We start from the raw sequence: 47,059 nt of genomic DNA, 5'->3' as shown, positions 1-47,059 counted from the left end.
GTCGGCGCCCACGACTGGGCGCGCACCGCCGCCGTCGTCTCCGACACCCTCCAGCTCGCGCTCCGCGCCTGACCCGCGGTCCCCGAGCCCCGAGCTTGCAGATCCCCGAGCTTGTCGATCCCCGAGCTTGTCGAGGGGTCGCACACCCTCGCGTCGCACCCCTCAGCGCATCGCGCACGGGGCCGCCCCGCTGGTTGCGGGGTCGCTCGTGGCGACCTCCCGCGGGCTGAGCCCGCCACAACTGCCCCCGCAACTCTCCGCTCCCGAGCCCTTCCCCGATCCCCGAGCTTGTCGAGGGGTCGCACCCTACCCCGCCAGCCCCCGCACAAACGCCCACAGCGCGTCGGTCTTCGCCTCCCACGACTCCGCCGCCGCCCGGGCCACCCCTGCGGTGTTCGGCGACGTGAACGCCAGCGCCCGCTCGAGCGCGCGCGCCGCGGCATCCGGATCGTCGTAGGCGAACAGGCCGGCGCTCTCCTCCGACCGGATGCCGGGGGTCTCGCGGGAGACGACGGCGAGGCCGGCGGCGAGATACTCGTACCGCTTCATGGGGCTGCGCCCGGCGTTGAGCGGATCGTCGGAGAGGGGCAGCAGTCCGACGCGGGCGCTCTGCAGCAGTGCCGGCAGCCGGTCGTACGGGACGGCGCCGAGCAGCTCGACGTTCCCGGGCAGCGCGACCGCCGGCGCAGCGGCAGGCCCCGCCACGACGAATCGCACGTCGGCGTGCGCGCGCGCCCAAGCATCCAGCTGGGCCCAGTCGAAGCGCTTGTCGAGCGCTCCGACGTAGACGCACACCGCCGGCCGCGCCGCAGCCGAGCCCGCGAACCGCGCCGCATCCACTCCGTTCTCGAGCACCAGTCCAGGGATCGTCAGCGGGCCGAGCCCGCGCAGCACTTCGGTCGAGGTGGCGAGCATGCCGTCTGCGGCGGCGACGACGCGGCGCTGCAGGTCGGCTTTGACACCGGCGGGGTAGAGGTCGGTGGGGCGGTACACGAGGCGCGGTGAGAGGCCACGCACCGAGTCGTCCCACAGCAGGGGCTGGTCGATCAGCACCGCGTCGAAAGCGGGGCGGATGCCGTGACGCGTCAGCTCGCGCGCGACGCGGAACCGCCCGTACGGGCGCGGGAGCAGCGTGCGCGGGATGAGGTGCGTCACCCCGTCGGTGTCGCGATGCGGGCCGCGGGGGAGTGCGGCGGCAGCGGCGCGGCTCACCCGGCCGGTCGCGCGGTGCGCGGGCGAGAGCGGCGTCGACAGGTGCACGACCTCGGCGCCGCCGCGCGCGAGGGTGCGGGCGTAGTGGTGGCTGCCGACGCGGAAGGGTCCGAACGCGTGGGTGTGCGAGAGGAAGAGGATGCGGTCACTCATGCCCGCGCGGCCCGGATCGTCTCGCGTACCTCGGCCTCGATGTCAGCCAGCCGGCGGTCGGCGTCGCGGACGCGCTCCCGCATCTCGGATGTGCGATCGAGTTGCGCCTCGAGGAAGTCGCGCATGTCGGCCGCGTCGCTGCCGGCTGCGTCGCGCGTGAACCCGGTGTACCCAATGGTCGCGAACGCGTCGGCGATCTTGCGGGTGGGCGCGGGCACGAGTTCGACGGGCACGGCGCCGGCGAGGGCGGCGAGCACGAGCACGTGCATCCGGTCGGAGATGACCAGCCGCGCGCTCACGTACCGTTCGCGCAGCAGGGCCTCTTGGGCGACGGGGTCGCGATCGCCCCAAGGTTCGAACTGTCCGCCGAGGGCGTCGGCGAGCTCGCGCGATCGGTCTTCGTCTTCGCGCACCTGCACGACGGTGCGGATGCGCAGGTGCGCTGCAGCCGCGGTCTGCCGCACCGCGTCGACCCACGCGGCGTCGGGGTGAGGGCGCGCGCCGCGCAGGCTCACGATGAGCTCGTCGCGCTCGTCGGCGGGCTTGCCGTCGGTGACGCCGGCGCCGAACCCGATGTCGGGCGCGAGGCGCCCGCCGCGCGCGAGAGCGGCGCTCTCGGCGTCACGCCAGAGCGCGACCTGCGACAGCAGCGCTGCGCGCGCGTGCAGCCACAGTGAGGGATCGCTCGGTGCACGGATGCCGCGGGGCGGCCGCACGACGACGCCGCCCTTGAGGCGCACGATCACGGTCTCGGCGAGGAAGACCAGTTCGCGGAGGCCATTGCCACGGTCAAGGGGCACTTCTCCGGCTTCGAACACGAGGACGGGGTGCCGCGGCGCCGTCGCGATGAGCCAGAGCCACCGCGCGACGCTGCGCTTGCTGCGTAGCACGCGCGTGCCGGTCGGCACGCCGAGCTGCCGCAGCCACGCGTCAGGCGCGTCACCGACATACGCCACGACCTCGTCGGAGGTGCCAAGCGCCCACTCGAGCGTGCCCCTGCGAATGAGCGCGTCGCCGAGGTTGCCTGCCGGTCCGGTCAATGCGACGAAGGTCGCCGAGTTGCTCGGCAACGGAGACGGCTCATGCGGCATGGCTAGAGGCTACTGTCCTCGGCGGTGCCATCGCGGAAGTTGGCTTCTCGCGAAGCTGGGCCACTGGGGCCCGCGTGTGGGTCGGGACAGATCTTTGATACTCGCACTCTGAGCTTGGTAGCAGAGATGGAGACGAGCGCCTGCCCGCCTGGTGCCGCGGCTCGGCGGGTCCACTTACCTGGCAAGACGCGTTACGCTTCTGCACGGGCGGAGATCGTCTTAGATCCCCGCGGACTGGACGGATGGTTGGTTCCCATGATCTCCGATGTAGCGGGTCTGACTACGTGGGGCAAGCAGGATTTCCCTCTCATCGACGACGCAGATGTCGCGCAGGTGAAGCTCGAGGATCCCTATTGCTCTCAAGCCGACAGTGGACGGATCTTCTGGGACCTGCCTTCTCCCCGGGCGTACATCCGGGGAGCGGTATACACGCGCGACAATGAGCTGGTAGCGGCTTCTCAGAGGCGTGGTGGGATCGCCTCCGACGTAGTGCTCACGGTCAATCCGTTACGTCTGACGCGCGAGGAGCGCGAGTTGGCGTCTGGCCAGATGGTGCAAGGCGATTGGTTGTACGTCGGCAACTGGATGCACGTCTTCGGGCATTTCCTCGTGGAGACCTTGCCTGCTCTGTGGCCAGCATTCGAACCTGGGGGTGAACACTTCGATGGTGTGTGCGCTCACCGGTTTAATGTGCGCGAGCGCTTCGCATGGCAAGATGAACTCATCCGTTTGGCTGTAGGCGACCTGGCAATACGCATCATCGACGAGACGCCGATGCGGTTCCAGTCACTTGCGGTCGGAAGACGGTTGTATGACTACCCGCAGAGGATCTCGTCTCGGGCCAATCGTGTCTGGGACGCAGTCGCTAATTCAACCGGTGTGGAAAATGAGGCGCGAGACCGGGTCTTTCTCAGCCGGAGCTCAATGGCGGCTCGTGGTCAGGACCCGAGGTCGATGACGAACGCTCCAGCCGTCGACAACGTCTTTGCGGAGCACGGATTCGAGGTGATCCACCCGGAAGAGATCCCCATCCGGAAGCAAGTCGCTATTGCGCGCGATGCGCGCATCCTGGCTGGCGCAGCGGGATCGGCGCTCCACCTTGCGGCATTTTCGCGCGCGGCCCGAGTTGTCGAGCTTGGTGATGCGCGCACGCAGCGGTCGATCGTTCCCACACAACGCGCAATAGCCTCCGTCAAGAACCAGGAAGTGGCGCACATTCAGTACCGGTCAGACGGGAAGGGTGGGCTGGACATCGGGCACCTGGAGGACTGTCTCAACGCTCTCGGTCTGACCTGACGTACGCACGATAGGCCTGACCGTCATGCGACACTGACGTCACCCTGCAGCAATGAACTCCGCTTCATCGCGCTGATAGCCACCGTGGGTTGTGTGCGCACCGGACGCTAACAGACATCAATGGCAAGCTGGCGGCCAGCCGTCCCATAAGCTTTCTTTCATGCGTGTCAACGAACTTCTAGCCCGACTCGGACTCAGGCGCGTAGGTGTCTCCCGATCCTCGGGGAACAGGGCTGAGCGACTGGAATCCACGCTAGCGAGACTGCGAGAAGCGTCGGAGGTGGACCGTCAGCAGATTCGCGAGCTCACGAAACAACTGCAGGTTAGCCGCGCGAACTCGGCTCGTCACAGGCAAGAGCTGCGTGAGATTCGTGGAGAGAAGACCGTTCATCCGCAGCGGCAGGAGCATGAACACGCCGCCGCTCTTCTCGCGTCGGGCATCTTCGACGCGGAGTATTATTCCGCGACTGCAGGCAAAGCGGAGATACGTGACCATGACGCCGCTCTTCACTATGTGAGATACGGCTTTAGCGCTCAACTCAATCCGCATCCGCTGATCGAGTTCGACTACATCCCTCCCGCGCTCCGCGATAAGTTGCGCAAGGGGGACATCTCGGCGTTCCTGGCGTACCTAAACTCGGATGATGCCGCGACTCGCGCGTGGGGTCCCCTCTTCGACCCCAGGTCCGCGGGTGTGACGCTTGGGAAGAACGCAGTACAGTTGCTTCGTTCGATGCGACCTGAGGATTCGCTTCCCGTTCCGGCTGGTTATCTCGGACCAGTCCCGACGCTCAAATCCGCCCGCGAACAAGCACTTGCTCACGCTGCGATGTTCAACTCTCAGCGAGGTCGTGAGCATCACGCGCGTCCGCATTGGAACGTAGCGCGCGAGCAAACCTTCCGTGATAGTGCAAGTGCTGTGGAAGCTGGCCCGCTTGTTTCTGTGGTCATGCCCACATGGAATCGCGAAGACACCGTTGCCGCTGCGATCGAGTCGGTTAGACTGCAGCGCTACCCGGACTGGGAGCTCATAGTCGCGGACGACGGGTCAACTGACCGAACCGCGGAGATCGTCCGCGAGATCGCCGAGTCCGACCCTCGAGTCCGTCTGCTCGAGCGGGAGCATCAAGGGGTTTCGGCCGCGCGCAACGCGGCACTCATGGCGGCGCGAGGTGAGTTTGTTGCCTTCCTTGATGCGGACAACACGTGGAGACCAGATTTCTTATCGTTGAGCGTCGGAACACTCATCGGTGACCCCACGATCGTCGGTACTCACGCAGGAATGCGTGTCTTCGGGGAGGGAAAGGAGGACGTCTTCCGAGGGGAGGATGTGAGCGCGACGGATCTGCTGTTCGGCAACTCGATCGACATGAACACCTTCATCGCGCGCCGTGCCAGCATCGATGCTGTCGGCCACTTCGACGAAGCGCTCAAACGCTGGGTGGACTACGACCTCATCATGCGCCTGTCCGCACTGGGCGCGTTCCGGTACCTGCCCTTCATCGGCTGCGACTACGTGGACAATCCCCGACCTGATCGGATCACCAGCCGCGAGTCATCCAACTGGCAGTTCGTCGTCATGGCAAAGCAGGCGACGGATTGGCGGGCCGCGCAAGCGCAGCTTTCATCTAGGGTGCCCGGTCGGGTTGGCGTCGTAGTGATCGCGTATCAAGACCACTCGCGCACTATGCGAGCTGTCAACCGAGTGCTCGAAACCACCGAAGGTGCAGACGTCGAGGTTGTGATTGTCGACAACGGTTCGCGCTCGGCTGTTGGACGCGTGCTGTCTGCTCGCTTCGCGTCGCACCCTCGCGTGAAGTATCTGCGTCTGGCGCGCAATCTCAACTTCGCTACCGGATCCAACGTCGGCTTCGCGAACACCACCGGCGAGTATGTGATGTTCCTCAACAACGACACGTCTGTCAAGGACGGGTGGCTCGAGCCGCTCTTGGACCGCCTGACGACGAGTACGGCCATGGGGGTCCAGCCGCTCCTTCTCTACCCCAACGGCAATATTCAGACAGCCGGGACGATCTTCAACGCACGAAACGGTCTCGCTACTCACTTCCTGCATGAGCATCCCCCACAGGACGCTTATCGCCATCATGGAAAGGGCTTCAGCGCCATCACCGGTGGCGCCATGCTGCTGCGGGCTGCTGACTTCGCTCGTTTGCGGGGCTTCGATCCCATTTATGCGAATGGATTTGAGGACGTGGACTTCTGCCTTCGCGCGGGTGAGGCTTCGGGTGCGACGTTCGAAGTCGAACACCGTTCGCAGGTTGTGCACGAGGAAAGCAAGTCGCCGGGGCGGTTCGATCGCGAGACTATCAATCAAGTGATTTTCCGTGAGCGCTGGGGAGACAAAGTCCCTGAGCCGCAAGCTCAGCAATACTCCGATCTGGGATTCTCGTGGGAACACATGCGATCAACGCAGTTCCCTCGGCCTATACTCAGTCGTCCGCCGCGGTCTGTTTCGATCGAGGGCCGAGGAGAGACTCCGTCGTTCCGGTGGGCGATCCGGATCGGGGCGAACGGCATTCAGGACCGATGGGGCGATGTCCCGTATGCAGACGACCTCGGCGCGGCGCTCACCAGCTTGGGACAAGAAGTGGTCATCACTCGCCACGGCGCGCACAACCAGTCCAGTGCCCATCTTACGGACGTGACGCTGACAGTCAGGGGCGCGGAGCCGGCCGCGCCACAGGCCGGGCGAATCAACATCCTGTGGGTGATCAGTCGGTCCGAGAGGGTCACTGTTGAAGAGGTGCGAGGGTACGACGCGGTCTTCGCGGCGTCGCCCAAATGGGCGGCGTGGATGTCCGAGCAGAGCGGAAGGCCGATCGATGTCCTGCTTCAGGCAACAGCGCCCGAGCGATTCCACCCCGGAATCGCTCCTGCGTCGCAAGCGGAGGATGTCCTATTCGTCGGCGGGCCTCGGCTCAACGAGGGCGGCCGCCCCATCGTGAATGCCGCGCTCGATGCGGGATTCGCGGTGGGATTGTGGGGCGGAAAATGGGACGAGGCCGCTCCTCCAGAGCTGTATCGAGGAAGCTTCTTGCCCTTCGATGAGGCAGCGTCGCACTACCGAGCTGCCGCCGTAGTGCTCAACGATCACATGGAGTCGATGCGAGAGTGGGGTTTCATCAACAACCGCACTTTCGACGCCATCGCGGCCGGCGTGCCCGTGGTCTCCGATCGTCTCGTCGGGCTCGAATTGTTTGGCGATGCTGTGCGCGCCGTCGACGATGCGGCAGGGGTCGTTGATGCTTTGCGGGATCGTTCCTGGGTTCCGGCGCCCTCTGACATGCTCGCAATTTCGGAACGCATCCGTCAGGAACACAGCTTTGTGCGCCGCGCCGAAGTGCTGCTGGACCGGGCGGTGGCGCTCGCTCCGAGGCTGCTTGTGCGACCATGACGACCGATTTGCCTGAGAAGGCTGTTCGAGTGGTTGCGGTCGGCGCATACGAGCGTGACAACTTTGGTGATCTCCTTTACCTGGAGCTCATGCGCGCCCACGCGGGCGAGGGCTTGGCCATACAGTTGGCGGCGCCCATCAAGTCGGAGTCGTCTGAACCCTTCGGCCGCACCGTTCCTGCCGCGGCGCTGCTCCTCGCTCAAGGGGAGCCTGACCCCGTTTCCCGGACACCTGAGTTGAGGCGATGACCGTCTCGGAAGGAGTCTGTGAGATGCCTGCTGCCCACCCGCCGGAGTTCCGGCGTCGAGCTCTGGATTTGGTTGCCCAGGGCAATCCTGTCGGCCAAACCGCCCTTGATCTCGGGATCAGCGAGTCCTGCCTGCGGAACTGGATGAACCGCGACGCGGTCGACTCCGGTCGCAAGGCCGGTGTCACGACAGACGAGCACAAGGAGCTCGTCGAGCTGCGCCGCCGCAACCGGGCGCTGGAGATGGAGATCGAGATACTCAAGCGCGCCAGCGCATACTTCGCCCGGGAGAACGTGCGCCCAAAACAGGGTTCCGGCTGATCCAGGAGCTCGCCGCTGACGGGATCCCGTCGCGGTGGCCTGCCGGTTCCTGAACGTCTCGACCTCGGGCTACTACGAGTGGGTGAGCCGGCCACCATCGCCGCGAGCGGTCGCGGATGCGGCGTTGAGGACGACGATCCGACGCATCCACGCCGACTCCCGCGAGACCTATGGTGCTCCGCGCGTGCTCGCCGAGCTGCGCCTCGGTCTCGGCGTTCACGTCGGCCATTAACGCGTCGCCCGGTTGATGCGACTGGACGGTCTGGTCGGGGTCTCGCACCGTCGGAAGCGACGCGGGTGGAAGCCGGACACGGCGACGCACAAGGACCTCGTGAAGCGGCAGTTCCGCGCCGACGCGCCGAATCGGCTCTGGTTCTGCGACATCACGCAGCACCGCGCGAGAGACGGATGAGTCTCCTGCGCCGCCGTCATCGACGCGTACTCACGCCGCATCGTCGGCTGGTCGATTTCCGATCGCATCACCGCGGAGATCGTCGTCAACGCGCTCGAGATGGCGCGCTGGCGACGCCGTCCCGAGCCCGGCACGGTCGTTCACGCGGACCGCGGAGCGCCATACACCTCGTGGCTCTTCGGGCACCGGCTCCGCCAGGCCGGTCTGCTCGGATCGATGGGCAGAGTCGCCTCCAGCGTCGATAACGCGCTCATCGAGAGCTTCTGGTCGACGATGCAACGCGAGCTCCTGGACCGCACGAGCTGGGACTCCAGGACGCAGCTCGCGTCGGCCATGTTCGAGTGAATCGAAGGGTTCTATAACCCCCGCCGCCGGCACACCTCGCTCGGCGACCTCAGCCCCGCAGACTACGAAGCCCTTTACACCGCCGCAGAAATCGCGGCATGATCAACACACAAGTACCGTCCGGGAAACCGGGTCAGGCTCCGAGTGCTGAGATGTTGGATGAGGTGATCAGCGAACAGCGGCCGGATGTCATCATCTGCCAGACCGTCGAGCGCTTCATGACATCAGTGCCGTCGGCTTGAGTCCCGTTGGGTTTTCCACCTCACATTGACGGTGCCGAGATGTCGCGCAGAGGTCTGAGCTCATCGCTGGAACAGACGATGCTTGAGCGTCTGAGCAAGCGGTCGGAGTGCCGGGACTCGCTCTAGGAGCCGGTTCGCGGTCGGCCGGAGTACTTCCGCCAGCGACGTGATGCCCGACTCGCCGCTCGTGCTCTGGTCGGCAGCTGTGACCGTTGCGGTAGGCAGGCTGCAAGTGGCATTAGACGGCGCTTGCGTGAAGTCTTCAGCGAATTCGATCGCGAGGTCGATGAGCTGCTGCGCGTCAGCCGTCGTCGGATCTGGCGAGTGGTCATGATGCAGCTCACCGGCGAAGAGTCCTCGGTAGTAAGGGGTGAGATCCTGTGATCGCACACGCTCAGCTGCCGCAAGCGATCCTGAGGAGAGCTCTTCGTAGCGGTGCGGATCGGAGACCAGCGTCACGATCGCTGCCGCCAGGGCAGCGGCATCCCGTTGTGGAGTGGTGACGACGCCCTCGTTTCCGTCGAGGAGCTCGAGCCAGGGCAGTTCGTACATGGCGACAGGGAGGCCGTGGGATTGGGCTTCGGGCAGCGTGAGCGGATGTCCTTCGATGACGCTCGTGTTCACGAAGACGTCAGCGGAATCGATGGCTGCCTGCAAATCCCCGCCGGTGAGCAAGCCCGTGATCTCCACCTGAGACTCGAGTCCTGCGCGCGCGACACGTGTCTCCAGGTCGCTGCCTGAAAGGTCGTTCCAGTCCGGGCCGACGATCCGGAGGCGGAAGTCGACGCCCCTTCCGGCCAGTTCGCTCGCAACCGCGATCAGCTCGGACGGTCGCTTGGTCCTCTCCTCGAGGCGTCCCCACCAGATCAGCTCCGCGCGGCGCCCGCGCGGAGCGGTCCGAGGCGAGGACCGGCGAGCTTGCGCCACGAAGATGTCCGAGGGCGGGTTCGGGAGGAAGACGGTGCGCGGCATCCCCTGAAGCTTCCAGAAGGCGACATCGAGTCGGGACAGCACGACGAAGATCGCCAGTGCGGGGACGTGGCGCGCCTGGAAGGCCAAGCGCTTCAAGCCCAGCAGCACCGGCCGGAGTGCGAAGTTGTGCGCCCAACCGATTGTGGCGATGCCTTCGGCGCGTGCCGCGAGCGCGTAGATCGGCCATGTCCTCGAGTAGAGGATGGTGTGGTCGATCACCACGTCGACGTCACGCGTCCGGCAGACGTCGACGAACTCCGCAAGCTGATCGGCAAGACCGCCTGGAGAGAGTTCGATGTACTCCGCGGCCGGGAGATCGACGCCCTCCGCCGCAGGCTCGTGGGCGACGATGGTCACTCGATACCCGGCTGTAGACAGAATTCGGGCCTGCGCGAGGAGCACACCCGACACCCCGCCCGTCCGGAGCGCGCTCGTGGTGAGGAGGACGCTGCGGACCGTGCGTGATCCGAGGTCGACGCGTCCGGTCCGCGCGGCAAGGAGGTCCAGACTCGACGGAAAGTGACGCGAGACCGCCCGCACGATGTCAGGGAATGGCGCAAGCGTCCTCAGGTGGCTGAAGGCCTGCTCGACGAGATCGTCCGGGGTGTGCTGAGCCACATACGACGTGGTGTACCCGACGATGAATTCCCTGACCGATCGGTACGCGGCCTCGACCGCATCGCAGCCCTCGCCGTCGACCGCGAGATCCGCGACGGTGGACCCGATCGAGTCGATCGACGCGATGCCACTCGCATAGAACGTGATCTGCTCGAGCGTGCGCAGCTTGTGGCCGCTGCTGCCCTGGCCGAAGTGATAGCGGTACAGGCGGTCGGGGATCGACGCGAAGCGCTTCGCCGAGGCCGCAGCGAGGAACATGATCGGAAGGTCGTTGACGCGGGGGAGGGCCAGATCCTCGGGGACCCGCTGATACACCTCCCGCAGGAGGCCTGTCCGGAAGAGGTAGCGCCACAACTGCCCCTGCGCCGCCTCACCGATGGGGAAGAGGCCCCGGAGGACCTCGTCTCCCTCGAGCCACGTCTGGCGCGGCTGCAGGCGGGACTCGAATCGTCCCCCCGTCGAGCCGTCGAGCCGGACGACATCGACGCCGAACTGCAGCAGATCGGTGTTCTGCGACCTTGCATGCTCGAGCGCCGTCGCGGCCGCTCCGGGAGCCAGCTCGTCGTCTCCATCGAGAAAGAGGACGTAGTCCGCACGCGCGGCCATGACCCCTGCGCGTCGCGCCTGCAGTGCCGAAGCGTTGGTCGGCTGACGCAGGAGGGAGATCCGGGGGTCGTCCCGGACGTGCTCCTGCACGATGCGCGCCGTGTCGTCTGTCGAGGCGTCGTCGACGACGATGATCTCGATCTCACCGAGCGTCTGGGCGATGCAGCTCGAGAGGGCGTTCGCGATGCGCTCTGCATCGTTGAAAGCGGGGATGACGATCGAGACGAGAGGTGTCGCGTTCATTCGGCGGTGCGCCCTTTCGGAGCAATGGAGGTGCGGCTCACCGCAGGAGCGCACGCTTCGTGCGCTGCGCCACGGGTCGCAGCCACGGCGCAAGCGACAGCAGTCGGTGAGCCGTGGGGGTGAGTCTCCGCTCCAGGCGCCCTCGCACCGACGCAGGCGGTCGCCGTCGCGTCGTGGCGGTAGCGGGCGTCTGACGCGGCGCGCGGTTCTCTGCGAAGAAGAGGAGCAGGTCCAGGACCTGACGCGCGTCGTCGAGGGTGGGCGCCGGCGATAGTTCCGCGGGGAGCGATCCGGTCAGCAGCTTCGCGTAGAGATCGCCGAAGTCTGCGGATGCCGCGCGCCGGGCTGCGGCGAGCGCGGCATCCGACATCGCCTCGTATCGCTCGCCGTCGGCGGCGAGGTCGGTGATCGCGACGGCAAGGCCCCGAGCATCCCCCTGGGGAACCGTGACGACGCCGGCGTTGTCGTCAAGCAGAGAGAGCCATGGCAGGTCGTACATGGCGATCGGGAGACCCCTGGACTGCGCCTCCGGCAGCGTCAGTGGGTACCCCTCGATGATGCTCGTGTTGACGAAGACGTCCGCGGCATCGATGGCTGCGAGGAGGTCGTCACCGCGGCGGGGACCGACAGCCTCGACGAGTCCGGAAAGGCCGCGCTCGTCGGCGAGCGCGTTGAGTCGGTCGCGGGACATGTCGGTCCAATCCGGCCCGACGATGCGCAGGCGGAAATCCGTGCCGAGCGCCTTGAGGTGGGCAGCGACCTCGATGAGCTCGCTCACCTTCTTCGTGTGCTCCTCGAGTCTTCCCCACCAGATCAGCTGCACGGGTCCGCGCGGCCGCGTCCGTGCGGCGGCGTCGTCCGGCGTGTCGAGCAGCATGGGCGACGGGGGATTGGGGAGGTAAGCCACGTGGTCGATCCCACGGAGCTTCCAGAAGGCGACGTCAAGCGGCGAGAGCACGATGAGCTGCGTCAGCGCGCCGAGGTGCTGTTGCAGCAGAGTGTGGAGGTCGTTGCCGTTATACGTCGGGCGGCCGGCGAAATTGTGGATCCAGCCGATCGTGGCGGCTCCGAGCGCGCGCGCTGTCAATGCGTACGCCGGCCAATCGCGCGAGTACAGGATGCGGTGGTCGATGACCGTGTCGACGGCGTGGCGCTCGCAGATCCCCGCCCACTGAATCAGCCTGTCCCGAGGTGTTGTCGCCGTGATGTGCTCGACGGTCACGCCGGCGGGCGCCGCCGCCGGGTCGCTGCCGGCACGGTGTGTCGCGATGGTGACTCGGTGACCGGCATCCGCCAGGAATCTCGCCTGCGTCAGAAGGACGCCCGACACGCCGCCGGTGGTCAGGACGTTCGTCGTGAGCAGGATGCTGCGTGACGGGGATCGGTCCAACTCCACCCGGGTCCCGTGCTGCGCGAGCGCCGGTAGGAACTCCCGAGCGAACTCGGACGCGGCGAGCACCAGGTCCAGTGCCGTTGCTCGGCCTTCGATGAGGCGGAGCGCCTCTGTCGCATCGCCGTCCAGCAGGAGTAGGCGGATCGCCTCGGCGATGAGGGCGAGTCGCATCGCCTCGAACCCCTCGAGCAGAGGTTCGGGGTTCGGTACATCCCGAGCGCGCTGGCGGACGAGGTGGCCGACGCCTGTGAAGGCGTCGAGGGCATCCAGTCTGGATCCTGCTCGCGTGCGGAAGTCACGGCGTTCGTTCACGGTGGGCGTTGCAGCCAGGCCGGGGATGAGGATCCGCGTCGCTCGTGTCGCGTGCGCCGCCGCGAGGAAAACCGCAGCGGGAACAACGTCGACCTGCGCCGCGACGGCCGCGTCGGCACACGCTTTCCGAAGGAGCACGGTGCGAAGCAGGAACAGCGTCCCGGCCGGCGGGAGGGGGTCGCTCTCGGGGAAGACGTGGCGCATGATGTCCTCGTCGACCATGACGGCAGGGAGTTCTCGCGCTGCCGACTCGTCGAGGATCACGACGAGGTCGGCACCGGCCGTGCGGCCGGCATCGGAAGCGGCTCGCAGGGCGTCGGCCGGGAGTATGTCGCCCGCGCGGGCCAGGAGCGCCATGGGGGCACTGGCCTCGCGGAGTCCCCGCGCATGCGCGGAGTGCGTCGCGGAGCCCGTCGATGACGTCACGACTCGCACGCGCGGGTCGGCGTCCCGCGCGCGGATGGTGCTGCCGGCGTCGACCTCGGCAGCATCCACCACCCACAGGATTTCCAGCTCGCGGAGCGTCTGATCGGTGCACGACCTCAGCGTCGCCTCCGCCAGGACGGCGTCCGTGGCGGGAATGACGACGGAGACGAGGGGGGCAGGCTGCATCAGCGGTCCAGAGTCGTTGGTCGCGAAATCATCGGATCACCGAGTTGACGGCATCCCGGTAGAGGTCACGGTACATCGAGGCGACCACATTGGGTGCGCGGTCGTCGAGGCGCGGGTCATGAGTGGGGATGGCGCCGTTCAGCGAGGCGACGGCGTCCTCCAAGCGGGCGATGGTGAGGCGGCCGGGGTGCGTCCGCACCCACTCCGCCCCGATCTCGGCAGCCAGAGCGGCGGTCGCCGGAGTCTCCTCGACGAGCACAGGACGACCGAGCGACACCGCCAAGAGCAGCGTTGCGTGCGACTCGAGCGTCTCGGGCGCCGCGATGACGACGAACTCGCTCGCGGTGATCTCGGCCACACGCTCGGCGTCCGAGAGGCTCTCGTCACGGATGACCACGCGCTCGCCGGAGCGCCCCGCGCTGCGAGCGAACGACGCCGCGAGCGGTGCGGGCGCCCGGCCGACGATCCGGAGCGAGGACCCGGGGATGTCGGCCGCAGCGAACACCTTGACGGGCGCCTCGTAGGCGGCATCCAACGTCGCGGGAGCGACCATGACGGCACGGCCCGCGATGGCCCGGGCGCGCGGATAACCGAGGAAGCGATCCCGCAGGTGGCTGTGGGGAATGACGCGCGTCCTGCTGGCATCCGGTGTGGATTGGTGGCCGTCCCGCGCGATGAACGCGGTCGTCACGCGGTCCAGCACCTGCTCAGCGGGTGATCGAACACCCTGGCCGACGAGTGTCTGGACGAGCGCGATGCGTCGGCGCTGCACGTGCACGGCGAACGCCGTCGCCCGCCGCAGACGCTCAGCTGCCGCTGTTCGCGGTCCCCCGATGACGGCATCCGGGGAGATGAGGTGCACGACGTCCACGTCGCGCGGGTCGCGGATCACCGTTTGAAAATCGAAGGATGCGCCCAGAGGGGCACCGCCGCCTGCGTCGTCGCCGATCAATTGGTCGACGTGCGCGACCCCGTGTGCCGGAGGCCTGCCTGAGACGAGCACGCGCGTGTTCGCCGCGGCGGGTGAGGTCGTTGCGGCCTGGCTTCGACGCGATCGACGCGCGCCCAGCTGGCGGGGCTTGGGCGCAAACAACACGCGACAAAGAATAGACTGCCGCTCAGTGAACACGAAAGCGACGCAGAACGTCTTCGCGCACCTCGCGGGCCAGGACGACAACCTCGGAGACTCCGCGCTTCGGATCGCGTACCTCGACGCGCTTCGAGGTTCGGGACGCCACCTGCACGTCTTCATCGGCACACCGACGACGGACTACGGAGCCGGATTCCCGAAAGCGCCGGACATCACCTACTACGTGCACCGCGCGGAGTGGGTGAATGCTGAGAAGGCCTCGGTTCGCCCCGTGCACGCTTTCAACGCTGGCGAGATCAACCCGCGCCCGGGGATATTCCCGGTGCCGCGACGTGCCGCAGAGTGCGCTCGAGTGTTGCGCTCCGGTGGGGCCCTGATCGTCTCAGGTATCGGTGTGAAAGATGTCGGCAAGCTCGGGCAGGTGACGTTCGACGCGGCATTTCGGAGCGCGTCGGTATTCTCCTGGCGCGATCAAGGCTCGCGCGACGCCGCAGGGTTCGGGGAGTTCGCCCCCGACTGGGCATATTCTCTCGGGGCCCCCGTCGACGAGTGGACTCCGCGTTCTGCCCGTAACCTGCTGGCCGTGACGATGAGATTCGACCGTCCATGGCCAGGTGATGCATGGCTGGCCGACCTCAAACGACTCTCGGCGACCACGGGCACGAAGATCGTGACGCTCGCGCAGGTCGCGCGGGACGCGCCCCGCGCCGTTCGGCTCGCCGAGGCAGTCGGTGGCGAGTACATCGTGCCGGCGAGTATGCGACACGACGACCTGGACGTTGTTGCACGCTCGATCTACAGCAGGTCTCTCGCCGTCGTCAGCGACCGTGCTCACGGACTCATCATCGGGGCCACAGAAGGGGCGTTTCCCATCGGTTCTGGAAGCGACCCGCAGAAGATCGGTCGTCTCCTCACTGCGGCGGGGCTTGGGGGCCTCGTGGGCAGGTACGAGGAACTCGCAGAGTTCACAGACCGGTTCTCGGAACATTTGGACAGCTTGGGCCCGTCGATCTCTGCAGCGCGCGCGGACGTCGCTCACCTGACGAGGACGATTCGCGCCGCGATGGACGCAGTCGCCTGATCGGATGCCGCACGTGACACGGTCGGGGCGTTGCCAGATGGGGCGGGTATCATCACGCGAGTGTGCGCCACGAGTCGCGCCGTCGGTCGGATCAACGAGAGGTGGTGACATCCGGCATGGCATCACGCCTTGAAGCGCCCGCAGAGGGACTTCTCCTCGTCGGACGACGACCGCCTCTCGGGGAGTATCTCGCCGAGGCGTGGCGCCGCCGCCGGTTCGCAGCCACGCTCGCGAGCCACCGGCTCATCGGATCGTTGCTCCAGAACCGGCTTGGCGTGCTTTGGATCGTCCTCAAGCCACTGTTTACCGCCACGATCTACGGCGCGATCTTCGGCGTCATCATCTCTGGAGCGGCACGACCTGACGACTGGGTCCCGTACCTGATCGTTGGCGTCTTCGTCTTCGAATTCTTCACGGGATGCTTCGGGAACGGCGCGCGAGCGATCACCGGCAACGCGAAGCTCGTCCAGAGCTTCGGCTTTCCACGAATCCTTCTGCCGCTCGCGGTGGTCATCGAACAGACACTCCGGTTGATCCCGATCATCCTCTTGCTCGGAGTGCTCCTCCTCGTGTTCGGTGTGCCGATCACCTGGTCGTGGCTTCTCGTCGTTCCGATTCTCGCGATGATGGCGCTCTTCAACTTCGGGGTCGCGCTCATCGTCGCTCGTCTGTCGGTGTGGGCTCGAGACGTGCAGCAATTCATTCCCACCGTGACGCGCATCCTCTTCTATGCGAGCAGCATCTTCTTCCAGGTCGATGTGATCTTCGCGGACAACCCGGTGCTGCTGACCATCGCGCACCTCATTCCCACCTACGACTTCATCGCGCTCGTTCGCGACGCGATGATGGTCGGGCACCCGGCGCCCTTGCTGGCCGTTGTCGCGGCTCCCGTCTGGGCCCTGTCCATGTTCGCATTCGGCGTTGTCTACTTCTGGAAAGCGGAGGCGAAGTATGGCCTCAGCGACTGACCTGCTCCTCCCGAGCGCTGAACAGCGCGGCTCAGATGCGCGCCCGATGATCATCGCCGATAACGCGCATGTCTCGTACCGAGTGTTCGCGTCGGGCAAGCGCATGTCCTCTCGCGATACGTTGCTCAGCGCGCGTGCGCTGCGCGGCGGGCGCGGTCAGGTGACTGTCCCTGCCGTTCGCGGCGTCACGTTCACGGCATCCGAGGGCGAAACGATCGGCGTCGTTGGCCATAACGGGTCGGGAAAGTCGACCCTGTTCCGCGCCATGAGCGGATTGATCCCAACTTCGGAGGGTGCGATCTGGGCCGCGGACCGCCCGGTGCTGCTCGGCGTCAACGCTGCGCTCGTGCCCGAGCTCTCAGGTGAGAACAACATCAAGCTCGGCCTCCTCGCTATGGGATTCTCGCCTGAGGAGGCGGCCGCGCAAGTCGGTTCGATCGCAGATTTCGCGGAGCTGAACGAGTTCCTCTATCACCCGATGCGCACATATTCATCGGGCATGGGAGCTCGCCTGAGGTTTGCGATCGCGTCTGCGAGAGCGCACTCGATTCTCTTGATCGACGAGGCGCTCGCCGTCGGAGATCGGCGTTTCAAGCTGAAGAGCGAGCAACGCATCCGCGAGCTACGCGAGAACGCTGGCCTCGTGATGATCGTTAGTCATTCGGCCGGCTCGCTTCGAGACACGTGCGATCGAGTCCTCTGGATCCACAAGGGGGAGTTGCGCGCGGACGGCGATGCCAAGGAAGTCATCGCCGACTACGTGCGCTGGACCAAACAGCCGGGTGGTGGCGCAGTCGGCGCAGCGGTCGCCGCCAAGCCGTCGCAGAAACTTCCCGCGGGCAAGCCCACCGCCAGCGAGTCGCGCCCCGTGATCGCGGGAGGGGCGGAGGGTTCGCCGGTCGCCACTTCCGGGCGGTCAAACAATGACGCGCCCTCCCTGCTTGAAGAGTTCCTAGCGACTGCGACGGTCGACGTCGTGAGCCCACGAGTCCTGTCGCGAGCCGCGCTTCGACGGGACGACTATCGTCGGTCGGTTCAGCGGCAGCATCGACGCCGCATCATCGCGCTCGCGATCACGGGTGCGGTGATCCTCATCGCCGCCGCGGCCGGGGCGGCGATCGCCTTCCTCACCGCGATTCCAGCCTCACCCGCAGGAGCGCCAGTGAGTCAATCCTTGGGAGAGGACACGGCGCCGGGAGGAGACGAAGTCCCGGTGTCGAATGTGGCAGGCGATCCCGCGTCGGATGTTGTCGCCGAGTTCGCGTCCGCCCAGCCGGTGGCGTCATGCACATCAGAATCCGGCGAGGAGGCCGTCGAGCTTTCCTGGACGGTGGTGGGTGCGAGTGTGGTCGCCCTCGGCGGAGCGGCAGTCGAAGTCGACGCGATCGAGCAGCCCCTGTATGCCGAGGTCCCTGTAGCGACGGATTCCTTCGTCGTTGCGTACCCCTGTTCCGAGCAGACCTGGACCTACACGCTTACCGCGGAGATGCCTGGCGGCGATCGTGTGAGCGACACGCTTCAAGTCTCTCGTGATCTGGCGGCTCAAGCCCCTTCGGTCGACGCACCTCCATCCTCACGGGCGAGCGAGGCGCCGAGCCCGGACGAGTCCATCCCCAGCCCCGCCCCGTCAGTTCCGGCGTCGTCACCGACACCGGCACCGGCACCGACACCGGCACCGAGTGAGCCGACCACCTCGCCGACACCTCCCGCAGACCCGACGCCTTCGCCCACGGAGGCTCCGGAAGTCGAGGATCCCGAACCTACCCCGACGATCGACATCACCCTGCCGATCGATCCGATCGCACCGACCTCCTGACCACCTGGTGGCGGTGGGATCGTGCCCGCATACTCAGGTGAGGCCGAGGGCCTTCTTGGCTCGGTGGATAAGCGGTCGCAACCCCGGGAGGCGCTTCGCCACGGCTCGCCCGAGGGGCGCGAGTGACCGCCATACCCTGCCGACCCGGGCGGACGGCGGGCGACGAGAGCGAGAACCTGTCTGAGCGCGTTCGGCGAAGGAGACGATCAAGCCGAGGAGAGCCCCAGCGTCGTTGATCGTCGCCTTCGGGGTGAACGACACCGGGAGGGTGTCCTCGACCAGATCGCGGTACAAGCCGGGAAGGTCCCGCCTCAGTACGCGTTCGGAAGCCGCGAGGGACGCATTCGAGAGTTCGGTGTACCGTGACGGATTCGAGGCGAGCGTTGCAATCTCAGCGGCGATTGCGTCGGCATCGCCTTGTGGTACCGCGATGATGCCCTCGTTGTCCTGCACAAGGTCCAGCCAGGGCAGCTCGTACATCACGACCGGAAGGCCGCGAGACTGTGCCTCGGCGATCGTGAGTTGGTATCCCTCGATGACGCTTGTTGAGACAAAGAGGTGGGCGGCGTCGATGGCGTCGATCAGCGCTTGCCCGCGTCGTGGTCCGATCGCGACAACGCGCTCAGCGACCCCATACTGGCGTGCGCGCGCATTGAACTTCGCTGCCGTGACGTCATCCCAGTCCGGTCCGATGACGGTGAGGTGGTACTCGACGGACAGTCGATCCAACGCGGCGCCAACGCTGATGAGGTCGTAGACCTGCTTCGTCCGCTGCTCGAGCCTTCCCCACCACACGAGTTCGATTCGATCCGGCGAGAAGGGCTTTGGTGTACGCGGCGCCGGGGCTGAAAGCATCAATGGTGACGGCGGGTTGGGGAGCCATACGGCGTGGTCGATCCCGCGGAGAGAGAAATACGCGGCGTCGAGCCTTGAGAGCGTGACCAGTTTCGAGAGCAGGCTTGAGCAACGCTCGATGAGCGACAATCTGTCGTTGCCGACGAGGATCGGCCGAGCGACGGAGTTATGGAGCCACCCGATCGTCGCCGCGCCTTCTCCACGGGCGACGAGAGCGAACTGCGGCCAGTCCGACGTGTAGAGAATCTGATGGTCGATGACGAGGTCGATGTCGTTGGATCCGCAGATCCGCTGCCACTCTTGCAGCTTCCCGCTGAGCTCGCGGTCTCGAAGCTCGAGAAATGTGGTCCCGGGCGGGAGTGGAGAGGCATCACCACCGGGTGTGCGGGCAATCACGACGACTCGATATCCAGCTTCGCTCAGAAAGCGAGTCTGGGCTGCGATGACCGCCGATACGCCGCCTGTTCGCAGCGTGCCAGTGACGAGCGCGATGGTGCGAACGCTGCGACTCCCGTCCTGCAAACGCGGGCTGTGGAGTCGCAAGGAGGAGAGGAGCTGCGGGTAGAACCTGGTGATCGCTCGGATGATGTCCGACTCGTTGGCGACAGAACGGAGGTGTTCGAGTGCCGCACCGAGCACCGCGCTCGTGCTGTGCTCGATCAGTTGCGACGCGACATAGCCGATGATGGACGCTCGAGCTGACTCGTATGCGGCGCTCACCGCGGCGGGATGCGCATGCCCAGCCGCGATCTTCTGGACGGCCGGGCTGATGCTGTCGATCGCCGTGATCGCGGACGTGTAGAACTGTGCGCGCGTCAGGCTGTCGACAACGTGACCACTGCCGCCGCGGCCGAAGTGGTAACGGTAGAGCTTCGAGTCGATGGACGCGTACGACGTCGCAATGCACGACACAACGAACAGTAATGGAAGGTCATTCACCCGGGGGAGGACAAGTTCGCCGGGCAGGCATGCCACGGCACGTCGCAAGACCTCTGTCCGGTACAGATGTCGCCACAGCTGTCCCTGAGCTGGCCTGCCGATCGGGAAGAGGCCTCGAACGACGTCGACGCCTGAGAGACGTTGATGGCGTGGGCGAAGCCGCGACTCGTACGCGCCGCCGGTGCGACCGTCAGGCTCAACGACAGTCACCGCGAACCCGAGGATGTCGACTCCAGCGGCGTCGGCCGCAGCGACGGCGGTAGCTGCGGCATGCGTGCGGAGCTCGTCATCTCCGTCAAGGAAGAGGACATGCGGGGCGCGAGCGGCGAGAATTCCCGTCCGACGTGACTGAAACGCAGACATGTTGACGTCGTGGCGGATGAGCTTCACGCGTTGATCGGTGGCTGCGATCCGCTCGATGGCAGCCACGGTGCCGTCCGTGGATGCATCGTCGACGCAGATCACTTCGATCGCATCGAGCGTTTGCGAGAGGCAACTCTCAACCGCGGCCTCGATCGTCGATTCGTCGTTGAAGACCGGTATCACGATGGACACCCGTGGCGCAGCAATCATCGATGTGAGTGTATCCGGGGCTGCGGGCCGCCCAGTTCGTCATGGCTCGATCGATCTGTGAGGATGGTCAGACTCGATCCGGGGGATATTGCGATGAACGATAGACGTCGAGCGCTGCACGTTGGCGGCGGAGCCCTGATCGTGGCGGTCGCTGTAGCGGTGGGCGCATGGGTGGTCACGGCCGGCGGGGATGACGGGTCAGCGGCAGCCCCACCTTCGCCTTCGCCGTCGCCTTCGCCTTCGTTGACTCCTGAGCCGGCGGCGCTCCCGGACTCGGTTCCAATCCACGCGGAACTCGACGGGTGGGATGCGGCCCCGACGACCGTCATCGCTCGGGTCACGCCGCAAGTCGGCGACGCCGCGGACGGCACGGTGTCGGCATACGTCGAGGCGCCCGTCGTCGACACGCCGACGGTGGCGCTGTCGACAGAGGTCACGCTGGCGGCGGGTGTGGTCTACGAGTTCTCCGCGCAGGTTCGCTCTGCGTCAGCGCGTACCGAGACCGTCTCTGCCTCTTTCGACATTGCCGGCACGCGCGTTGCTCTCCCCGAGCTGGATGCCAACTGGGCCGAAGTATCCGCCACAGTCGAGGTTCCGGCCGACGCGGACTCGACGGCCGTTCGGCTCGTCGTCGATGCTCCCGTCGATTCCTTGTCCGTCGATGCAGTGTCCCTCAGTGAAGCCGGCGGCGAGAATCTCGTCTCGAACCCATCCTTCGAGTCGGCGCCGGGCCGGGGCGTCATCGTCAACCGATCCCTCATCCTGAGCGTTGATCGCCCCGCGCTCGCGGTCCGCGGTGCGGGCGACACGGCGTGGCGCGCAGAGGACCTTGCGGGGAATCCGATTGCGACCGGATCGGCGACGCTCGCCGGCGAGGTGGATATCCTGCCGCTCACAGGGCTTGGCGCTGGGTACTACCGGGTCACGGTCGCGGATGCCAACGGCGCGGAGACGGCAGCGTTGTTGGGCGTTGTCGACTTCGACGGGCAGACGATCCCCGCAGACCAGCGATTCGGCGTCGGCCTTCACGTCGAAGGCGACCTCTACAACGATTCGGCAGACCTCGCGGCCTCTCTCGGCATTGGTCTCGCGCGCAATGACATTCTCTGGCGATGGAATGAGACAACACGAGGTCGCTACGACTGGGCTGATCATTACTCCGAGAACTTCGACCGGCTTCACGCTCGCGGCATCCATCTCCTCGGCATCGTCAATTACGGCAACAAGCTGTACGGAAGCGGGAAGGCACCCGAAACGCCAGAGGCGATCGCGGCATATGGGCGGTACGCCGCAGCGATCGCCGAACGCTTCGATCTCATCGGGCTCGAGGTGTTCAACGAGTTCAACCAGGAGCGATTCAACGACACCCTCTGCGGCACAGACCCCGCGTGCTATGTGCCCCTCCTTCGGGCGGTTCACGACGAGGTTGGCGCGGTCGACCCCGACTTGCCTATCGTCGCTGGATCGACGGCTCGGTATGACGCTGACTGGTTCGACGGCCTGTGGCAGGCCGGCGGACTCGAGTACGCCGATGTGACCAGCTTCCATCCCTACGAGGTATCGGGAGATCCCGATTCCCTCGCCGAGATCATGACAGAGGCGAATCGCAGTATGCGGGAGAACGGCGGTGACACGCGCCCGATTTGGATCACAGAACTCGGCACGTCGTCGAAGACCGGCGGGAAGACGCTTTCGCAGCAAGCCGATTACCTCGTCCGGACGTCCGTCACGGCGCTCGCTTCTGGCGCAGAGCGATTCTTCTGGTACGACCTCATCAACGATGACCCGGACCGGACAGTCCACGAAGGCAATTTCGGGATGTACTTCCAGCGGAGGACGGGCGTTCCGGCCCTGCAGCCGAAGCCGGTGGGCTACGCGCAAGCGGTCATGGTCTCTCAGCTGGCGGGTCGTGACTTCACCCGAACCGAGGTGCTCGGCACAAGCGTCATCCGACATCGTTTCGGGGGCGACGAAAGCGCGCTGAGCGTTATGTGGTCGCAGGGTGACCCTGCAGTGGTCGAGGTCTCCAGCGACGACCCCGTGACCGTCGTGGACATGAACGGCATGACGGAGACCATCGATCCGGTGGACGGGCGCGTCGAGATCTCTGTTGACTCGAGGCCTCTCTTCGTCGCGACGACAGAGCGGGAATGACCGTCGGGCGCCGCTGATTGACTGATGCTCGGCCCTCTGCCCCCGCGACGTAAGATCGACGTCATGCCCCACGAGACCCGCCGGTCTGCTCGGGAGGCGGCAGCAGCTGCTTCATCCGAGGAGAGACTTTCCGACTCTCAGCCATCGCAGGAGAAGCGGAAGCTCGTCCGCAGAGTTCTGCTCGCCGTTCTCGCTCTGCTTCTCGTGATGGCTGTCTGGTTGGTCGTCAAGGTCTTCGTCGCGAAGGAGTCGCTTGAGGCGGCGCAGGAGGCGGTGCGCTCATTGCAGGGCGGCGGCGAGACCCGGGACGCTGTGCAAGAGCTCGCAGACCACGCAGCGACTGCATCCGGGGCGACGGCAGACCCGATCTGGATGGCGGCGGAATTCCTCCCGGCGGTCGGCGACAATTTCCGGGGCGTTCGGCTGGCGGCAGAGACCCTCGACGTCATGGCGAACGACGTGGCCGTTCCCGTCCTGTCGGACTCCGGGGGCGGAGAGAGCGGTCTCTTGGCACGTGCGTTGGCGGCGCTGGAGAGCGCGGCTCCGCGCATCTCAGAACTGTCCGGTGACGTGCGAGCGATTTCCGCGTCGCCCAGCCTCATCGGCCCCGTGAAGTCTGGGGTCGGCCAGGTTTCGGAAGTGATGGAGCTCGCGGAGCCGGTGTTCGACGTGCTCCCACAGCTGCTGGGAGGCGAGGGAGAGCGAAACTACCTCCTGGTCTTCCAGAACAACGCCGAGGCGCTTCCGCTCGGCGGCAGCTCCGCGTCGCAGACGCTGATCACGGCCGACAACGGGGCGCTGGAGATCTCGGCGCAGGCGAACTCCGGTTCCTTCGTAGAAGGACAATTCGTCGATCTCGAGATTCCCACTTCCGCAAAGGCTCTCTACGGGGACCGTTACGGAAGCTACATCAACCTCGCACCGTCCCAGCCGGACTGGCCGGGGGTCGCCCGGATGATCGAAGCCTTCTGGAACCGGGACATCGACGACACCCGCATCGACGGGGTGATCTCCGTCGACCCTGTAGCTCTGGAGCGGGTGCTCCTGGCCACCGGTCCTATCGAGGTGGACGGGGTCAGGCTGGATGAGTCGAACGCCGTCAAGATCCTGCTCAGTGATGTCTACAGGTGGTGGGACCCGTATACCGACCCCGATCTGAAGTCGGACAAGTTCTTCGCCGGGGTGGCCGACGCCGTCTTCGGGCGGATCGCGTCCGGGGACTTCGACATCAAGGACATGGTGTGGGCGGTATCGGAGAGCATCGAGTCTGGGAGCGTCATGGCGTGGCTGAGAGAACCCGAAGCGCAGCGGGTAGTTGAGGCATCCGGTCGACTGTCTGGGGTCCTTCCCTCCGACAATTCATCCTCAACCGTTGCGGGGGTCTACTTCAGGAACGTTTCGGCTTCGAAGATCGACTACTACCTCGACACCGCGGTGGATGCCACGCTGACCTGCGCGAACGGTGTTGCCGAGTTGACAGCGACGGCGACCCTCACGCTGGACATCACTCAGGCGGAGGCTGACGCGCTGCCGCGATACGTTCAAAGTCGCCGCATGAAAGGTGAGGTCTTCGGGACGCAAGTGTTCATGTATGCGCCCCCCGGGATGGAGGTTGTGAGCACCGAAACCAGCGGCGACGCGTCCCCGTTCCGCCAAGGCCACGTCGACCTCGGGCGCCAGGTGTCACCGTTCCAGATGCGGTTGGTGCCGGAGGGTTCCGCTACCGTCACGACGACGTTCCGGGGCGACGGGGATTTCGGCGACCTCGACGTGTGGACGACTCCGATGATTCGAGCGACGGAGGTCTCCCTCTCCGACACGTGCGGCTGAGCGGGGCGTGCAGCCTCCCGGAATTCGTTTGGTACGCTCCATGGGTCCGGTGCATCGAGCATTGTCGCGGTCGCCGGGAGTTCGCTGGGGGGCGCGTCAGTCTGCCTCTTTGAGCAGAGGAGATACTCGATGGAGTTCGCGCGCGGAATCACCACGGTGAGTGGACGACGGCACCGACAGGCCGTAGCGCTGTCCTTGTCGGCTGTCCTCGCTGTCAGTCTGATGGCGGGTAGCTCACAAGCGGCGGCCGCAAAGGTCGCGCCGGGTATTTCTGCAGGTGTCACGGCGGCCGCGTCGAAAAGCGTGGGTTTGCCGCGCACTGCGAAAGCGGTGGCGACGATCGACGGGTGGACCCTGGCCGGTCCTTCGGAGATCGGCGAGGTCGCGCCCGAGGTGGGGAGCGTCAAGTCCGGTTCCGTCGCGCTCGGAATCGATGCGCCCGTGATCGCCAAGACCACGACGGCGGCCTCCACCGAGGTGGAGGTGCAGCCGGGGACCACGTACTCCTTCTCCGCTTACGTTCGGCTTCAATCCAAGACGACAAAGTCGGTCGCCATGCGCTTCGCGCTCGATCGCACTCCCATCCGGGTTCCGAAGCTGAACGCGCGATGGAAGCAAGTTACCGGCATCGTCACGACGGGGCCGAAGCAGACGACGATGGATGTCGGCATCCGGGTGAGCCGGGCCGTGAGAGGTCTGTCGATCGACGCGGTGCGACTCGTCGCGCGATCAGGACCGACCAAGGGGGTGAACGTGATCCCCAACCCGTCTTTCGAATCCGTGGTGGCGAAACGCGGCATCGTCAGCTCCTCCCTCGTCATGACCACGCCGGCGGCCGCTGTCGCTGTGGCGATGCCTGTCGGTAAGCCCGTGCGCTGGAGCGTTACCCGCAGTGGCAAGAAGGTCAAGAGCGGAGTCATCAAGCGAGCCGCGGCATTGTCGTCCATCCCCCTGGTGGGCGTGAAACAGGGGCTCTACACCCTCCGGGTGCGCGGTGGTGATGGAAAGCTGACCAAGACGACGATCGCCATTGTGGACAGCCCCACTCCGTGGATCGCGAAGGATCCGCGCGCTGGCGTCGGGCTTCACGTCGAAAATGACCTGTACGACGACGCGGCTCGTTACACCCGTGCGCTCGGCATCTCGCACGCCCGCAGCGATGTGCGGTGGAACCGAGTGGAGAAGGCGAAAGGTGTCTATGACTGGAGCCTCTACGACGAGGACTTCCAGCGGCTGAACGCGCAGGGCGTCGGAGTTCTCGCCATCGCGGGGTATGGAAATCCGGCGTACGGCAAAGCGAACGCCGGTGCGCCTCGGAACGCGACGGGTTATCGGGCGTACGGCAACTACGCCGCGGCTATGGCGAAGCGATATGACCTTGCCGGCATCGAGGTCTACAACGAGTTCAACTGGACCCACAATGAATCGAACTGCCGGAGCGCCGCCTGCTACGTTCCGCTCGCGAAGCGTGTGGACAAGATGCTTGCGACCGTCGATCCGAAGCTCCCGGTAGTCGTGGGTGGAACGGCGAAGTATCCGGCCTCCTGGTTCAAGAGCCTGTGGCAGCGGGGCGCGCTGAAGTTTGCGAACGCCGTCAGCTTCCACCCGTACGAGAAGACCGGCAAGCCCGAAGAGATTCGGACGCTCGTCCGACAGTCGCGGGCCAGCATGAAGAAGTACGGCAAGTCGACCCGCCCGGTGTGGATCACCGAGCTCGGGACATCGGCGGCAATCGGGAATCGCACGACGACAGAGCAGGCCTCGATCCTGATGCGCAGCACGGTGTCTGCATACGCCGGCGGCGCCTCTCGCTTCTACTGGTACAACCTGATCAACGACGGCACCGATCGGCGTGAGCACTTCGACAACTTCGGACTCTACGAGCACCCGACGTCAGGAGTGGCGGCCGTTGCGCCCAAGCCGGCCGCGTTCGCGCAGGCTCTGATGACGACGCAGCTCGGTGGTCGAAAGTATCGAGCTGCCGAGAGGGTCGGTGCGGGTGTGGTCTCTCACGCGTTCGGAACGACGAAGAACTCCGTTCGCGTGGTTTGGGCGCCCAAGGGCAAGAAGACTGCCACAATCCGCACCTCGAGGCCGGTCGTCGTTGTGAACTTCGACGGGACGACTCGGACGGTAAAGCCGAAGCGCGGTGTGGTGAAGATCAGTGTCACGAAGAATCCCGTGTTCGTTCGCTCCGGTGCGGCAACCGCTGGGGTCACACGATGACCGCCGACCGCAGAGGACGCGCGTCCGCCCGCCGGTAATATTTCGGCGGGGGGCACAGGGGGATCCAATGCTGAGGAAATCGCCAGTGAGGACGAAGGGGCTGTCCGCCCGGAGGCGTCGTAAGAACGCCGATCGGCGGGTGGGAGCGGCTCCGCGGCTCGTCCGGGCACGCCGCTCGTCCCGAGACTGGCCCGCTAAGTACGGCGCGATGGTTGCCTACAGCGACCTGTTCATGATCGCAGCGACCCTCGGCGCTTTCCGATCGTTCGGTTTGCCTGGAAATCAGAGCGACGTCACTTGGCCAGGCGGACCGACCATCTCCTACTCATCCGCGCTGGTCACGGTCGGAATCGTGTGGGCGGTGGCCATGGCGGTCTTCGAGACGCGCGATCGCAACATCGTCGGCAGCGGAGAGCAGGAATACCGCCGGATCGTCAGCGCGACGGTCGCGGTCTTCACCGTCTTTGTGACGGCGGCGTTCTTCCTGCGCATCGAGGTGGCGCGCTCTCTCTTCCTCATCGCGATGCCGGTCGGCTTGGTCGTGCTGATCGGATCGCGCGCTCTCTGGCGCCTGTGGCTTCGGCGCCAGCAGCGGTCGGCCCGCTACGTCTACCGGGCACTTGTCGTGGCCGAGCCGGCGAAAGCCGCGTCCATCATCCGGGCGATCCGACGCTCGGAGAACTCCGGATTCGACATCGTGGGTGTGGTCAGCACGGGACGTGTGGAAGCGTCGATTGCCGGGATTCCGGTGGTCGGTGGGTTCTCGAATGCGATTGAGGCCATGGATCTCACTGACGCCGACACCGTCATCCTCGCGGGCGCCGACGAGTTGAGGCCCGAGACCGTGCGGCGCCTCGGCTGGGACGTCGCGGACCGAAACGGCAATCTCGTCGTCGCCCCAGCGCTCACGGACATCGCTGGTCCTCGCATCCACTCCCGCCCCGCGGCGGGCCTCCCGCTCGTTCACGTGGAGTTCCCGCGGTTGGAAGGCGTGCGTCGCTTCGCCAAGCGCGCGTTCGACCTTGTAGCCGCAGTGATCTTGTTGGTCATCTTCCTCCCCCTGATGATCATCGTCGCCGTGGCGATTCGGGTCGAGACTCCGGGGCCCGTGATATTCCGCCAGGCCCGTGTCGGGCTGGAGGGTCGCGAGTTCGGCATGCTGAAGTTCCGGTCGATGGTGGCCGAAGCTGACGACCAGCTCGCCAGCCTCCTCGATTTGCAGGGGCGGGCAGACACGCCACTGTTCAAAGTGGAAGAGGATCCCCGCATCACCCGGGTCGGCCGGTTCATCCGGAAGCACTCGATCGACGAGCTCCCGCAGCTGATCAACGTGCTCGTCGGTTCGATGAGCCTGGTGGGGCCGCGACCGCAACGCGCTGCCGAAGTGGCGCTTTACGATGACGCTGCCCATCGCCGTCTCCGCGTCAAGCCCGGGATGAGCGGCTTGTGGCAGGTGAGCGGGCGCTCGACGCTGTCGTGGGAAGACGCCCTCCGCCTCGACCTCTATTACGTCGAGAACTGGTCCTTCACCCAGGACCTCCACATCCTTTTCCGCACGCTCGGCGCCGTCATCGCGCCCGGCAGGGCGGCGCACTGACCAGCTCGGCTGCGTCACGCCGGCGGCAACCGCTCTCTGCTCGAGATCGCGACACGCCCGGGTTTGCGACACGCCCGACGGGAACGTAGACTGTACAGGTTCCACATTCCTGCGCATTGCGCGGGATCACTGCCAGGGCAGTGCATAGGCGGCGCAACCTCCGGGTGACGCGCGATGACCTAGGCCGCGGGCAGCAGAACATCACATCCCACACCCCACCCGGAAACGGATCCGCCTGCGTGCGCGATGGGGGAGCGGATGCCGCGGGTTCTCCCGCGGATTGACATCAAAACAGCGGTGCTGCATCCCTCGCCTCCGGGCGGAGGCGAAGTGCCCGGCGCGCAAGCGCCCCGTGCGTCCAATGCCCATGAGGTACGACGCGAGAAAGAGAGTGAGCAGACAATGGCGGGACAGAAGATCCGCATTCGCCTGAAGTCGTATGACCACGAGGTCATCGACTCGTCGGCACGTAAAATCGTCGACACCGTGACCCGTGCGGGCGCGACGGTCGTGGGCCCGGTGCCCCTTCCGACCGAGAAGAACGTGATCGCAGTCATCCGTTCGCCGCACAAGTACAAGGACAGCCGCGAGCACTTCGAGATGCGCACCCACAAGCGCCTCATCGACATCGTCGACCCGACGCCCAAGGCCGTCGACTCGCTGATGCGTCTCGACCTGCCGGCTGACGTCAACATCGAGATCAAGCTCTGAGGTCGATCATGGCTGACATCAACTCCAAGGTTTCCAAGGGCCTGCTCGGCACCAAGCTCGGCATGACCCAGGTCTGGGACGAGAACGGCAAGCTCGTTCCCGTCACCGTCATCGAGGTCGCCCCCAACGTGGTGACCCAGGTGCGCACCCCCGAGCGCGACGGCTACAACGCCGTGCAGATCGCCTACGGGCAGATCGACCCGCGCAAGGTCAACAAGCCCCAGACGGCCCACTTCGAGGCCGCCGGTGTGACCCCGCGTCGCCACCTCACCGAGGTGCGTACGGCGGATGCCGCTGACTACTCACTCGGTCAGGAGCTCACCGTCGACGGCACGTTCGAGGCCGGCCAACTGGTCGACGTCGTCGGCACCAGCAAGGGCAAGGGCACCGCCGGTGTCATGAAGCGTCACAACTTCAAGGGCGTCTCGGCGTCGCACGGTGCACACCGCAACCACCGCAAGCCCGGCTCGATCGGCGCGTCGTCGACCCCGAGCCGTGTCTTCAAGGGCATGCGCATGGCCGGCCGTATGGGTGGCGAGCGCGTGACCGTCCTCAACCTCACGGTGCACGCCGTCGACGCCGAGAAGGGTCTGCTGCTCGTCAAGGGCGCCGTCCCCGGTGCTCGTGGCCGCATCGTCTACGTCCGCAACGCAGTGAAGGGTGCCTGATCATGGCTGACTCGACTCTCGCGCTCGACGTCGTGAAGGCAGACGGCAAGAAGGCCGGCTCCGTGGAGCTGCCCGCCGCGCTGTTCGACGTCAAGACGAACATCCCCCTCATCCACCAGGTCGTCGTGGCGCAGCTCGCCGCGGCTCGCCAGGGCACCCACTCGACCAAGCGTCGCGGTGAGGTTTCCGGTGCCGGCCGCAAGCCCTTCAAGCAGAAGGGCACGGGTAACGCCCGTCAGGGCTCGATCCGCGCGCCGCACATGACCGGCGGTGGCATCGTCCACGGCCCGAAGCCGCGCAACTACTCGCAGCGCACCCCCAAGAAGATGATCGCCGCCGCCCTCCTGGGTGCGCTCAGCGACCGTGCTCGTGGTGGCCGTCTGCACATCGTCGACTCCTTCGGGATCGAGGGCGCGCCGTCGACCAAGGCTGCTGTCTCGGTCCTCTCGGCTCTCGCGCCCACGAAGAACGTCCTGGTCGTCATCACCCGTGATGACGAGCTGAGCATCAAGAGCGTCCGCAACCTCGCGTACGTCCACGTGCTGACGTTCGACCAGCTCAACGCTTACGACGTGCTCGTCTCGGACGACATCGTCTTCACCAAGGCCGCCTACGACGCGTTCGTCGCTGCGAAGGCCGGCGTCACCGAGGAGGTCTCGGCATGACCGTCAACAAGGACCCGCGCGACATCATCCTGAAGCCGGTCGTCTCGGAGAAGAGCTACGGACTCATCGACGAGGGCAAGTACACCTTCCTGGTGGACCCCCGCGCCGACAAGACCGAGATCAAGCTCGCCATCGAGAAGATCTTCGGCGTCAAGGTCGCTTCGGTGAACACCCTCAACCGACCGGGCAAGGCCCGCCGCACCCGCTTCGGCACCGGCAAGCGCAAGGACACCAAGCGCGCCATCGTGACCCTGAAGTCGGGCACCATCGACATCTTCACGGCCGTCGGCTGACAGCTGGGATAGAGGACTAGAGACATGGCTATTCGCAAGTACAAGCCCACGACCCCCGGTCGTCGCGGTTCGTCGGTTGCCGACTTCGCTGAGATCACCCGATCGACGCCGGAGAAGTCGCTCCTTCGCCCGCTTTCGAAGACCGGTGGCCGCAACAACCAGGGCCGCATCACGACCCGTCACATCGGTGGTGGCCACAAGCGCCAGTACCGCGTCATCGACTTCCGTCGTAACGACAAGGACGGCATCAACGCCAAGGTCGCTCACATCGAGTACGACCCCAACCGCACCGCACGCATCGCGCTGCTGCACTACTTCGACGGCGAGAAGCGTTACATCATCGCGCCGAACAAGCTGCAGCAGGGTGACATCGTCGAGTCGGGTGCCGGCGCGGACATCAAGCCGGGAAACAACCTCCCGCTGAAGAACATCCCCACCGGTACCGTCATCCACGCCATCGAGCTCCGTCCCGGCGGCGGCGCGAAGATGGCGCGTTCGGCCGGTGCGTCGGTCCGCCTCGTCGCGAAGGACGGCCCGTACGCCCAGCTGCGTCTGCCCTCGGGCGAGATCCGCAACGTCGATGCGCGCTGCCGCGCGACCATCGGCGAGGTCGGCAACGCCGAGCAGTCGAACATCAACTGGGGCAAGGCCGGCCGCAAGCGCTGGAAGGGTGTCCGCCCGACCGTCCGTGGTGTCGCCATGAACCCGGTCGACCACCCGCACGGTGGTGGTGAGGGTAAGACCTCCGGTGGTCGTCACCCCGTCACTCCTTGGGGCCAGGCTGAGGGTCGTACCCGCCACCCCAACAAGGAAAGCGACAAGTTGATCGTTCGCCGTCGCAACGCCGGCAAGAAGCGGAAGTAGGAGTAGAGGAAGATGCCTCGCAGCCTTAAGAAGGGCCCCTTCGTCGACGAGCACCTGCTTCGCAAGGTCGTCTCGCAGAACGAAGCCGGCACCAAGAACGTCATCAAGACCTGGTCGCGTCGTTCGATGATCATCCCGGCCATGCTGGGTCACACGATCGCCGTTCACGACGGACGCAAGCACATCCCCGTGTTCGTGTCCGAGACCATGGTCGGTCACAAGCTGGGCGAATTCGCGCCCACCCGCACCTTCCGCGGCCACGAGAAGGACGACAAGAAGGGTCGCCGCCGCTAAGGCGGGGGCGCTCTCAGAGAGAGGAAGAGGAGGAGTAGTAATGGTGGAATCCATCGCACGCGTGAAGCACATCCGCGTGACCCCTCAGAAGGCTCGTCGTGTCGTCGCGCTCATCAAGGGCAAGCAGGCTCAGGAGGCTCTCGCCATCCTGAAGTTCGCTCCCCAGGGTGCCAGCGAGCCGATCTACAAGCTCGTTGCTTCGGCGGTCGCCAACGCCCGCGTGAAGGCCGACAAGGACAACGAGTTCCTGGACGAGCAGGACCTGTACGTGGCCAACGCGTACGTGGACGAGGGCACGACGCTCAAGCGTTTCCAGCCCCGTGCCCAGGGTCGCGCGTTCCAGATCAAGAAGCGCACCAGCCACATCACGGTTGTGCTCTCGACCCCCGCGGTCGCTGAGCCGGCTGCTGCCAAGGACAAGAAGGCGAGCAAGTAATGGGACAGAAGGTCAACCCGTACGGCTTCCGCCTCGGCATCACCACCGACCACGTGTCGCGTTGGTTCTCGGACTCCACCAAGCCCGGGCAGCGCTACGCCGACTACGTGGCCGAGGACGTCAAGATCCGTCGTCTGTTGACGACGTCGCTCGACCGTGCCGGCGTGAGCAACATCGAGATCGAGCGCACGCGTGACCGCGTCCGCGTCGACATCCACACCGCCCGTCCGGGCATCGTCATCGGCCGCCGTGGCGCCGAGGCCGAGCGCATCCGCACCGACCTCGAGAAGCTCACCGGCAAGCAGATCCAGCTGAACATCCTCGAGGTCAAGAACCCCGAGGCTGACGCTCAGCTGGTCGCGCAGGGAATCGCCGAGCAGCTCTCCGCACGTGTCGCGTTCCGTCGCGCCATGCGCAAGGGTCTGCAGGGCGCCCAGCGTGCCGGTGCCAAGGGCATCCGCATCCAGGTCTCCGGCCGCCTCGGCGGCGCCGAGATGAGCCGCTCGGAGTTCTACCGCGAAGGCCGTGTGCCCCTGCACACCCTCCGCGCGAACATCGACTACGGCTTCTACGAGGCGAAGACCACCTTCGGCCGCATCGGCGTGAAGGTCTGGATCTACAAGGGCGACCTCACCAACAAGGAGCTCGCTCGCGAGCAGGCCAACGCGCCCAAGTCGGACCGTCGTCGCGACGACCGTCGTGGTCCCCGCAACGACCGCCGCAACGAGGCCCCCGTCGCAGAAGGAGCGTCTGCCTGATGCTTATTCCCCGCAAGGTCAAGTACCGCAAGCAGCACCACCCCAAGCGTGACGGTGCCGCCACCGGTGGCACGAAGGTCAGCTTCGGCGAGTTCGGCATCCAGGCCCTCACGCCCGCTTACGTGACCAACCGTCAGATCGAGTCCGCTCGTATCGCCATGACGCGTCACATCAAGCGTGGCGGAAAGGTGTGGATCAACATCTACCCCGACCGTCCGCTCACCAAGAAGCCGGCCGAAACCCGCATGGGTTCCGGTAAGGGTTCGCCGGAGTGGTGGGTCGCAAACGTCAAGCCGGGTCGCGTCCTCTTCGAGGTCGCGGGCGTCAACGAGGAACTCGCTCGTGAGGCCCTGACCCGTGCCATTCACAAGCTGCCGCTCAAGGCACGCATCATCAAGCGCGAGGAGGGCGACGCGTAATGGCTGTCGGCACCAAGACGCTCGCCCCGAGCGAGCTGGACACGTTCGAAGACCAGCGCCTTGTGGAGGAGCTGCGCAAGGCCAAGGAAGAGCTGTTCAACCTGCGCTTCCAGTCGGCCACCGGCCAGCTCGAGAGCCACGGCCGCATCCGTGCGGTCAAGCGCGACATCGCGCGGCTCTACACCGTCATCCGTGAGCGCGAGCTCGGCATCCGTGCCACGCCCGCTCCGGTCGAGACGGCCACGAAGGCGAAGAAGACGAAGGCCAAGAAGGCGGATGCCGCTGACGAGGCTGCGAAGGAAGAGGCCGAGTGATGGCTGAGAAGAAGGATGCTGTGCAGGCCGGCCACGAGTCGGCCGCCCACGACGTCCGCGACGAGAACGCCCGCGGTTACCGCAAGGCGCGTCGTGGCTACGTCGTCAGCGACAAGATGGACAAGACCATCGTCGTCGAGGTCGAGGACCGCGTGAAGCACCCGCTCTACGGCAAGGTCATGCGCCGCACGTCGAAGGTGAAGGCTCACGACGAGCAGAACACCGCCGGCATCGGCGACCTCGTCCTCATCAACGAGACCCGTCCGCTCAGCGCCACCAAGCGCTGGCGCCTGGTCGAGATTCTCGAGAAGGCGAAGTAACCAATGATTCAGAACGAGTCTCGCCTCAAGGTCGCCGACAACACCGGCGCCAAGGAGCTGCTCACGATCCGCGTGCTCGGTGGCTCCAGTCGCCGTTACGCCGGCGTGGGTGACATCATCGTGGCGACCGTCAAGGACGCGATCCCCGGCGGCAACGTCAAGAAGGGTGACGTCGTCAAGGCCGTCATCGTCCGCACTGTCAAGCAGACCCGTCGTCCCGACGGTTCGTACATCAAGTTCGACGAGAACGCCGCCGTCATCCTGAAGAACGACGGGGAGCCCCGCGGCACCCGTATCTTCGGGCCGGTCGGCCGTGAGCTTCGCGACAAGAAGTTCATGAAGATCGTCTCGCTGGCACCGGAGGTCATCTGATCATGGCGCACATCAAGAAGGGTGACCTGGTTCAAGTCATCAGTGGCCGCAAGCAGGACAAGGGCGGCGACCGCGGCAAGCAGGGCAAGGTCCTCGAGGTCCTCGTCGAGCAGAACCGCGTCGTGGTGGAGGGCGTGAACTACGTCACGAAGCACGTCCGCGTCGGCCAGTCGCAGCGCGGCACCAAGACGGGCGGCCTCGAGACGATGGAAGCCCCGATCCACATCTCCAACGTGGCGCTGGTCGACCCGTCGACCAAGAAGCCGACCCGTGTCGGCCACCGCGTCGAGGAGCAGACGAAGGACGGCGTCAAGCGCACCGTTCGCGTCCGCTACGCCAAGAAGAGCGGCAAGGACCTCTGAACATGAGCAACTCAATTGACACCGCGGCTGGCCCTGCGGCCGAAGGCTCGCTTTCGGCTCGAGTCCAGCCCCGCCTGAAGCAGAAGTACCAGAGCGAGATCAAGAAGGCTCTGCAGGAAGAGTTCGGTTACGCGAACGTCATGCAGATCCCCGGTCTCGTCAAGGTCGTCGTCAACACCGGTGTCGGTGAGGCTGCGCGCGACAGCAAGGTGATCGATGGTGCGGTCGAGGACCTCACCAAGATCACCGGCCAGAAGCCCGTCGTCACCAAGGCCCGCAAGTCCATCGCGCAGTTCAAGCTGCGCGAGGGCCAGGCCATCGGTGCCCACGTCACCCTCCGCGGTGACCGTGCGTGGGAGTTCGTCGACCGTCTCGTCAACCTGTCGCTGCCCCGCATCCGCGACTTCCGCGGCCTGTCGCCGAAGCAGTTCGACGGCAACGGCAACTACACGTTCGGCCTGCAGGAGCAGTCGGTGTTCCACGAGATCGACCAGGACAAGATCGACCGCGTCCGCGGCTTCGACATCACGGTCGTCACCTCGGCGAAGACCGATGCCGAAGGCCGTGCACTCCTGAAGCACCTCGGCTTCCCGTTCACCGCGACGGACGCTCAGGCGTAATCAGGTAGAATCGATCGTTCGGCCTCGGGGCGTGCTCCGGGGCCGAACGACTGCACAACTGAATATCGCAATTCATAGAAGGTCGGCTGTCGTGTAACGGCTTCCGAAACCTCATGACTAAAGGACAACACCTATGACGATGACAGACCCGGTCGCAGATCTGCTGACCCGTCTGCGCAACGCGAACTCCGCGCACCACGACTCCGTCGCGCTGCCGAGCTCCAAGCTCAAGACTCACATCGCCGAGATCCTCCAGCAGGAGGGCTACATCGCCGGCTGGGAGGTCTCGGACGCCCGTGTCGGCCAGACCCTCACCCTCACGCTGAAGTACGGCCCGAACCGCGAGCGGTCGATTGCCGGCATCAAGCGCGTCTCGAAGCCCGGTCTCCGCGTGTACGCGAAGTCGACCGAGCTCCCCAAGGTCCTCGGTGGCCTCGGCGTGGCGATCCTGTCCACCTCCTCTGGCCTCCTCACGGACCGCCAGGCTGAGCAGAAGGGCGTCGGCGGGGAAGTCCTCGCCTACGTGTGGTGATCTGAGATGTCGCGTATTGGACGACTTCCCATCGACATCCCCGCCGGTGTGACCGTTTCGGTCGCCGGCCAGGACGTCACCGTCAAGGGCCCCAAGGGTGAGCTGTCGCTCACCGTGGCGCGCCCCATCGAGGTTGCGGTCGAGGAGAACCAGGTTCTCGTCACCCGTCCCGACGACGAGCGCGACTCGCGCGCTCTGCACGGGCTCACCCGCACCCTGATCAACAACAACATCATCGGCGTCACCCAGGGCTACACCAAGGGCCTCGAGGTCGTCGGAACCGGTTACCGCGTCGCCCAGAAGGGCACGGCGGTCGAGTTCGCCCTCGGCTTCTCGCACCCCGTCCTGGTTGAGGCTCCGGAGGGCATCACGCTCACCGTCGAGGGCAACAACAAGGTGACCGTCGCCGGTATCTCGAAGCAGGCCGTCGGCGAAGCCGCCGCCAACATCCGCAAGATCCGCAAGCCCGAGCCGTACAAGGGCAAGGGTGTGCGGTACGCGGGCGAGGTCGTGCGCCGCAAGGCCGGAAAGGCTGGTAAGTAATCATGGCTGTGAAGTCGAAGTCCGACGCCCGCTCGCGTCGTCACGCGCGTCTTCGCAAGAAGATCGTGGGCACCGAGGCGCGCCCGCGCCTCGTCGTGACCCGTTCCGCCCGCCACGTCTTCGTCCAGCTGGTCGACGACAGCAAGGGCAACACCGTGGCATCCGCATCGACCCTCGAGGCCGACCTGCGCGTGTTCGACGGTGACAAGACTGCCAAGGCCCGTAAGGTCGGCGAGCTCGTCGCCGAGCGCGCCAAGGCCGCCGGCATCGTCGACGTCGTGTTCGACCGTGGTGGCAACCGCTACGCAGGCCGCGTCGCTGCGATCGCCGATGGCGCTCGCGAGGGAGGTCTGAACCTGTGACCGAAAACAAGGAGAACGAAGTGACTGCGACCGAGCAGCCCACCACGGCTGCCGCTGAGGCGCCCGCCGAGCGCGAGCGCGAGCCGCGTCGCGGTGGCCGCGAGCGCAGCCAGACCCGCGGAGACCGCAACTCGCGCGACCGTGGCGACAACCAGTTCCTCGAGCGCGTCGTCACGATCAACCGCGTGTCGAAGGTCGTCAAGGGTGGCCGCCGCTTCAGCTTCACGGCGCTCGTCGTCGTGGGTGACGGCAACGGCCTCGTCGGCGTCGGCTACGGCAAGGCGCGCGAAGTGCCCCTCGCCATCTCGAAGGGTGTCGAAGAGGCCAAGCGCAACTTCTTCCGCGTGCCCCGCGTCGGCTCCACCATCCCGCACCCCGTGCAGGGTGAGGCCGCTGCCGGCGTCGTGCTGCTCCGTCCGGCCGCTGCCGGTACCGGTGTCATCGCCGGTGGTCCGGTTCGCGCCGTCCTCGAGTGCGCCGGCATCCACGATGTCCTCTCGAAGTCGCTCGGCTCGTCGAACACGATCAACATCGTGCACGCGACCGTCACGGCTCTGAAGAGCCTCGAGGAGCCCCGCGCCGTGGCCGCCCGTCGTGGTCTCGACTACGACGCCGTCGTGCCGAGCATCATCATCCGCAACGAGGCCAAGGCCGCAGCGGCACAGAAGGCAGGTGCGTGATGGCGAGCCGTCTGAAGGTTACGCAGGTCAAGTCCAAGGTGAGCGAGAAGCAGAACCAGCGTGACACGCTGCGTTCGCTCGGTCTGAAGCGGATCAACGACTCCGTCGTTCGTCCCGATGACGCGCAGACGCGCGGATACATCAAGACCGTCGCGCACCTCGTGAAGGTTGAGGAGATCGACTGATGGCTGAGAAGAAGGACGAGACGGTCGAGACCGTCGAGGCTCCTGCCAAGAAGCCCGCTGCCAAGAAGGCAGCATCCAAGGCGGCTGCGAAGCCTGCCGCCAAGAAGGCCGCCCCGGCCTCGCGCCCCGGCGTGCTCAAGGTCCACCACCTGCGTCCGGTCCCCGGCGCCAACGTCGCGAAGACCCGTGTCGGTCGCGGTGAGGGCTCCAAGGGTAAGACCGCGGGCCGCGGAACCAAGGGCACCAAGGCCCGCAACACCGTCAAGGTGGGCTTCGAGGGTGGGCAGATGCCCCTCCACATGCGTACGCCGAAGCTGCGCGGGTTCAAGAACCCGTTCCGCGTCGAGTACCAGGTGGTCAACCTCGACAAGCTCGCCGAGCTGTACCCGACCGGTGGCGACGTGACCGTCGCCGACCTCGTCGCGAAGGGTGCCGTCCGCAAGAACGAGAAGGTCAAGGTGCTCGGCACCGGCGACATCTCGGTCGCGCTGACGGTCTCCGTCGACAAGGTCTCGGGTTCGGCCGAGCAGAAGATCGTCGCCGCAGGCGGTTCGATCAAGTAATCGCGTCGGCAGGGGCCGGAGGATAACCTCCGGCCCCTGTTGCCGTATGTTGGAATGCGGTGCGTCCCGACGTGCCCGGCATCCCACTGGAGGAAATCCCTTGTTCAGCGCCATCGCGCGGGTCTTCCGCACTCCGGATCTGCGTCGGAAGATCGGCTTCACGCTCGGCATCATCGCGATCTACCGCTTCGGTGCGCACATCCCGACGCCGTTCGTCGACTTCCCGAACGTGCAGTCCTGCCTCGCACAGTCCGGCTCGACCGAGGGTCTGCTCTCGCTCGTCAACCTGTTCTCGGGTGGCGCGCTGCTGCAGCTGTCCATCTTCGCCCTCGGCGTGATGCCGTACATCACGGCCACGATCATCGTGCAGTTGCTGCGCGTGGTGATCCCGCACTTCGAGACGCTGTACAAGGAGGGTCAGGCCGGCCAGGCCAAGCTGACCCAGTACACCCGCTACCTCACCATCGCCCTCGCGCTGCTGCAGTCGACCACTCTGGTCACCGTCGCCCGTTCGGGTCAGCTGTTCGGCATCACCGGCATCGCCGAGTGTGAGCAGCTCCTCACCGACGAGGCCTGGTGGGCCCAGCTCCTCATGATCATGACGATGACCGCCGGTACCGGCCTCATCATGTGGATGGCTGAACTCGTCACCGAGCGCGGCATCGGCAACGGCATGTCGCTGCTCATCTTCACCTCCATCGCCGCGACGTTCCCGTCCGCGATGTGGGGCATCGCCCTGGCGCGCAGCTTCGAGATCTTCCTCCTCGTGTTGGCCGTCGGCATCCTGACCGTCGCCCTGGTCGTGTTCGTCGAGCAGTCGCAGCGCCGCATTCCGGTGCAGTACGCCAAGCGCATGGTCGGGCGGCGCACCCTCGGCGGATCCAACACCTACATCCCGATCAAGGTGAACATGGCCGGCGTCGTGCCCGTCATCTTCGCGTCGTCGCTGCTGTACATCCCCGCGCTCATCGCGCAGTTCAACGCAACGCCCGCCGAAGACGGCTCGCTGCCGGGCTGGGTCAGCTGGATCCAGTCGAACTTCACCACCGGTGACCACCCGCTCTACATGGCGGTCTACTTCCTCCTCATCATCGGCTTCACCTACTTCTACGTCGCGATCACGTTCAACCCGGTCGAGGTCGCCGACAACATGAAGAAGTACGGCGGGTTCATCCCCGGCATCCGTGCAGGCCGTCCCACCGCCGAGTACCTCGACTACGTGCTGACCCGCATCACCCTGCCCGGGTCGATCTACCTCGGCCTCATCGCTCTGCTTCCGCTCATCGCGCTGGCGACGGTCGGTGCGAACCAGAACTTCCCGTTCGGTGGCGCGTCGATCCTCATCATCGTCGGTGTGGGTCTGGAGACCGTGAAGCAGATCGACGCCCAACTCCAGCAGCGACACTACGAAGGACTTCTGCGATGACGTCGACCCCCGCTCGCCTCCTGATCATCGGACCCCAGGGCTCCGGCAAGGGCACCCAGGGTGCCCGTATCGCAGAGGCGCTGGGGATCCCGGCAGTGTCCACCGGTGACGTGTTCCGCGCGAACGTCAAAGAGGGCACCGAGCTGGGTCTGAAGGTCAAGGCGATCATCGACGCCGGCGACCTCGTTCCCGACGAGCTGACCAGCGAGATCGTGCGCGATCGTCTGGAGCAGGCGGATGCCGCGAACGGCTTCCTCCTCGACGGGTACCCGCGCAACCTCGGCCAGGTCGGCGACCTCGACGCGTTCCTCGGAGCGCGTGGCGAAGCCCTCACGGCCGTCATCGAGCTCTCCGTTCCGCGTGAGGAGTCGATCTCCCGTCTGTCGCTGCGCGCTGCCGAGCAGGGCCGCGCCGACGACAACGAGGAGTCGATCGCGAAGCGTCTTGCGATCTACGAGTCGGAGACCGCCCCGATCCTCAACGTCTACCGCGAGCGCGGTGTCGTCGACGAGATCGACGGCGTGGGCTCGCTCGACGAGATCACCGAGCGCATCACTGCGGCCCTCGCCGCGCGTGGCATCTCGGCCTGATGGCGTTCCGCCGCTCCATCTACAAGACCCCCGCACAGCTGCGGGCGATGGTCGAACCCGGTCTCATCACCGCCGCGGCGCTCGAAGCGCTCCGGCCCGCCGTCGTCGCCGGTGCCACCACGGCCGAGATCGACGCGATCGCCTACGACACCATCGTGGCCCGCGGCGCCGAGTCGAACTTCAAGCTCGTCCGCGGATACCGGCACACCACGTGCATCTCGGTGAACGAGCAGGTCGTCCACGGTATCCCCGGTGAGCGCGTGCTCCAGCCCGGCGACATCGTCTCGATCGACTGCGGCGCGCAGTTCCAGGGATGGAACGGCGACTCGGCCATCACCATCGTGGTGCCGGACCCGAGCCGGCCCGACCTCGTGGCCGCGCGTCAGCGACTGTCCGACGTGACCGAGGGGTCACTGTGGGCGGGCATCGCCGCGATGGCCTCGGCGTCGCGCGTGGGCGAGATCGGCGACGCCGTGCAGACGTACATCGAATCTTCGGGGGAGGGCTACGGCATCCTTCGCGACTATGTCGGTCACGGCATCGGCCGCAAGATGCACGAAGGCCCGACCGTCTTCAACTACCGCGTCGCCGACCTCGGACCCGAGGTCAAGCCGGGGCTCTGCCTCGCGATCGAGCCGATGGTCGTCTCCGGTGACGAGGCGACGCTCGTGGAGGACGACGACTGGACCGTCTCCACGGTGGACGGCGGCGACGGCTCGCACTGGGAGCACAGCGTCGCGGTGCATGACAAGGGCATCTGGGTGCTCACCGCGCCCGACGGAGGAGCTGCGGGGCTGGCGCCGTTCGGCGTGACGCCCGTGGCCATCGATTGAGGAGTGGGCTGTGGCAACGGCATCCGGTAAGAAGAACTGGTTCGCGATCTGGATCAGCGTCGCGGTCATCGTGGTGCTCGCGCTGGTGATCGGCCTCGTGGTGTGGATGAACAACTCCGCCTCGGCGCCTGCGGCGCGTCCCGGGAGTGCGGGGATCGACCAGGAGAGCGGTGCGATCGTCGTCGGCGGAGGCGCAGACGAGATCGACCTGTACTTCGACTTCTACTGCAGTCACTGCCAGAACTTCGAGGACGTGTACGGTGACACGATCTCGAACCTCGTGACCTCTGAGGCGGCGACCCTGAACCTGCACCCGGTGGCGCTGTCCGGCTTGAACGCCGCGTCGGGCACGGACTTCTCCAAGCGCGCATCGAACGCGCTGTACTGCGTCGCGGATGACGAGCCCGAGGCGGCGTTCCCGTTCTACGTCGAGCTGTTCGCGCTCAAGCCGTCGGGCGCGGGCCTGACCGACGAGCAGCTGACGGAACTCGCGACGGATGCCGGTGCTTCCGGCGCTGCGGACTGCATCGCGGACCGCACCTGGGACGACCTCGTCGCCGAGCAGACCACCTCGATCCCGGAGAGCCCCAGCGGCGGCGCCGGCACCCCGACCCTCGTCGTCAACGGCGAGTACGTCACCGTGACCGGCGACCCCCAGGCCGACCTGGTCGCGCGCCTGGGCTGACGGGCGGGGGTGGTGCGGCGTCGCGCTCGCCTCGAGAAACCACGCGCGGCGCGAAGCATCTGCGCTGCGATGGTTTGTCGCGCAGGATTGGTTTCTCGGCGTGGTGACGCGCCCCGTCGGGGCTTACCGGAGCGAGCGCGGGTTGCGGGTAAGGGTCGCCGCGAGCGCGGGCGACGCGGGGTAACGCGGGTGGACGCCGGCGGCCACGAGTGCGCGGGCCATGGGAGTCACCCTGCACGCGTCGCGGTACTCCCACCTCGCGAAGCCGTGCCCGTGTCGGCGGAGGCGGTCCTCGCGCCGTTTCTCGTTCCTGAGGTGGCGCTCGGCCGCCGCCGGGTCGGAGAGGTCGTACTTGCCCCAGCCGTCCGACTCCCCGAGCACACGGATGCTGCGGAACGAGAAATCGACCCGGTCGGTCACGCACTCGTAGGTGAAGACGACCTGCAGCTCTGGGCGTTCGAACCCCCCGACCTCCATGCCCGCGCGGCTGATGCTTTCGCCGGCTGATTCCGACGCGGCATCCGCTCGGGGAAGCGTCCATCGAAGGCGCCGCTTTCCGCGCTGAGAACGTTGAGCGGCCGCGCGATCCATGAGGTCTTCGCGGAGCGCGCCGGCGCGCAACGCGGCGTCGGCGACGGCGAGACCGTACCCGATCGGAAGCACGCGGATCAGGTCGAGGGCGGTGTCGTCGCGGGTGGTCGCCGCGACCCCGCCCAGGGTCGTGGTCTCGCGCCCGTCGACGGCAGTGTGCACGCAGACGTCGCCGAACCGCCGCGACGCCGCACGGTCGGGATCGAAAACGTGGATGTCTCGGGGCTCGCCGAACGTGGGCAGATCGTGCGCCACCGCGGCCGACTCGAGACACAGAATGGCGTCCGGATGCCGCTGATGAAACGCCGCGACCCGTGCGGCATACCGATCCCATGGAGAGAGTGCGGTCCAGGCTGCCGCGTCGGCGTAGATCCCGCGCCGCACACGGTGGTACCTCTCCGTTCGCACCGGGATCCCCGCGAGTCTGGCATCAGCGGCGGGAACCAGCGGCAGGGGTGAGCGCTCGAGCGGCATGTGCCCAGCGTGCTCGCCCCCGCAGGGGACCCGGGTGTGCGGGCGCTGGGCTGTGGAGAGCGCGGCCCGCCCGGGCGGTGTGCAGGGGGTGGCGTCCTGTGCGGCCTCGCGTGGACCGGCTGGCGGGGAAGCGGCATCCGCTCGCGAAAAACACTCTCGGGCGCGAGACATCATCGCTGGACTGGTTTATCGCGCTCGATTGATTTCTCGCGGGAAGCGGATGCCGCGGTGCGACAGCGCGCAGAGCGCGGGGCGCAGACGCGGGGGCGCAGAGTGCGCGGGGCGCAGAGCGCGGAGCGCAGACGCGGGGCGGCGGGGCGACACGCCCGAAGTGGCGGGGCGGGAAAATATCACCTACACTGAATCTTTGGTGCCTTGCGCCTTTCTCGGCGTGTCACCACATCCCCATCAACCGCAGACCGACCGGTCTGCCAACTGTAAGCGAGCGTATGGCGAAGAAAGACGGTGTCATCGAGATCGAAGGTGTGATCTCCGAGGCCCTGCCCAATGCGATGTTCCGCGTTGAGCTGAGCAACGGTCACAAGGTCCTCGCCACGATCTCCGGCAAGATGCGGCAGAACTACATCCGCATCATCCCCGAGGACCGCGTCGTCGTGGAGCTGTCGCCCTACGACCTCACGCGTGGTCGCATCGTCTACCGCTACCGCTGAGACCGGTCGAGAAGTAACGCCCCGCATCATCTGGTGCGTCGGCGAAGACAGCGAATCAGGAACATCATGAAGGTCAACCCCTCCGTCAAGCCCATCTGCGACCACTGCAAGGTCATCCGTCGCCACGGTCGCGTCATGGTCATCTGCAAGTCGAACCCGCGTCACAAGCAGCGCCAGGGCTGATCGGATGCCGCGTCCGCGCGGCCCCGCAAGCTCATAACTCAATACACATCTCGGCAGGATCAGAACCCGCACCGCGGGGGACACCTCGGGTCGGAGGCCCGGGCACCGATCCTGCTCCACACCTCCACTGACTCCTAGGAGACATCGCATGGCACGTCTTGCCGGCGTTGACATCCCGCGCGACAAGCGCGTGGTGATCGCCCTCACCTACATCTACGGCATCGGCCGTACCCGCTCCGTCGAGATCCTCAGCTCGACCGGTATCGATGAGTCGATCCGTGTCAAGGACCTCACCGACGAGCAGCTCGTCGCACTCCGCGACCACATCGAAGGCACCTACAAGGTGGAGGGTGACCTGCGCCGCGAGGTCGCCGCAGACATCCGCCGCAAGGTCGAGATCGGCTCGTACGAGGGTCTCCGCCACCGTCGCGGCCTCCCGGTGCGCGGCCAGCGCACGAAGACCAACGCGCGTACCCGCAAGGGTCCCAAGCGCACCGTCGCCGGCAAGAAGAAGGCGCGCTAAAGCGCGGCCGCCACAGGTTTAGGAGAACACTCACATGGCACAGGCCAAGTCCGCTGCGCGCAAGCCGCGCCGCAAGGAGAAGAAGAACATCGCGCTGGGTCACGCCCACATCAAGTCGACGTTCAACAACACCATCGTTTCGATCACCGACCCGACCGGCGCCGTCATCGCCTGGGCCTCGTCGGGTGGCGTGGGCTTCAAGGGCTCGCGCAAGTCGACCCCGTACGCCGCCGGTATGGCTGCCGAGTCCGCTGCGCGCCAGGCGCAGGAGCACGGCGTCAAGAAGGTCGACGTCTTCGTGAAGGGTCCGGGTTCGGGTCGCGAGACCGCGATCCGTTCGCTCACGGCTGCCGGCCTCGAGGTCGGCTCGATCCAGGACGTCACGCCCCAGGCTCACAACGGCTGCCGTCCCCCCAAGCGCCGCCGCGTCTGATCGCTTTTCACCGGATGCCGGGAGGTGCGCACTCGTGCGCCTTCCGGCATCCGGGACACAACTCAACACCTCTTGAAACTGCACGTGTCATATAGCGGTCACGTGACTGAAAGGAACACATAGTGCTCATTGCACAGCGTCCCACTCTTACCGAGGAGAAGATCGGCGAGTTCCGCAGCCGGTTCGTCGTCGAGCCCCTGGAGCCGGGCTTCGGCTACACGATCGGCAACGCGCTGCGCCGCAGCCTGCTCTCGTCGATCCCGGGTGCCGCGGTCACCAGCATCCGCGTCGACGGCGTGCTGCACGAGTTCAGCACGGTCCCCGGTGTCAAGGAAGACGTCACCGAGATCATCCTGAACATCAAGCAGCTGGTCGTCTCGAGCGAGCGCGACGAGCCCATCACCGCGTACCTGCGCAAGACGGGTGCCGGCGAGGTCACGGCAGCGGACATCTCCGCTCCGGCCGGTGTCGAGGTGCACAACCCCGAGCTGGTCATCGCGACGCTCAACGACTCGGCGAAGTTCGAGCTCGAGCTCACGATCGAGCGTGGCCGTGGCTACGTCTCGGCGACGCAGAACCGCAACGAGTACGCCGAGGCCGGCCAGATTCCGGTCGACTCGATCTACTCGCCCGTCCTCAAGGTCAGCTACCGCGTCGACGCCACCCGTGCCGGTGAGCGCACCGACTTCGACAAGCTCATCCTCGATGTCGAGACCAAGCCCTCGATCAGCCCCCGTGACGCCGTCGCGTCGGCCGGTCGCACGCTGGTCGAGCTGTTCGGTCTCGCCCGCGAGCTGAACGTCGAGGCCGAGGGCATCGAGATCGGCCCCGCGCCGGTCGCCGAGGTCATGACCAACGAGCTGTCGATGCCGATCGAGGACCTCGACCTGTCGGTCCGTTCGTACAACTGCCTCAAGCGCGAAGGCATCAACACGGTGTCGGAGCTCGTCGCCCTCTCGGAGACGCAGCTCATGAACATCCGCAACTTCGGTCAGAAGTCGGTCGACGAGGTGCGCGACAAGCTCGTCTCCCTCGGCCTGTCGCTGAAGGACTCGGTCCCCGGGTTCGACGGTGCGCACTTCTACGGCGGATACGACGACGAGACCGTTTGAGTCGACTCCGGCTCGCCCGGGTCTCTCGCTGACACTTTTCAACTGGAGTAAATGACATGCCCAAGCCCACGAAGGGTGCTCGCCTCGGCGGCGGCCCCGCACACGAGCGTCTGATGCTGGCGAACCTCGCCGCTTCGCTGTTCACCCACAAGTCGATCACCACGACCGAGACCAAGGCCAAGCGCCTGCGTCCGTTCGCGGAGCGCCTCGTCACGTTCGCCAAGCGCGGCGACCTGCACGCCCGTCGCCGGGTGCTGTCGGTCATCGGCGACAAGAACGTCGTGCACGAGCTCTTCGCCGAGATCGCGCCGCTGGTCGCCGAGCGTGAGGGTGGCTACACCCGCATCACGAAGGTCGGTAACCGCAAGGGTGACAACGCCCCCATGGCCGTGATCGAGCTCGTCCTCGAGCCCGTCACCCCGAAGGCGAAGTCCTCGAAGAAGGCCGCTGCCGCAGCTCCGGCTGCCGCTGCTGTCGAGGAGCCCGCCGCTGAGGAGACCGTCGAGGCTCCGGCCGCCGACGAGACCGCCGAGACCGAGGCCCCCGCGGCTGAGGCCGGCGCCGAGTCGCCCGAGGAGGGCGCCGCGGCGGAGGCTGCTGCTGAGGAAGCCGTCGAGAGCGACGACGCCAAGTAAGACTCCCTCACTGAGGGAACTCAGGGCCCGCCCCCGTTTCGGGGCGGGCCCTTTCTCGTGCCTGGGGTGTGGGGGCGCGGATGGATTGGAGGGCTGACGGGCTGCGGCGCGGCATCCGCGACGTTCGGGTGACAGTTGGGGTCGCTCGAGGGGCGCTCGGGTGGCAGTTGAGGTCGCTTCGTGGGCGGCGGTTTCAGAGTCCTAGCGCAACACCTCGTCGAGGAGGTTCGTTGTGTCGAGGAAGATTCCGTGGGCGACGCGGGCGGGCGCGGTTCGAGGGCTGATCGCGGGTCGTTCTGCGATCGAGTTCGCGCCGACTCTGG

At 66.2% G+C, this 47,059-nt stretch carries 49 protein-coding genes; 42 read left to right on the top strand and 7 right to left on the bottom strand.

The genetic code is table 11. The annotated features are described in order from the left end of the window. Window positions 1-306: 306 nt before the first annotated feature. Both ACHFGS_RS04015 and ACHFGS_RS04010 read right to left on the bottom strand, forming a co-directional pair. Window positions 307-1,365: a glycosyltransferase gene (locus ACHFGS_RS04015; protein WP_394289164.1), complete on the bottom strand. Its 1,059-nt coding sequence runs from the start codon at window positions 1,363-1,365 to the stop codon at window positions 307-309. Next, window positions 1,362-2,456 (bottom strand): hypothetical protein, encoded by a 1,095-nt coding sequence (locus tag ACHFGS_RS04010; RefSeq protein ID WP_394279007.1) that lies wholly within the window; start codon window positions 2,454-2,456, stop codon window positions 1,362-1,364. The genes ACHFGS_RS04015 and ACHFGS_RS04010 overlap by 4 nt, the downstream gene beginning before the upstream one ends. A 255-nt stretch (window positions 2,457-2,711) precedes the next feature. Here ACHFGS_RS04010 and ACHFGS_RS04005 point away from each other — a divergent pair, with 255 nt between their 5' ends. The 5 genes from ACHFGS_RS04005 to ACHFGS_RS03985 all read left to right on the top strand — a co-directional run bounded on the left by ACHFGS_RS04005 (window position 2,712) and on the right by ACHFGS_RS03985 (window position 8,492). Continuing rightward, window positions 2,712-3,752, top strand: coding sequence for a glycosyltransferase family 61 protein (locus ACHFGS_RS04005; RefSeq protein ID WP_394279006.1), 1,041 nt, complete (start codon window positions 2,712-2,714; stop codon window positions 3,750-3,752). 280 nt (window positions 3,753-4,032) lie between these two features. Continuing rightward, window positions 4,033-7,167, top strand: a complete 3,135-nt coding sequence (locus ACHFGS_RS04000; RefSeq protein ID WP_394279005.1) for a glycosyltransferase — start codon at window positions 4,033-4,035, stop codon at window positions 7,165-7,167. A gap of 271 nt (window positions 7,168-7,438) precedes the next feature. Next, window positions 7,439-7,735, top strand: coding sequence for a transposase (locus ACHFGS_RS03995; protein WP_394279003.1), 297 nt, complete (start codon window positions 7,439-7,441; stop codon window positions 7,733-7,735). A 34-nt stretch (window positions 7,736-7,769) separates the two neighbouring features. Beyond that, window positions 7,770-7,967, top strand: coding sequence for an IS3 family transposase (locus ACHFGS_RS03990; RefSeq protein ID WP_394279002.1), 198 nt, complete (start codon window positions 7,770-7,772; stop codon window positions 7,965-7,967). A gap of 198 nt (window positions 7,968-8,165) precedes the next feature. Then, window positions 8,166-8,492: a transposase gene (locus tag ACHFGS_RS03985; RefSeq protein ID WP_394279009.1), complete on the top strand. Its 327-nt coding sequence runs from the start codon at window positions 8,166-8,168 to the stop codon at window positions 8,490-8,492. A gap of 302 nt (window positions 8,493-8,794) precedes the next feature. Here the strand turns inward: ACHFGS_RS03985 and ACHFGS_RS03980 are convergent, their stop codons facing one another. The 3 genes from ACHFGS_RS03980 to ACHFGS_RS03970 are packed head-to-tail and all read right to left on the bottom strand — an operon-like array spanning window position 8,795 to window position 14,382. Further along, window positions 8,795-11,173 (bottom strand): glycosyltransferase, encoded by a 2,379-nt coding sequence (locus ACHFGS_RS03980; protein WP_394279001.1) that lies wholly within the window; start codon window positions 11,171-11,173, stop codon window positions 8,795-8,797. A 37-nt stretch (window positions 11,174-11,210) separates the two neighbouring features. Then, the gene (locus ACHFGS_RS03975; protein ID WP_394279000.1) at window positions 11,211-13,490 is read right to left on the bottom strand and encodes a glycosyltransferase; all 2,280 of its coding nucleotides are present in this window, start codon (window positions 13,488-13,490) and stop codon (window positions 11,211-11,213) included. A gap of 28 nt (window positions 13,491-13,518) precedes the next feature. After that, entirely contained in the window at window positions 13,519-14,382 is an 864-nt protein-coding gene (locus ACHFGS_RS03970; protein WP_394278999.1) for a hypothetical protein, read from the bottom strand. Window positions 14,383-14,611: 229 nt separating this feature from the next. On the opposite strand from ACHFGS_RS03970, the gene ACHFGS_RS03965 reads away from it, so the two are divergent. The 3 genes from ACHFGS_RS03965 (at window position 14,612) to ACHFGS_RS03955 (ending at window position 18,445) form a co-directional block, all read left to right on the top strand. After that, window positions 14,612-15,661, top strand: a complete 1,050-nt coding sequence (locus ACHFGS_RS03965) for a polysaccharide pyruvyl transferase family protein (protein ID WP_394278998.1) — start codon at window positions 14,612-14,614, stop codon at window positions 15,659-15,661. 116 nt (window positions 15,662-15,777) lie between these two features. After that, window positions 15,778-16,629 carry an ABC transporter permease gene (locus tag ACHFGS_RS03960; RefSeq protein WP_394278997.1) on the top strand — a complete coding sequence of 284 codons (852 nt, stop codon included), beginning with the start codon at window positions 15,778-15,780 and terminating at the stop codon, window positions 16,627-16,629. Between the two features lie 46 nt (window positions 16,630-16,675). Continuing rightward, entirely contained in the window at window positions 16,676-18,445 is a 1,770-nt protein-coding gene (locus ACHFGS_RS03955) for an ATP-binding cassette domain-containing protein (protein WP_394278996.1), read from the top strand. A gap of 33 nt (window positions 18,446-18,478) precedes the next feature. On the opposite strand, the gene ACHFGS_RS03950 is transcribed toward ACHFGS_RS03955, so the two are convergent. Next, window positions 18,479-20,812: a glycosyltransferase gene (locus tag ACHFGS_RS03950; protein ID WP_394289163.1), complete on the bottom strand. Its 2,334-nt coding sequence runs from the start codon at window positions 20,810-20,812 to the stop codon at window positions 18,479-18,481. Window positions 20,813-21,055: 243 nt separating this feature from the next. On the opposite strand from ACHFGS_RS03950, the gene ACHFGS_RS03945 reads away from it, so the two are divergent. The 28 genes from ACHFGS_RS03945 (at window position 21,056) to ACHFGS_RS03810 (ending at window position 42,114) form a co-directional block, all read left to right on the top strand. Further along, a complete protein-coding gene (locus tag ACHFGS_RS03945) occupies window positions 21,056-22,966 on the top strand; it encodes a hypothetical protein (RefSeq protein WP_394289162.1) in 1,911 nt (636 codons plus the stop codon). Window positions 22,967-23,029: 63 nt separating this feature from the next. Further along, window positions 23,030-24,796, top strand: coding sequence for a DUF4012 domain-containing protein (locus ACHFGS_RS03940; RefSeq protein ID WP_394278994.1), 1,767 nt, complete (start codon window positions 23,030-23,032; stop codon window positions 24,794-24,796). Between the two features lie 129 nt (window positions 24,797-24,925). After that, window positions 24,926-27,022: a hypothetical protein gene (locus ACHFGS_RS03935; protein ID WP_394289161.1), complete on the top strand. Its 2,097-nt coding sequence runs from the start codon at window positions 24,926-24,928 to the stop codon at window positions 27,020-27,022. Between the two features lie 208 nt (window positions 27,023-27,230). Further along, entirely contained in the window at window positions 27,231-28,619 is a 1,389-nt protein-coding gene (locus ACHFGS_RS03930) for a sugar transferase (RefSeq protein WP_394278992.1), read from the top strand. A 402-nt stretch (window positions 28,620-29,021) separates the two neighbouring features. Next, a complete protein-coding gene (gene rpsJ, locus ACHFGS_RS03925) occupies window positions 29,022-29,330 on the top strand; it encodes a 30S ribosomal protein S10 (RefSeq protein ID WP_106816553.1) in 309 nt (102 codons plus the stop codon). Between the two features lie 8 nt (window positions 29,331-29,338). Then, entirely contained in the window at window positions 29,339-29,998 is a 660-nt protein-coding gene (rplC, locus tag ACHFGS_RS03920) for a 50S ribosomal protein L3 (RefSeq protein WP_394278991.1), read from the top strand. Window positions 29,999-30,000: 2 nt separating this feature from the next. After that, on the top strand, window positions 30,001-30,663 hold the full coding sequence (rplD, locus tag ACHFGS_RS03915; RefSeq protein ID WP_394278990.1) for a 50S ribosomal protein L4: 663 nt from the start codon (window positions 30,001-30,003) through the stop codon (window positions 30,661-30,663). Continuing rightward, window positions 30,660-30,956 carry a 50S ribosomal protein L23 gene (rplW, locus tag ACHFGS_RS03910; protein ID WP_283716012.1) on the top strand — a complete coding sequence of 99 codons (297 nt, stop codon included), beginning with the start codon at window positions 30,660-30,662 and terminating at the stop codon, window positions 30,954-30,956. The genes rplD and rplW overlap by 4 nt, the downstream gene beginning before the upstream one ends. Before the next feature lie 24 nt (window positions 30,957-30,980). Further along, window positions 30,981-31,820, top strand: a complete 840-nt coding sequence (gene rplB / locus ACHFGS_RS03905; RefSeq protein ID WP_394278989.1) for a 50S ribosomal protein L2 — start codon at window positions 30,981-30,983, stop codon at window positions 31,818-31,820. Window positions 31,821-31,832: 12 nt separating this feature from the next. Further along, window positions 31,833-32,114 (top strand): 30S ribosomal protein S19, encoded by a 282-nt coding sequence (gene rpsS / locus ACHFGS_RS03900; RefSeq protein ID WP_018187348.1) that lies wholly within the window; start codon window positions 31,833-31,835, stop codon window positions 32,112-32,114. Between the two features lie 40 nt (window positions 32,115-32,154). Next, window positions 32,155-32,550, top strand: a complete 396-nt coding sequence (rplV, locus tag ACHFGS_RS03895; RefSeq protein ID WP_394278988.1) for a 50S ribosomal protein L22 — start codon at window positions 32,155-32,157, stop codon at window positions 32,548-32,550. After that, window positions 32,550-33,308, top strand: coding sequence for a 30S ribosomal protein S3 (gene rpsC / locus ACHFGS_RS03890; protein WP_394278987.1), 759 nt, complete (start codon window positions 32,550-32,552; stop codon window positions 33,306-33,308). Before rplV ends, rpsC begins: the two co-directional genes overlap by 1 nt. Beyond that, window positions 33,308-33,727, top strand: a complete 420-nt coding sequence (gene rplP, locus ACHFGS_RS03885; protein WP_184215346.1) for a 50S ribosomal protein L16 — start codon at window positions 33,308-33,310, stop codon at window positions 33,725-33,727. Before rpsC ends, rplP begins: the two co-directional genes overlap by 1 nt. Further along, window positions 33,727-34,041 (top strand): 50S ribosomal protein L29, encoded by a 315-nt coding sequence (gene rpmC, locus ACHFGS_RS03880; RefSeq protein WP_394278986.1) that lies wholly within the window; start codon window positions 33,727-33,729, stop codon window positions 34,039-34,041. Before rplP ends, rpmC begins: the two co-directional genes overlap by 1 nt. Then, window positions 34,041-34,361, top strand: coding sequence for a 30S ribosomal protein S17 (rpsQ, locus tag ACHFGS_RS03875; RefSeq protein ID WP_394278985.1), 321 nt, complete (start codon window positions 34,041-34,043; stop codon window positions 34,359-34,361). The genes rpmC and rpsQ overlap by 1 nt, the downstream gene beginning before the upstream one ends. 3 nt (window positions 34,362-34,364) lie before the next feature. Then, on the top strand, window positions 34,365-34,733 hold the full coding sequence (gene rplN, locus ACHFGS_RS03870) for a 50S ribosomal protein L14 (protein WP_394278984.1): 369 nt from the start codon (window positions 34,365-34,367) through the stop codon (window positions 34,731-34,733). Window positions 34,734-34,735: 2 nt separating this feature from the next. Then, a complete protein-coding gene (gene rplX, locus ACHFGS_RS03865) occupies window positions 34,736-35,095 on the top strand; it encodes a 50S ribosomal protein L24 (RefSeq protein ID WP_394289160.1) in 360 nt (119 codons plus the stop codon). Between the two features lie 2 nt (window positions 35,096-35,097). Beyond that, on the top strand, window positions 35,098-35,715 hold the full coding sequence (gene rplE, locus ACHFGS_RS03860; protein WP_394278982.1) for a 50S ribosomal protein L5: 618 nt from the start codon (window positions 35,098-35,100) through the stop codon (window positions 35,713-35,715). 133 nt (window positions 35,716-35,848) lie between these two features. Beyond that, a complete protein-coding gene (gene rpsH / locus ACHFGS_RS03855) occupies window positions 35,849-36,247 on the top strand; it encodes a 30S ribosomal protein S8 (RefSeq protein ID WP_394278981.1) in 399 nt (132 codons plus the stop codon). A 6-nt stretch (window positions 36,248-36,253) separates the two neighbouring features. After that, complete coding sequence (rplF, locus tag ACHFGS_RS03850; RefSeq protein WP_394278980.1) at window positions 36,254-36,790, top strand: 50S ribosomal protein L6; 537 nt, start codon at window positions 36,254-36,256, stop codon at window positions 36,788-36,790. 2 nt (window positions 36,791-36,792) lie between these two features. Continuing rightward, window positions 36,793-37,152, top strand: coding sequence for a 50S ribosomal protein L18 (gene rplR / locus ACHFGS_RS03845; RefSeq protein WP_394278979.1), 360 nt, complete (start codon window positions 36,793-36,795; stop codon window positions 37,150-37,152). Beyond that, the gene (gene rpsE, locus ACHFGS_RS03840) at window positions 37,149-37,832 is read left to right on the top strand and encodes a 30S ribosomal protein S5 (protein ID WP_394278978.1); all 684 of its coding nucleotides are present in this window, start codon (window positions 37,149-37,151) and stop codon (window positions 37,830-37,832) included. Before rplR ends, rpsE begins: the two co-directional genes overlap by 4 nt. Further along, on the top strand, window positions 37,832-38,017 hold the full coding sequence (rpmD, locus tag ACHFGS_RS03835; protein WP_394278977.1) for a 50S ribosomal protein L30: 186 nt from the start codon (window positions 37,832-37,834) through the stop codon (window positions 38,015-38,017). Before rpsE ends, rpmD begins: the two co-directional genes overlap by 1 nt. Continuing rightward, complete coding sequence (gene rplO / locus ACHFGS_RS03830) at window positions 38,017-38,580, top strand: 50S ribosomal protein L15 (protein ID WP_394278976.1); 564 nt, start codon at window positions 38,017-38,019, stop codon at window positions 38,578-38,580. The genes rpmD and rplO overlap by 1 nt, the downstream gene beginning before the upstream one ends. Before the next feature lie 100 nt (window positions 38,581-38,680). After that, window positions 38,681-40,006: a preprotein translocase subunit SecY gene (secY, locus tag ACHFGS_RS03825; protein ID WP_394278975.1), complete on the top strand. Its 1,326-nt coding sequence runs from the start codon at window positions 38,681-38,683 to the stop codon at window positions 40,004-40,006. After that, window positions 40,003-40,596: an adenylate kinase gene (locus ACHFGS_RS03820; RefSeq protein ID WP_394278974.1), complete on the top strand. Its 594-nt coding sequence runs from the start codon at window positions 40,003-40,005 to the stop codon at window positions 40,594-40,596. The genes secY and ACHFGS_RS03820 overlap by 4 nt, the downstream gene beginning before the upstream one ends. Then, the gene (map, locus tag ACHFGS_RS03815) at window positions 40,596-41,429 is read left to right on the top strand and encodes a type I methionyl aminopeptidase (RefSeq protein WP_394278973.1); all 834 of its coding nucleotides are present in this window, start codon (window positions 40,596-40,598) and stop codon (window positions 41,427-41,429) included. Before ACHFGS_RS03820 ends, map begins: the two co-directional genes overlap by 1 nt. Before the next feature lie 10 nt (window positions 41,430-41,439). Beyond that, window positions 41,440-42,114 carry a DsbA family protein gene (locus ACHFGS_RS03810; RefSeq protein ID WP_394278972.1) on the top strand — a complete coding sequence of 225 codons (675 nt, stop codon included), beginning with the start codon at window positions 41,440-41,442 and terminating at the stop codon, window positions 42,112-42,114. A 123-nt stretch (window positions 42,115-42,237) separates the two neighbouring features. Here ACHFGS_RS03810 and ACHFGS_RS03805 read toward each other — a convergent pair whose 3' ends face one another. Further along, entirely contained in the window at window positions 42,238-42,960 is a 723-nt protein-coding gene (locus ACHFGS_RS03805; protein WP_394278971.1) for a hypothetical protein, read from the bottom strand. A 668-nt stretch (window positions 42,961-43,628) separates the two neighbouring features. On the opposite strand from ACHFGS_RS03805, the gene infA reads away from it, so the two are divergent. The 6 genes from infA to rplQ all read left to right on the top strand — a co-directional run bounded on the left by infA (window position 43,629) and on the right by rplQ (window position 46,736). Continuing rightward, window positions 43,629-43,850 carry a translation initiation factor IF-1 gene (infA, locus tag ACHFGS_RS03800; protein WP_017201569.1) on the top strand — a complete coding sequence of 74 codons (222 nt, stop codon included), beginning with the start codon at window positions 43,629-43,631 and terminating at the stop codon, window positions 43,848-43,850. A 66-nt stretch (window positions 43,851-43,916) separates the two neighbouring features. After that, window positions 43,917-44,033, top strand: a complete 117-nt coding sequence (rpmJ, locus tag ACHFGS_RS03795; protein ID WP_005050492.1) for a 50S ribosomal protein L36 — start codon at window positions 43,917-43,919, stop codon at window positions 44,031-44,033. Window positions 44,034-44,181: 148 nt separating this feature from the next. Further along, on the top strand, window positions 44,182-44,556 hold the full coding sequence (gene rpsM / locus ACHFGS_RS03790) for a 30S ribosomal protein S13 (protein WP_394278970.1): 375 nt from the start codon (window positions 44,182-44,184) through the stop codon (window positions 44,554-44,556). A gap of 34 nt (window positions 44,557-44,590) precedes the next feature. Continuing rightward, window positions 44,591-44,989: a 30S ribosomal protein S11 gene (rpsK, locus tag ACHFGS_RS03785; RefSeq protein ID WP_394278969.1), complete on the top strand. Its 399-nt coding sequence runs from the start codon at window positions 44,591-44,593 to the stop codon at window positions 44,987-44,989. Window positions 44,990-45,111: 122 nt separating this feature from the next. Beyond that, window positions 45,112-46,101 (top strand): DNA-directed RNA polymerase subunit alpha, encoded by a 990-nt coding sequence (locus tag ACHFGS_RS03780; RefSeq protein WP_394278968.1) that lies wholly within the window; start codon window positions 45,112-45,114, stop codon window positions 46,099-46,101. 56 nt (window positions 46,102-46,157) lie between these two features. Beyond that, complete coding sequence (gene rplQ, locus ACHFGS_RS03775; protein WP_394278967.1) at window positions 46,158-46,736, top strand: 50S ribosomal protein L17; 579 nt, start codon at window positions 46,158-46,160, stop codon at window positions 46,734-46,736. The last annotated feature ends 323 nt before the right edge of the window (window positions 46,737-47,059 follow it).

It is taken from the genome of Microbacterium sp. (assembly GCF_043427715.1).
GTDB lineage: Bacteria > Actinomycetota > Actinomycetes > Actinomycetales > Microbacteriaceae > Microbacterium.
Note: the sequence above shows the minus strand (reverse complement) of the source record. Positions and strands in the feature narration are given on the sequence as shown.

Excerpts from the sequence above, each read along its gene's own strand:
- ACHFGS_RS04015 (WP_394289164.1), bottom strand. The coding sequence starts at position 1,365 with ATGAGTGACCGCATCCTCTTCCTCTCGCACACCCACGCGTTCGGACCC.
- ACHFGS_RS04010 (WP_394279007.1), bottom strand. The coding sequence starts at position 2,456 with ATGCCGCATGAGCCGTCTCCGTTGCCGAGCAACTCGGCGACCTTCGTC.
- ACHFGS_RS04005 (WP_394279006.1), top strand. The coding sequence starts at position 2,712 with ATGATCTCCGATGTAGCGGGTCTGACTACGTGGGGCAAGCAGGATTTC.
- ACHFGS_RS03995 (WP_394279003.1), top strand. The coding sequence starts at position 7,439 with ATGCCTGCTGCCCACCCGCCGGAGTTCCGGCGTCGAGCTCTGGATTTG.
- ACHFGS_RS03980 (WP_394279001.1), bottom strand. The coding sequence starts at position 11,173 with ATGAACGCGACACCTCTCGTCTCGATCGTCATCCCCGCTTTCAACGAT.
- ACHFGS_RS03975 (WP_394279000.1), bottom strand. The coding sequence starts at position 13,490 with ATGCAGCCTGCCCCCCTCGTCTCCGTCGTCATTCCCGCCACGGACGCC.
- ACHFGS_RS03960 (WP_394278997.1), top strand. The coding sequence starts at position 15,778 with ATGGCATCACGCCTTGAAGCGCCCGCAGAGGGACTTCTCCTCGTCGGA.
- ACHFGS_RS03955 (WP_394278996.1), top strand. The coding sequence starts at position 16,676 with ATGATCATCGCCGATAACGCGCATGTCTCGTACCGAGTGTTCGCGTCG.
- ACHFGS_RS03950 (WP_394289163.1), bottom strand. The coding sequence starts at position 20,812 with ATGATTGCTGCGCCACGGGTGTCCATCGTGATACCGGTCTTCAACGAC.
- ACHFGS_RS03940 (WP_394278994.1), top strand. The coding sequence starts at position 23,030 with ATGCCCCACGAGACCCGCCGGTCTGCTCGGGAGGCGGCAGCAGCTGCT.
- ACHFGS_RS03935 (WP_394289161.1), top strand. The coding sequence starts at position 24,926 with ATGGAGTTCGCGCGCGGAATCACCACGGTGAGTGGACGACGGCACCGA.
- ACHFGS_RS03930 (WP_394278992.1), top strand. The coding sequence starts at position 27,231 with ATGGTTGCCTACAGCGACCTGTTCATGATCGCAGCGACCCTCGGCGCT.
- rpsJ (WP_106816553.1), top strand. The coding sequence starts at position 29,022 with ATGGCGGGACAGAAGATCCGCATTCGCCTGAAGTCGTATGACCACGAG.
- rplC (WP_394278991.1), top strand. The coding sequence starts at position 29,339 with ATGGCTGACATCAACTCCAAGGTTTCCAAGGGCCTGCTCGGCACCAAG.
- rplD (WP_394278990.1), top strand. The coding sequence starts at position 30,001 with ATGGCTGACTCGACTCTCGCGCTCGACGTCGTGAAGGCAGACGGCAAG.
- rplW (WP_283716012.1), top strand. The coding sequence starts at position 30,660 with ATGACCGTCAACAAGGACCCGCGCGACATCATCCTGAAGCCGGTCGTC.
- rplB (WP_394278989.1), top strand. The coding sequence starts at position 30,981 with ATGGCTATTCGCAAGTACAAGCCCACGACCCCCGGTCGTCGCGGTTCG.
- rpsS (WP_018187348.1), top strand. The coding sequence starts at position 31,833 with ATGCCTCGCAGCCTTAAGAAGGGCCCCTTCGTCGACGAGCACCTGCTT.
- rplV (WP_394278988.1), top strand. The coding sequence starts at position 32,155 with ATGGTGGAATCCATCGCACGCGTGAAGCACATCCGCGTGACCCCTCAG.
- rpsC (WP_394278987.1), top strand. The coding sequence starts at position 32,550 with ATGGGACAGAAGGTCAACCCGTACGGCTTCCGCCTCGGCATCACCACC.
- rplP (WP_184215346.1), top strand. The coding sequence starts at position 33,308 with ATGCTTATTCCCCGCAAGGTCAAGTACCGCAAGCAGCACCACCCCAAG.
- rpmC (WP_394278986.1), top strand. The coding sequence starts at position 33,727 with ATGGCTGTCGGCACCAAGACGCTCGCCCCGAGCGAGCTGGACACGTTC.
- rpsQ (WP_394278985.1), top strand. The coding sequence starts at position 34,041 with ATGGCTGAGAAGAAGGATGCTGTGCAGGCCGGCCACGAGTCGGCCGCC.
- rplN (WP_394278984.1), top strand. The coding sequence starts at position 34,365 with ATGATTCAGAACGAGTCTCGCCTCAAGGTCGCCGACAACACCGGCGCC.
- rplX (WP_394289160.1), top strand. The coding sequence starts at position 34,736 with ATGGCGCACATCAAGAAGGGTGACCTGGTTCAAGTCATCAGTGGCCGC.
- rplE (WP_394278982.1), top strand. The coding sequence starts at position 35,098 with ATGAGCAACTCAATTGACACCGCGGCTGGCCCTGCGGCCGAAGGCTCG.
- rpsH (WP_394278981.1), top strand. The coding sequence starts at position 35,849 with ATGACGATGACAGACCCGGTCGCAGATCTGCTGACCCGTCTGCGCAAC.
- rplF (WP_394278980.1), top strand. The coding sequence starts at position 36,254 with ATGTCGCGTATTGGACGACTTCCCATCGACATCCCCGCCGGTGTGACC.
- rplR (WP_394278979.1), top strand. The coding sequence starts at position 36,793 with ATGGCTGTGAAGTCGAAGTCCGACGCCCGCTCGCGTCGTCACGCGCGT.
- rpmD (WP_394278977.1), top strand. The coding sequence starts at position 37,832 with ATGGCGAGCCGTCTGAAGGTTACGCAGGTCAAGTCCAAGGTGAGCGAG.
- rplO (WP_394278976.1), top strand. The coding sequence starts at position 38,017 with ATGGCTGAGAAGAAGGACGAGACGGTCGAGACCGTCGAGGCTCCTGCC.
- ACHFGS_RS03820 (WP_394278974.1), top strand. The coding sequence starts at position 40,003 with ATGACGTCGACCCCCGCTCGCCTCCTGATCATCGGACCCCAGGGCTCC.
- map (WP_394278973.1), top strand. The coding sequence starts at position 40,596 with ATGGCGTTCCGCCGCTCCATCTACAAGACCCCCGCACAGCTGCGGGCG.
- infA (WP_017201569.1), top strand. The coding sequence starts at position 43,629 with ATGGCGAAGAAAGACGGTGTCATCGAGATCGAAGGTGTGATCTCCGAG.
- rpmJ (WP_005050492.1), top strand. The coding sequence starts at position 43,917 with ATGAAGGTCAACCCCTCCGTCAAGCCCATCTGCGACCACTGCAAGGTC.
- rpsM (WP_394278970.1), top strand. The coding sequence starts at position 44,182 with ATGGCACGTCTTGCCGGCGTTGACATCCCGCGCGACAAGCGCGTGGTG.
- rpsK (WP_394278969.1), top strand. The coding sequence starts at position 44,591 with ATGGCACAGGCCAAGTCCGCTGCGCGCAAGCCGCGCCGCAAGGAGAAG.
- rplQ (WP_394278967.1), top strand. The coding sequence starts at position 46,158 with ATGCCCAAGCCCACGAAGGGTGCTCGCCTCGGCGGCGGCCCCGCACAC.